59 protein-coding genes and 1 riboswitch (1 of these 60 cut by a window edge) are annotated in these 57,487 nt (G+C 47.1%); of the genes, 49 read left to right on the forward strand and 10 right to left on the reverse strand.

Translation table 11 applies throughout. From position 1 onward, the window contains the following. Window positions 1-181: 181 nt before the first annotated feature. From GKG41_RS14505 to GKG41_RS14585, 17 genes are all read left to right on the forward strand, one after another. Window positions 182-2,488: a cell wall hydrolase gene (locus GKG41_RS14505; protein ID WP_154259825.1), complete on the forward strand. Its 2,307-nt coding sequence runs from the start codon at window positions 182-184 to the stop codon at window positions 2,486-2,488. Between the two features lie 207 nt (window positions 2,489-2,695). After that, complete coding sequence (cbiD, locus tag GKG41_RS14510; RefSeq protein ID WP_154259827.1) at window positions 2,696-3,859, forward strand: cobalt-precorrin-5B (C(1))-methyltransferase CbiD; 1,164 nt, start codon at window positions 2,696-2,698, stop codon at window positions 3,857-3,859. Between the two features lie 17 nt (window positions 3,860-3,876). After that, entirely contained in the window at window positions 3,877-4,557 is a 681-nt protein-coding gene (cobI, locus tag GKG41_RS14515; RefSeq protein WP_154259989.1) for a precorrin-2 C(20)-methyltransferase, read from the forward strand. 18 nt (window positions 4,558-4,575) lie between these two features. Further along, window positions 4,576-5,340 (forward strand): precorrin-4 C(11)-methyltransferase, encoded by a 765-nt coding sequence (cobM, locus tag GKG41_RS14520; protein ID WP_154259829.1) that lies wholly within the window; start codon window positions 4,576-4,578, stop codon window positions 5,338-5,340. A 12-nt stretch (window positions 5,341-5,352) separates the two neighbouring features. After that, window positions 5,353-6,459, forward strand: a complete 1,107-nt coding sequence (locus GKG41_RS14525; protein ID WP_154259831.1) for a cobalt-precorrin 5A hydrolase — start codon at window positions 5,353-5,355, stop codon at window positions 6,457-6,459. Next, window positions 6,452-7,183: a precorrin-3B C(17)-methyltransferase gene (gene cobJ, locus GKG41_RS14530; protein WP_154259833.1), complete on the forward strand. Its 732-nt coding sequence runs from the start codon at window positions 6,452-6,454 to the stop codon at window positions 7,181-7,183. The genes GKG41_RS14525 and cobJ overlap by 8 nt, the downstream gene beginning before the upstream one ends. Beyond that, window positions 7,176-9,170: a precorrin-6A reductase gene (gene cobK, locus GKG41_RS14535; protein WP_154259835.1), complete on the forward strand. Its 1,995-nt coding sequence runs from the start codon at window positions 7,176-7,178 to the stop codon at window positions 9,168-9,170. Before cobJ ends, cobK begins: the two co-directional genes overlap by 8 nt. Further along, window positions 9,167-10,561: a cobyrinate a,c-diamide synthase gene (locus tag GKG41_RS14540; RefSeq protein WP_154259837.1), complete on the forward strand. Its 1,395-nt coding sequence runs from the start codon at window positions 9,167-9,169 to the stop codon at window positions 10,559-10,561. The genes cobK and GKG41_RS14540 overlap by 4 nt, the downstream gene beginning before the upstream one ends. Before the next feature lie 23 nt (window positions 10,562-10,584). Beyond that, a complete protein-coding gene (gene cobT / locus GKG41_RS14545) occupies window positions 10,585-11,634 on the forward strand; it encodes a nicotinate-nucleotide--dimethylbenzimidazole phosphoribosyltransferase (RefSeq protein WP_154259839.1) in 1,050 nt (349 codons plus the stop codon). A gap of 12 nt (window positions 11,635-11,646) precedes the next feature. Further along, a complete protein-coding gene (locus tag GKG41_RS14550; RefSeq protein WP_154259841.1) occupies window positions 11,647-12,165 on the forward strand; it encodes a bifunctional adenosylcobinamide kinase/adenosylcobinamide-phosphate guanylyltransferase in 519 nt (172 codons plus the stop codon). Then, on the forward strand, window positions 12,166-12,942 hold the full coding sequence (locus tag GKG41_RS14555; protein WP_154259843.1) for an adenosylcobinamide-GDP ribazoletransferase: 777 nt from the start codon (window positions 12,166-12,168) through the stop codon (window positions 12,940-12,942). A gap of 16 nt (window positions 12,943-12,958) precedes the next feature. Further along, entirely contained in the window at window positions 12,959-13,345 is a 387-nt protein-coding gene (locus tag GKG41_RS14560) for a bifunctional adenosylcobinamide kinase/adenosylcobinamide-phosphate guanylyltransferase (protein ID WP_154259845.1), read from the forward strand. Beyond that, entirely contained in the window at window positions 13,338-13,937 is a 600-nt protein-coding gene (locus tag GKG41_RS14565; protein WP_154259847.1) for a histidine phosphatase family protein, read from the forward strand. Before GKG41_RS14560 ends, GKG41_RS14565 begins: the two co-directional genes overlap by 8 nt. 23 nt (window positions 13,938-13,960) lie before the next feature. Beyond that, complete coding sequence (cbiB, locus tag GKG41_RS14570; protein ID WP_154259849.1) at window positions 13,961-14,941, forward strand: adenosylcobinamide-phosphate synthase CbiB; 981 nt, start codon at window positions 13,961-13,963, stop codon at window positions 14,939-14,941. 16 nt (window positions 14,942-14,957) lie between these two features. Continuing rightward, window positions 14,958-15,995, forward strand: coding sequence for a threonine-phosphate decarboxylase CobD (gene cobD, locus GKG41_RS14575; RefSeq protein ID WP_154259851.1), 1,038 nt, complete (start codon window positions 14,958-14,960; stop codon window positions 15,993-15,995). A gap of 23 nt (window positions 15,996-16,018) precedes the next feature. Further along, the gene (locus GKG41_RS14580; RefSeq protein ID WP_154259853.1) at window positions 16,019-17,527 is read left to right on the forward strand and encodes a cobyric acid synthase; all 1,509 of its coding nucleotides are present in this window, start codon (window positions 16,019-16,021) and stop codon (window positions 17,525-17,527) included. Window positions 17,528-17,543: 16 nt separating this feature from the next. After that, on the forward strand, window positions 17,544-18,185 hold the full coding sequence (locus tag GKG41_RS14585; RefSeq protein ID WP_154259855.1) for a precorrin-8X methylmutase: 642 nt from the start codon (window positions 17,544-17,546) through the stop codon (window positions 18,183-18,185). A 760-nt stretch (window positions 18,186-18,945) separates the two neighbouring features. Here GKG41_RS14585 and GKG41_RS14590 read toward each other — a convergent pair. Genes GKG41_RS14590 through GKG41_RS14615 form a run of 6 tightly spaced genes read right to left on the reverse strand, consistent with a single transcriptional unit; the run spans window position 18,946 to window position 23,453 of the window. Next, entirely contained in the window at window positions 18,946-19,464 is a 519-nt protein-coding gene (locus tag GKG41_RS14590) for a hypothetical protein (RefSeq protein ID WP_154259858.1), read from the reverse strand. A 17-nt stretch (window positions 19,465-19,481) separates the two neighbouring features. Beyond that, a complete protein-coding gene (locus GKG41_RS14595; protein WP_154259860.1) occupies window positions 19,482-19,883 on the reverse strand; it encodes a DUF4430 domain-containing protein in 402 nt (133 codons plus the stop codon). A 34-nt stretch (window positions 19,884-19,917) separates the two neighbouring features. Beyond that, entirely contained in the window at window positions 19,918-21,588 is a 1,671-nt protein-coding gene (locus GKG41_RS23930; RefSeq protein WP_154259863.1) for a sirohydrochlorin cobaltochelatase, read from the reverse strand. After that, entirely contained in the window at window positions 21,585-22,358 is a 774-nt protein-coding gene (gene cbiQ / locus GKG41_RS14605) for a cobalt ECF transporter T component CbiQ (RefSeq protein ID WP_154259865.1), read from the reverse strand. The genes GKG41_RS23930 and cbiQ overlap by 4 nt, the downstream gene beginning before the upstream one ends. Window positions 22,359-22,384: 26 nt before the next feature. Further along, window positions 22,385-22,702, reverse strand: coding sequence for a cobalt transport protein CbiN (locus GKG41_RS14610; protein ID WP_072853529.1), 318 nt, complete (start codon window positions 22,700-22,702; stop codon window positions 22,385-22,387). Continuing rightward, window positions 22,695-23,453: an energy-coupling factor ABC transporter permease gene (locus GKG41_RS14615; protein WP_072853531.1), complete on the reverse strand. Its 759-nt coding sequence runs from the start codon at window positions 23,451-23,453 to the stop codon at window positions 22,695-22,697. Before GKG41_RS14615 ends, GKG41_RS14610 begins: the two co-directional genes overlap by 8 nt. A gap of 176 nt (window positions 23,454-23,629) precedes the next feature. Then, window positions 23,630-23,811, reverse strand: a riboswitch (cobalamin riboswitch). Window positions 23,812-24,036: 225 nt separating this feature from the next. On the opposite strand from GKG41_RS14615, the gene hemA reads away from it, so the two are divergent. The 15 genes from hemA (at window position 24,037) to GKG41_RS14690 (ending at window position 39,422) form a co-directional block, all read left to right on the forward strand. Beyond that, window positions 24,037-25,266 carry a glutamyl-tRNA reductase gene (hemA, locus tag GKG41_RS14620; RefSeq protein ID WP_154259867.1) on the forward strand — a complete coding sequence of 410 codons (1,230 nt, stop codon included), beginning with the start codon at window positions 24,037-24,039 and terminating at the stop codon, window positions 25,264-25,266. After that, the gene (locus tag GKG41_RS14625) at window positions 25,259-25,735 is read left to right on the forward strand and encodes a bifunctional precorrin-2 dehydrogenase/sirohydrochlorin ferrochelatase (RefSeq protein WP_154259870.1); all 477 of its coding nucleotides are present in this window, start codon (window positions 25,259-25,261) and stop codon (window positions 25,733-25,735) included. Before hemA ends, GKG41_RS14625 begins: the two co-directional genes overlap by 8 nt. Continuing rightward, window positions 25,732-26,628, forward strand: a complete 897-nt coding sequence (gene hemC, locus GKG41_RS14630; protein ID WP_154259873.1) for a hydroxymethylbilane synthase — start codon at window positions 25,732-25,734, stop codon at window positions 26,626-26,628. Before GKG41_RS14625 ends, hemC begins: the two co-directional genes overlap by 4 nt. After that, the gene (gene cobA, locus GKG41_RS14635; RefSeq protein WP_154259875.1) at window positions 26,629-28,143 is read left to right on the forward strand and encodes a uroporphyrinogen-III C-methyltransferase; all 1,515 of its coding nucleotides are present in this window, start codon (window positions 26,629-26,631) and stop codon (window positions 28,141-28,143) included. A gap of 4 nt (window positions 28,144-28,147) precedes the next feature. After that, complete coding sequence (gene hemB, locus GKG41_RS14640) at window positions 28,148-29,131, forward strand: porphobilinogen synthase (RefSeq protein WP_154259877.1); 984 nt, start codon at window positions 28,148-28,150, stop codon at window positions 29,129-29,131. Beyond that, window positions 29,131-30,402: a glutamate-1-semialdehyde 2,1-aminomutase gene (hemL, locus tag GKG41_RS14645; protein ID WP_154259880.1), complete on the forward strand. Its 1,272-nt coding sequence runs from the start codon at window positions 29,131-29,133 to the stop codon at window positions 30,400-30,402. The genes hemB and hemL overlap by 1 nt, the downstream gene beginning before the upstream one ends. A 77-nt stretch (window positions 30,403-30,479) precedes the next feature. Next, complete coding sequence (locus GKG41_RS14650) at window positions 30,480-32,195, forward strand: DNA mismatch repair protein MutS (RefSeq protein ID WP_154259882.1); 1,716 nt, start codon at window positions 30,480-30,482, stop codon at window positions 32,193-32,195. Beyond that, window positions 32,189-32,677 (forward strand): ribonuclease HI, encoded by a 489-nt coding sequence (gene rnhA, locus GKG41_RS14655; protein ID WP_154259885.1) that lies wholly within the window; start codon window positions 32,189-32,191, stop codon window positions 32,675-32,677. Before GKG41_RS14650 ends, rnhA begins: the two co-directional genes overlap by 7 nt. Window positions 32,678-32,763: 86 nt before the next feature. After that, entirely contained in the window at window positions 32,764-35,427 is a 2,664-nt protein-coding gene (alaS, locus tag GKG41_RS14660) for an alanine--tRNA ligase (protein ID WP_154259887.1), read from the forward strand. Between the two features lie 135 nt (window positions 35,428-35,562). Further along, window positions 35,563-35,739: a 30S ribosomal protein S21 gene (gene rpsU / locus GKG41_RS14665; RefSeq protein ID WP_004222305.1), complete on the forward strand. Its 177-nt coding sequence runs from the start codon at window positions 35,563-35,565 to the stop codon at window positions 35,737-35,739. 60 nt (window positions 35,740-35,799) lie between these two features. Next, window positions 35,800-37,335, forward strand: a complete 1,536-nt coding sequence (gene cls, locus GKG41_RS14670) for a cardiolipin synthase (RefSeq protein ID WP_154259890.1) — start codon at window positions 35,800-35,802, stop codon at window positions 37,333-37,335. A gap of 127 nt (window positions 37,336-37,462) precedes the next feature. Continuing rightward, window positions 37,463-38,050 carry a putative ABC transporter permease gene (locus tag GKG41_RS14675; RefSeq protein ID WP_154259892.1) on the forward strand — a complete coding sequence of 196 codons (588 nt, stop codon included), beginning with the start codon at window positions 37,463-37,465 and terminating at the stop codon, window positions 38,048-38,050. A 17-nt stretch (window positions 38,051-38,067) separates the two neighbouring features. After that, window positions 38,068-38,250, forward strand: a complete 183-nt coding sequence (locus GKG41_RS14680; RefSeq protein ID WP_154259895.1) for a DUF6472 family protein — start codon at window positions 38,068-38,070, stop codon at window positions 38,248-38,250. Window positions 38,251-38,847: 597 nt separating this feature from the next. Next, window positions 38,848-39,129: a CD3324 family protein gene (locus GKG41_RS14685; RefSeq protein ID WP_154259898.1), complete on the forward strand. Its 282-nt coding sequence runs from the start codon at window positions 38,848-38,850 to the stop codon at window positions 39,127-39,129. Next, complete coding sequence (locus tag GKG41_RS14690) at window positions 39,126-39,422, forward strand: DUF1062 domain-containing protein (protein WP_154259901.1); 297 nt, start codon at window positions 39,126-39,128, stop codon at window positions 39,420-39,422. The genes GKG41_RS14685 and GKG41_RS14690 overlap by 4 nt, the downstream gene beginning before the upstream one ends. A 36-nt stretch (window positions 39,423-39,458) precedes the next feature. Here the strand turns inward: GKG41_RS14690 and GKG41_RS14695 are convergent, their stop codons facing one another. From GKG41_RS14695 to GKG41_RS14705, 3 genes are all read right to left on the reverse strand, one after another. After that, a complete protein-coding gene (locus GKG41_RS14695; RefSeq protein WP_154259903.1) occupies window positions 39,459-40,127 on the reverse strand; it encodes a hypothetical protein in 669 nt (222 codons plus the stop codon). Further along, window positions 40,124-40,561, reverse strand: a complete 438-nt coding sequence (locus GKG41_RS14700) for a hypothetical protein (RefSeq protein WP_154259906.1) — start codon at window positions 40,559-40,561, stop codon at window positions 40,124-40,126. Before GKG41_RS14700 ends, GKG41_RS14695 begins: the two co-directional genes overlap by 4 nt. Before the next feature lie 66 nt (window positions 40,562-40,627). Next, complete coding sequence (locus GKG41_RS14705; protein WP_154259908.1) at window positions 40,628-41,188, reverse strand: TetR/AcrR family transcriptional regulator; 561 nt, start codon at window positions 41,186-41,188, stop codon at window positions 40,628-40,630. A gap of 206 nt (window positions 41,189-41,394) precedes the next feature. Here GKG41_RS14705 and GKG41_RS14710 point away from each other — a divergent pair, with 206 nt between their 5' ends. From GKG41_RS14710 to GKG41_RS14735, 6 genes are all read left to right on the forward strand, one after another. Further along, entirely contained in the window at window positions 41,395-42,165 is a 771-nt protein-coding gene (locus tag GKG41_RS14710) for an AIM24 family protein (RefSeq protein ID WP_154259910.1), read from the forward strand. Window positions 42,166-42,290: 125 nt separating this feature from the next. Continuing rightward, window positions 42,291-42,968, forward strand: a complete 678-nt coding sequence (locus tag GKG41_RS14715; RefSeq protein ID WP_154259912.1) for a response regulator transcription factor — start codon at window positions 42,291-42,293, stop codon at window positions 42,966-42,968. Between the two features lies 1 nt (window position 42,969). Further along, window positions 42,970-44,541, forward strand: coding sequence for a HAMP domain-containing sensor histidine kinase (locus tag GKG41_RS14720; protein WP_154259914.1), 1,572 nt, complete (start codon window positions 42,970-42,972; stop codon window positions 44,539-44,541). An 87-nt stretch (window positions 44,542-44,628) separates the two neighbouring features. Next, a complete protein-coding gene (locus tag GKG41_RS14725; RefSeq protein ID WP_154259917.1) occupies window positions 44,629-45,528 on the forward strand; it encodes an ABC transporter ATP-binding protein in 900 nt (299 codons plus the stop codon). After that, the gene (locus GKG41_RS14730; RefSeq protein WP_154259919.1) at window positions 45,506-46,276 is read left to right on the forward strand and encodes an ABC transporter permease; all 771 of its coding nucleotides are present in this window, start codon (window positions 45,506-45,508) and stop codon (window positions 46,274-46,276) included. The genes GKG41_RS14725 and GKG41_RS14730 overlap by 23 nt, the downstream gene beginning before the upstream one ends. 154 nt (window positions 46,277-46,430) lie before the next feature. Beyond that, window positions 46,431-46,604 carry a hypothetical protein gene (locus GKG41_RS14735; RefSeq protein WP_154259922.1) on the forward strand — a complete coding sequence of 58 codons (174 nt, stop codon included), beginning with the start codon at window positions 46,431-46,433 and terminating at the stop codon, window positions 46,602-46,604. Between the two features lie 61 nt (window positions 46,605-46,665). On the opposite strand, the gene GKG41_RS14740 is transcribed toward GKG41_RS14735, so the two are convergent. Then, on the reverse strand, window positions 46,666-47,541 hold the full coding sequence (locus GKG41_RS14740; RefSeq protein WP_154259924.1) for a MerR family transcriptional regulator: 876 nt from the start codon (window positions 47,539-47,541) through the stop codon (window positions 46,666-46,668). Window positions 47,542-47,829: 288 nt separating this feature from the next. Here GKG41_RS14740 and GKG41_RS14745 point away from each other — a divergent pair, with 288 nt between their 5' ends. The 11 genes from GKG41_RS14745 to obgE form a co-directional block, all read left to right on the forward strand. Beyond that, on the forward strand, window positions 47,830-49,221 hold the full coding sequence (locus GKG41_RS14745) for an MATE family efflux transporter (protein WP_154259927.1): 1,392 nt from the start codon (window positions 47,830-47,832) through the stop codon (window positions 49,219-49,221). A gap of 301 nt (window positions 49,222-49,522) precedes the next feature. Continuing rightward, entirely contained in the window at window positions 49,523-50,467 is a 945-nt protein-coding gene (locus GKG41_RS14750) for a helix-turn-helix transcriptional regulator (protein ID WP_154259930.1), read from the forward strand. A 382-nt stretch (window positions 50,468-50,849) separates the two neighbouring features. Then, a complete protein-coding gene (locus GKG41_RS14755; protein WP_154259932.1) occupies window positions 50,850-52,709 on the forward strand; it encodes a TIGR03960 family B12-binding radical SAM protein in 1,860 nt (619 codons plus the stop codon). Then, entirely contained in the window at window positions 52,690-53,409 is a 720-nt protein-coding gene (locus GKG41_RS14760) for a TIGR03936 family radical SAM-associated protein (protein WP_319018941.1), read from the forward strand. The genes GKG41_RS14755 and GKG41_RS14760 overlap by 20 nt, the downstream gene beginning before the upstream one ends. Continuing rightward, window positions 53,402-54,592 (forward strand): ribonuclease E/G, encoded by a 1,191-nt coding sequence (locus GKG41_RS14765; RefSeq protein ID WP_243141074.1) that lies wholly within the window; start codon window positions 53,402-53,404, stop codon window positions 54,590-54,592. The genes GKG41_RS14760 and GKG41_RS14765 overlap by 8 nt, the downstream gene beginning before the upstream one ends. 1 nt (window position 54,593) lies before the next feature. Then, entirely contained in the window at window positions 54,594-54,959 is a 366-nt protein-coding gene (locus GKG41_RS14770; protein WP_154259936.1) for a VOC family protein, read from the forward strand. A gap of 11 nt (window positions 54,960-54,970) precedes the next feature. Further along, entirely contained in the window at window positions 54,971-55,921 is a 951-nt protein-coding gene (locus GKG41_RS14775; RefSeq protein ID WP_154259938.1) for a type II CAAX endopeptidase family protein, read from the forward strand. Window positions 55,922-56,080: 159 nt separating this feature from the next. Next, window positions 56,081-56,386: a 50S ribosomal protein L21 gene (rplU, locus tag GKG41_RS14780; protein WP_072853598.1), complete on the forward strand. Its 306-nt coding sequence runs from the start codon at window positions 56,081-56,083 to the stop codon at window positions 56,384-56,386. A gap of 16 nt (window positions 56,387-56,402) precedes the next feature. Next, a complete protein-coding gene (locus GKG41_RS14785) occupies window positions 56,403-56,726 on the forward strand; it encodes a ribosomal-processing cysteine protease Prp (protein WP_154259941.1) in 324 nt (107 codons plus the stop codon). Window positions 56,727-56,730: 4 nt separating this feature from the next. Next, a complete protein-coding gene (gene rpmA / locus GKG41_RS14790; RefSeq protein ID WP_072853602.1) occupies window positions 56,731-57,018 on the forward strand; it encodes a 50S ribosomal protein L27 in 288 nt (95 codons plus the stop codon). A 130-nt stretch (window positions 57,019-57,148) separates the two neighbouring features. Next, a protein-coding gene (gene obgE, locus GKG41_RS14795; protein WP_154259943.1) for a GTPase ObgE crosses the window boundary here: on the forward strand, window positions 57,149-57,487 show its 5' portion. Its footprint extends 954 nt past the window's final position; 339 of the gene's 1,293 nt are visible here — the first part of the coding sequence; the start codon lies at window positions 57,149-57,151; its stop codon lies beyond the right edge, outside the window.

Here is a 57,487-nt window from a genome sequence, read left to right on the forward strand (position 1 = left end):
TCATACTATTATAGGTTCCACAAAAGTGACATTTTCATAAGTGAATCCTAAGGTGACATTATCACAAGTTAACAACAGCCTCCAGTTCCTTCCGATTGACTTTTACCAAATAAAATTATATAATGGATAGGTCTAAGCAGCACGATCGGACAATGTATGACATAAGAAAAAGAGGTACAGCATGAAACGAGACTTGAAAGTACAGGCCTTACTATATCTGCTGACCTTCAGTATGTGCGCACCTGTCACTGCCCGGGGGGAGCAGCTGGAAAAAGGGCAAATTGCGGACATTCTGGAGAACGCAGAACAGGCAGAAGCAGAAAAGAACCCGTCCGGGGAAGAGATTCCTTTGGAAGAAAAGCCTATGGAAGAAGCGCAGAAAGAGACTGCAGACACGCGGGCAGCCAGTGGATGGGTAAGTCAGGAAACTTCCGCACAGGGTACAAAGTGGTGGTACCGGTATCCGGATGGCACATATCCGGCAGACGGACTCTATGAAATCGGAACAAAGACCTATTATTTTGATGCAGACGGCTGGATGAAAACCGGCTGGGTTCTCCTGGAGGACAAGTGGTATTACTTTTTGCCAGACGGAGCGATGGCGGTCAGCCGGTGGGTTGGAAATTATTATCTGCTGGAAGATGGAACCATGGCCGTGAACCAATGGGTTGGAAGCTGGTATGTAGGAGATAACGGGGCCTGGATTCGCGATTACGGTAAGGGAAAGTGGATCCTAAAGGCCGGCAAATGGTGGTTCAGGGAATATGACGGCAGCTATCCCAAATCCGTTTTTAAGGAAATAGACGGAAATATCTATTATTTTGATACAGACGGCTGGATGATGACCGGATGGGTGTACATAGAACAGAAATGGTATTATTTTAATTCCTCAGGTGCCATGCTCACAGGGTGGCAGAAGCTGGGGAATGTATGGTATTACCTGGAACCGGATGGGACCATGGCCACAGGCTGGAAAAAGCTGGGAAGTCAATGGTATTATCTAAACAGCAGCGGTTCCATGGCCACGGGATGGAAAAATCTGGGAAACCGGTGGTATTATTTTCATTCCTCCGGAGTCATGGCTGTCGGCTGGACCCTTGTGGGGAAACAGTGGTTCTATCTGAATGAGGACGGTGTGATGCAGACCGGAAAGCTGGTACAGGGGAACCATACATATATTCTGAGCGGCAGCGGCGCCCTGGTTACCGGGTGGTATCTGGAAAACGGTGCTTGGTACTACTATGACAACAATGGATTTCTGGTCAAAGGCTGGCAGAAGGTGGGGAATACCTGGTACTATCTCAGGGAAGACGGCACCATGGCCACTGACTGGCTGCAGCTTGGGAACACCTGGTATTATCTGGACGGCAGCGGAGCTATGGCGACCGGCTGGACCTATGTACGGGGCAGATGGTACTATATGAACAGCTCCGGGGCCATGGTTACGGGCTGGCAGAAGCTTGGGAACACCTGGTATTATCTAAATTCCAACGGGGCTATGGCGACCGGGTGGAATTATATAGGAAATAAATGGTACTATTTGAACGGAAACGGGGCTATGGCCACCGGCTGGGCTTATGTGCAGGGCAAATGGTACTATATGAACAGCTCCGGGGCCATGGTTACAGGCTGGCAAAAGCTTGGAAAAACCTGGTATTATATGAATGGGAGCGGAGCCATGGTCTCCGGCTGGAATAAGATTGGCGGTCATTGGTATTTCTTTAACGGAAACGGGGCCATGCTTACGGGCTGGCAGAAGATAGGCGGAATCTGGTACTACATGGATGGAAGCGGAGCTATGGCCGCCGGACGGTGGGTAGGCAATTACTATCTGAGGGAAAACGGAGCCATGGCGGTAAACTGTATTCTCACGATTGGAGGGGTCAAATACAGCTTTGACGCTGCCGGAATCGGCAGTAAAGTAGTGGAATCCGGCGGATATATTGAGATTAGAGATTCTAACGGAAAGATTTATAAGGTAGAGGCCAGCTATGCCACAGATCCCCAGGTCTCCGACGAGGATTTCCTCACAGCGATTGCATATGCGGAAGCTGGCGACCAGGGAATCTCCGGAATGTCGGCGGTTGTTATGGTGATTTTAAACCGTATGAACAGCAGTGCTTTTCCTAATGACCTGCGGACGGTTGTCTATCAGAGAAAGCAGTTCGAACCTGCCAGAACAGGGGTTCTTACAAAATATCTGAAGAATCTGAATTCTATTCCTAATCCTTATCTTTCAAATACAAGAACAGCCGTGCGAAACGCAATGTCGACGTACAAGCTGTATAAAGAAGGGAAAGGCAAGCGCCTGATTAACGGGGTAACACTTCCCTCAGGAAAAAAAGAATTTGACTATTTATATTTTATGACCCCAAAGGCATTTGAAAATCTGGGGCTTGATGAGAAAAAATGTGATGTATTGTATTTATCTCCATCTTCAGATAAATACAAAGGGCATATTTTCTTTAACAAATGGGTAGAAAAATAAGAAAACTGAATGCAGGATAGCAGAGGAAGCAGGTGAAAGTCCTGCGCAAGTCCGTTACTGTGAAAGCCAGATACTAGGCTATCCTGACACACAAAAAATGTCTGCGGCAACCGGGCTTTTGTGGGACAGGTAGGAGTTCGTTGCCATTTTGCGGCGGACTCTTTTTTCTTTTCCAGGATGGACCGCTGCGTTCATAAGGAGTTGTGTATGGAACATAAAAATGGTTTGGAAGATTTCTATATCGTGAAGAATAACAAGAAAATGCGGTATGGGTATACGACAGGGTCCTGTGCGGCGGCAGCGGCAAAAGGGGCTGCCAGGATGCTATTGTCCCAGGCTCAGGTGGAGGAAGCAGACCTGATGACGCCCAAGGGGATTCTTCTTCATCTGCTTCTTTTGGAAATCAGCTGGAACAAAGATAAGGCAGAATGCTGCGTACAGAAGTATGCAGGGGACGATCCCGATGCCACAGACGGGATACATATTTATGCAACTGTGGAAAAACGCAGAGAACCCGGGGTTGTCATTGACGGGGGAGTCGGTGTGGGGCGAGTTACCAGGAAAGGGCTGGAACAGCCCGTGGGAGCTGCTGCCATTAACCGGGTGCCCAGGCGTATGATTGCCCGAGAAGTGGAACAGGTGATAGAGGAAGAAGGCTACGAGGGCGGCCTGAAGGTGACGATCTGGACACCGGAAGGAGAGAAGATCGGGAAACGGACGTTTAACCCAAGGCTTGGAATCCAGGGAGGGATCTCCATCTTAGGCACCTCTGGAATTGTGGAACCTATGAGTGAGGCGGCGCTGATTAAAAGTATAGAGATTGAGATGCGTATGCGGGTTGAAAACGGGGGAAGATATCTTCTGGTGACTCCCGGCAATTACGGTGCCGCCTACTTGAAGGAACACATAGAACTGGATTTCTCCCAAAACATAAAGTGCAGCAATTATGTTGGGGAAACCATTGATATGGCTGTTGGCATGGAAGCAAAAGGGATTCTTTTTATTTCTCATATCGGCAAATTTATTAAGGTGGCAGCCGGCATAATGAATACACATTCCCGGTCTGCGGACGGAAGGGCCGAGATTATGGCGGCAAATGCGGTACGGGCGGGCGCTTCCCTTGAGACAGCAAAAGAGCTTTTGCAGACAGGAACTACGGACGAAGCCCTTGAGATTCTGCAGAGGGAGGGCCTTGTGGAGAAGACCATGGAGGAGGTTCTGGAGAGAGTGGAATACTACTTAAATCACAGAGCTTACGGACAGCTGGAGACAGGGGCAATTCTATTTTCTAACGCATACGGGTATCTGGGCAGGACCTCCCGTGTGCCGGATTTGCTGGATAAACTGAGAGAACAACAAAATATTACATAGACAAAGGAGATATTATGATGCAAGGAAAGCTTTATGGAATTGGGGTGGGACCGGGAGACCCGGAGCTTTTGACCTTAAAAGCGCTGCGGCTGGTGAAAGAGTGTGATGTAATAGCAGTACCAGGTACAGCGGCGGAGGAAAGTGTGGCCTACCAGATTGTGAAGGGAGCCTGGCCTGAGATTGCTCAAAAAGAACTGCTTCCCGTACCTATGCCCATGACAAAGGATCCCAGGCAGCTGGAGGAAAATCATGAAAACGGTGCCAGAAGCATTGAATCGATTCTGCAGAAAGGAAAGCAGGTTGCCTTTCTGACCCTGGGAGACCCTACTGTGTATTCCACCTATCTCTATGTGCACAAGAAAATTCAGAGCTGGGGCTATGAAGTAGAGATCGTCAGCGGAATCACCTCCTTTTGCGCCGTTGCTGCCAGAATGAATATGGGGCTGGTGGAAAAGGCAGAACCCCTCCATGTGATACCTGCCTCTTATCAGATTGAAGAGGCACTGAAGCTGCCGGGCACAAAGGTCCTTATGAAGGCCGGGAAAAAGCTGGGAGAGGTCAAAGAACAGCTTCTGTCCATGGGGGCACAGGGAGTGATGATTGAAAACTGCGGGATGGAAAATGAAAAAATATACCATACCATTGAAGAGATTCCTGAGAATGCAGGATATTATTCCCTGACTATTATTAAAGAATAAACACACAAAGGAGAAGATATGATACATTTTGTTGGAGCGGGCTCTGGTGCCCCGGATTTGATTACGGTAAGAGGAAAGAAATATTTAGAGGAAGCAGATGTAATTATCTATGCAGGTTCGCTGGTAAATCCACAGCTGCTGGAGTACGCCAAGGAAGGATGCAGGGTATACAACAGTGCCAGGATGACACTGGAAGAAGTTCTGGATGTGATGCGCAGCGGGGAGAAAGAAGGAAAAACCACTGTGCGCCTCCACACGGGAGATCCCTGTCTCTATGGCGCCATCAGGGAGCAGATGGATGTGCTGGATGAGGAAAACATCGCATATGACTCCTGTCCGGGTGTGAGTTCCTTCTGCGGGGCTGCTTCTGCTCTGAATCTGGAGTATACCCTGCCGGATGTGTCTCAGAGCGTAATCATAACCCGTATGGCGGGAAGGACGCCTGTCCCCCCAAAGGAGAGCATTGAGTCATTTGCTGCCCACCAGGCAACTATGGTAGTATTTCTAAGCACCGGGATGTTAAAAGAACTGAGTGCCCGTCTGATTGAGGGCGGGTATACCGAGGATACGCCTGCGGCTATTGTGTACAAGGCCACCTGGGAAGATGAAAAGGCCTTTGTATGTACTGTGGGGACTCTGGATAAGACAGCAAAAGAAAATCATATAACGAAAACGGCCTTAATGATTATCGGCGATGCGGTAGCCCATAATCACTATGAGCGTTCTAAATTATATGATCCGGGATTCACCACAGAATTCCGTCAGGGTACAGATACCAAATAAGCGGAGGAAAATATGAAGATAGCAGTTATCAGCTTCAGCCGGTCCGGCTATGCTCTGGGAGAAGCTCTCCACGCAGGGCTTATACAGGAGGGGCATGAAGTAACCACCTACACGAAAAGCAAGTATACAAAGATGGTTTTAGATGAATCCCAGCTGGATATTGACGCGAAGACAATACGCAATGTAAAGCAGTTTGCCAAACCAGTGGATGAATCCATCGGTGCATGGACCAGTCTGCGGTTTCAGAATTCTGATGCTCTGATCTTTATCGGGGCCTGCGGGATAGCAGTGAGGGCCATTGCCCCTTATGTAAAGGATAAGAAAAAGGATCCCGCTGTGGTTGTGGTGGACGAACAGGGAAATTATGTCATCTCTCTTCTGTCAGGACATATCGGCGGCGCCAACGCCCTGACTCTGGATGTGAGCAGAATCACAGGCGCAGAACCTGTAATCACGACAGCAACTGATATCAATGAAAAGTTTGCGGTGGATGTATTTGCAAAGAAGAATGGTTTTTATATTTCTGACATGGGGCTGGCCAAGGATGTATCTGCAGCGCTGGTGGCAGGAAAGGAAGTTGGATTTTACAGTGATTTTCCCTGGCTTGGTGAACTGCCGGAAGGCCTTAAGATAGCTCATGAAGATGAGGAGCGGCCCGAGCTTGGGATTGCGATTACCAGCAGTTACCTGGAGCATCCGTTCGTACATACCCTGTACCTGGTTCCCAGGGTCATCACACTGGGAATCGGCTGCAGAAAAGACACTGCAAAAGAGGAGATACAAAATGCAGTGAGAAAGGCCTGTGATGAGCAGCTGATTCCAACAGTTGCCATGGAGCAGGTGGTCAGCATTGACCTGAAAAAAAACGAACCTGGGCTCATAGAGTACTGCAGGGAGAGAAATCTTCCCTTTATCACGTACACAAAAGAGGAATTGGCTCAGGTAGAAGGAAAATTTACAAAATCTGAATTCGTTGAATCCATTACAGGACTGGACAATGTCTGCGAGAGAAGTGCGGTGAAGGGCAGTGAAGACGGAAGACTGATTTTAAGAAAACATGCAGAAAATGGGGTAACGGTTGCGTTAGCCATGAAGAAATGGAGTGTGGAATTTGAATAAATTATATGTAGTTGGCATTGGGCCCGGCGAGTATGAACAGATGACCATAAAGGCAGCCAATGCCCTGAAGGAAAGCGATGTAATCATAGGATATACCGTATATGTGGATCTGGTTAAAGAACATTTTCCCGGAAAAGAGTTTATGACAACACCAATGAAAAAAGAAGTAGACCGCTGTGTGATGGCCTTCGAGGAAGCAAAAAAAGGAAAAACAGTCTCCATGATCTGCAGCGGCGATGCCGGGGTGTACGGTATGTCGGGCCTTATGTATGAAGTGGGAGTCAGCTATCCGGAGGTAGAGCTTTCCGTGATTCCCGGTGTGACGGCAGCCACCGGAGGAGGCGCTGTGCTGGGTGCCCCTCTGATTCACGACTTTTGCCTGATTAGCTTAAGCGATCTCCTTACCCCGTGGGAAAAGATAGAGGGAAGACTGCTGGGAGCTTCCAAAGCTGATTTTGTGATCTGCCTGTACAATCCTTCCAGCAAAAAACGCAGCGATTATCTGGCAAAGGCATGTGACCTTATGATGCAGTATAAATCAGAGGATACCGTGTGCGGCATTGTGGGGAATATCGGAAGAGACGGAGAATCTTTTAAGGTTATGACATTAAAAGAACTGAGGGACACGTCTGTTGATATGTTTACAACGGTTTTCATCGGCAATTCCCAGACAAAAGTGATAAACGGAAAAATGGTAACGCCCAGAGGATACCGGAATGTGTGACGTTCTTATATTTGGTGGGACAACAGAAGGAAGAAAAATCGCAGAATATATCAGCCGCCACCATATCTCGGGGTATGTGTGCGTGGCCACAGAGTATGGTGAGAGTCTTCTGCCTCAAAATGAGTATGTCAGGGTTTCCCATGAGCGTCTGAAGGAAGAGGAGATGTGCGGGCTTATAGAAAAGGAATCTCCCCGAGTCGTGATCGATGCCACGCACCCCTATGCCGCTGAGGTGACCCGCAATATTAAGAGCGCCTGCCATAAGGCTGGGGTGCCCTGCGTCCGCCTGCTCAGAGAGAGTGCTGGAGCAGAAGACGGCACAGCTGTGGAACATGCAGTTTATGTGGATTCCATTGAGGCGGCTGTAACCTATCTGGAGCATACTAAGGGAGGGATCCTGGTCACCACAGGCAGCAAGGAAATCGGTAAATTCACCCGTCTGGCGGATTACAGAGAAAGGGTCTATGCCAGGGTCCTCTCTCTTCCAAAAGTAACTGCGGCTTGTGCAGAGATGGGATTTGAGGGAAAACATCTTATCTGCATGCAGGGACCGTTTTCCAGAGAACTCAATGAAGCAATGATACGGCAGCTGGACTGCAGGTATCTGGTCACCAAAGAATCCGGGAGCACGGGAGGATTTTTAGAAAAGTGCGAGGCGGCAAAAGCATGCGGCTGTGAGCTGGTAATCGTCGGCAGGCCACTGCAGGAAAAGGGTCTGTCCCTTCTGGAGTGCAAAAGATATCTTGCAGGTGAATTCGGTCTGTCAGGAAAGACAGAGGTTGCCCTGGTAGGCATCGGCATGGGGGATGAGAATACCATGACGGTGGGCGGCAGGGAGGCATGCAGGAGGGCAGAGATAATCATAGGAGCCGGGCGCATGGCAAAAGCAGCGGCAAAGCCAGGACAGGACGTTTATTGCGAATACGACGCCAGGAGGATTCGGGAGTATCTGACAGAGCATCCGGAATATGAGCGCGCCGCGGTTGTCCTGTCGGGGGATGTGGGATTCTACAGCGGCTGCAGAAGGCTTCTGGAAGAACTGAAAGAATTCCAGGTATCTCTGTACTGCGGAATCTCCAGTCTGGTATACTTTATGTCCAGAATCCGGAAGCCGTGGGAGGATGTGAAGATTGCAAGCGCCCACGGCAGAGCGTATAACCTCATACAGGGAATCCGAAGCAATCCCCGCTTTTTTGCCATTCTGGGCACCGGAGACGGGGTATCACGCCTGGCTGAAACATTAATGGAATATCATATGGAAGAGGTTACCATCTATCTGGGAGAAATGCTGTCCTATCCGGAGGAAAAGATATTAAAAGGTAAGCCGTCTGATTTTCTGGGATATCAGGGGAATCCGCTGAGCGTAATATACATAGAAAACCCCGAAGCCAATGAGATTACGGTGACACATGGGATCAGGGACGCGGCATTTGTCCGGGGGAAGGTTCCCATGACAAAAGAAGAGGTGCGCAGCATTTCACTGTCCAAGCTGCGGCTGACAAAGGACGCTGTCTGTTATGATGTAGGCGCCGGGACAGGGTCTGTCTCCATAGAAATGGCGCTTATGGCCCGGGAGGGCAGGGTCTATGCCGTGGAGAAGAAGCCGGAGGCGGCAGCGCTTCTGGAAGAGAATAAAAAAGTGTTCGGGGCGGATAATCTGACGGTAATCTCCGGTCTGGCGCCGGAGGCCCTGGAGGAGTTGGAAGCACCTACACATGCATTTATCGGAGGATCTTCCGGCAATATGAAAGTGATTCTGCAGCTCCTTCTGAAAAAGAATCCCGGAATCCGGATGGTAATTAACTGCATCGCTCTGGAAACCGTGGCGGAGGCAGTAGACTGTATGAGGGAGCTGCCGGTGACAGATGTAGATATTGTATCTGTATCCATCAGCAAATCCAAGACTGTGGGACGATATCATATGATGATGGGAGAAAACCCCATTACCATTATCTCCTGTACAGGAAAAGAGGTGGAGGAAGGATGAAAATCCCCAGATTTCTTATAGCAGCAGGAGCAAGCGGCAGCGGGAAAACGCTTCTGACCTGCGGGATTCTGAAGGCATTAAAAAACCGGGGACTGCAGGTGGCATCTTTTAAGTGCGGCCCTGATTATATCGATCCTATGTTTCACAGCAAGGTAATCCGGGCCAAATCCCGGAATCTGGATACGTTTTTTACCCCTCCTGAGATTGTCAGACATCTCCTGGAAATAAACTGTACCGACCAGGATATTGCTGTGATGGAAGGGGTTATGGGGTATTATGATGGAATCGGAGGCACTACATCACAGGCCAGTGCCTATGAACTTGCCGCAGTTACCAAAACCCCCGTAGTGTTTGTTGTAAACTGTAAGGGTATGAGCGTATCCATACTTCCTTATATCCAGGGATTTCTCGGATTTAAAGAGAACAGCGGTATCCGGGGAGTCATTCTCAATCAGATGTCCCCCATGCTGTATCCCAGAGTGAAGGAATTGATTGAGAAGGAGCTTCCGGTGAAGGTGCTGGGCTATGTGCCAAATGTAAAGGAATGTTCCATTGAAAGCCGCCACCTGGGACTGGTTTTGCCGGATGAGGTGGAACAGCTTCAGGAAAAGCTGGGGCAGCTGGCAGATATTCTGGAAAAAACAATTGATCTGGAAGCGCTTCTTGCGCTGGCAGAAACAGCGGAGGATATCTCTGCTTCACGCCCGGAAACCTTCTCCCCGGACTATGGGTTTACGCTGGACAAGTCTGTGAGAATTGGTGTTGCAAGAGATGAGGCCTTTTGCTTCATCTATGAGGATAATCTGCGCCTTTTGAGAAAGATGGGCGCTGAGCTTGTGGAGTTTTCCCCCCTGCAAGACAGCAGTCTCCCGGAGGGGATTCAGGGACTTCTTTTATATGGAGGCTATCCGGAACTCTATGCAGATGCTTTGGAATCCAACAGAGGGATGATAGAGAGCATTCGCCGGGAGTTCCGAAAGGGGCTTCCAGTGATCGCGGAGTGCGGTGGATTTATGTACCTTCATGAAACCATGGAGGATATGGAGGGGAGTGCCCACAGTATGGCGGGCATCATTCCAGGGAAGGCATACCATACGCCGCAATTAAACCGATTTGGGTATATCTACCTATCTTCCGGGGATGGAACAGTATTTGGGGAACCCATGGAGCAAATCCCGGCCCATGAATTTCATTACTTTGATTCCACTGCCTGCGGGGGAGAATTTCTGGCAAGGAAGCCGGTGGGACGCAGGAGCTGGAACTGCATGTATGGCAGAGAACATATGCTGGCAGGCTTTCCGCATCTGTACTATTACGGGAAACCTCAGATTGCAAAGGCTTTTTTGCAGGAGTGCAGCCGCTATGCACCCCAAAGCCAGTCAAACGTCTAAAAAAGGGAAAGAAGGAAAAGAAAATGAATTTAGAGGAAACGCTGAAATGTATCGGTCCTCTCAATGAGGAAGCTATGAAAGTCAGCCGGAAGCGCTGGGACAGTATTGCAAAACCTTTGTACAGCCTGGGTAAGCTGGAATCTCTGCTGGTGCAGATTGCCGGAATTACAGGAAGCCAGGAAATTGATCTTTCAAAGAAAGCCCTTGTGCCAATGTGCGCGGACAATGGGGTTGTGGCAGAGGGGGTTACGCAGACAGGTCAGGAGGTTACTGCCATTGTGGCAGAGAACTTTTTGACCTGTGAAACCTCTGCGGCTATTATGTGCAAGAGTGCCGGGGCCGATATTTTCCCGGTAGACATCGGAGTTGCGGTGGATACCAATATCATAAACAGAAAAATCGCCTATGGGACTAAAAACATGGCTGTGGAGCCGGCTATGACAAGGGAAGAGGCCATACGCGGTCTGGAGATCGGAATCGCAATGGTAAAGGAACTAAAAGACAAAGGCTATACGATCATTGCTACCGGCGAGATGGGAATCGGCAACACCACAACAAGCAGTGCAGTGGCGGCGGTTCTTCTGGGGCAGCCCGCGGAAGCAGTCACAGGCAAAGGAGCCGGCCTTACAAGTGCCGGACTGGAAAAGAAGATTGCAACGATCAAAAAGGCGATTGCACTTCATAAACCAGACAGAGAAGATCCCATTGATGTGCTGGCAAAGGTGGGGGGCTTTGATATTGCCGGAATTGCAGGTATGTTCCTGGGAGGGGCGGCCTATCATATCCCTGTGGTCATTGACGGGTTTATATCGGCGGTAAGCGCCCTCCTGGCCTGTCGGCTGGCTCCCTTGGCAAAAGGCTATATGATCTCCTCTCATGTCTCCAAAGAGCCTGCGGCCCATATGATTCTGGAGGCGCTGGACCAGTCTCCCTGTCTGCACTGTGATATGTGCCTGGGGGAGGGAACCGGGGCGGTAGCTTTATTCCCTGTTTTAGAGATGGCTGCTGCGGTCTATCAGGGGATGAGTACGTTCAGCGACATAGAGATTGAGGAATACAAACCACTGAGCTAAAAGGAGAAGGGTATGATTACATTAATTACCGGTGGAAGCGGGAGCGGGAAATCAGCATACGCAGAAGATACCCTGCTGTCCTTTGGCGAAGGGGAGCGAATCTATATCGCTACGATGTATCCCTTTGATGAAGAAAGCCACAGGCGGATAGAGCGGCACAGAAACATGCGCCGGGAGAAACATTTTACTACCATCGAACGGTATATTAATTTGAAAGAGCTCACCGTGCCGAAGGATTCCTATGTTCTTTTAGAGTGCATGTCGAACCTGGTGGCCAATGAGATGTACCAGGAGGGAGGCGCCGGGAAAGATACGGTGCCCGCTGTCCTGGAAGGTATCTTTGCCCTGGACCGTCAGGCAAAAGAGCTGTGCATTGTGACAAATGAGATCTTTTCCGACGGCATCCCCTATGAGGTTGAGACAGAAAAGTATCAAAAGTACCTGGGAGAGATCAATCAGGCAATTGGAAGAGTCGCCGTAAGGGTAGTGGAAGTGGTATACGGTATCCCTATCGTACTGAAGGAGAATTAAATGAAACAGATTTGGAATAGTTTTAAAATAGCCTTTGCCATGTACTCAAAGATCCCTGTGCCGAACAGTGACTGGACGAAAGAGAACATGAGATATACCATGTGCTTTTTCCCCGCAGTGGGGCTGGTCATTGGAGGACTTACCTGGCTTTGGGGCGTCTGGGGGAGGAACCTGGCGGAAAGCCATACCTTTTATACGGTTATCCTTCTGCTGATCCCCGTGGCAGTGACAGGGGGGATCCATCTGGACGGACTTCTGGATACCTCCGATGCTTTATCCTCCTATCAGGAAAAAGAGAGAAAGCTGGAGATTCTGAAAGACTCCCATGCGGGTGCTTTTGCCATTATTATAGGAATTACATATTTTCTGCTTTACTTCGGTATTTACAGTGAGCTGACCTTAAAGGGGCTTCCTGTTGTATGCCTCAGTTTTGTTCTGTCCAGGTGCTTCAGCGGACTGTCCATTGCGGCATTTCCTATGGCGAAAAACACCGGTCTGGCGGCAACCTTCTCAGACGGCGCTCAGAAACAGACGGTTCGAATCACTACTGTGGCATGTGGACTTCTTACCATCCTCCTTATGTGTCTGTATCAGCCTGTACTGGGTGCCTGTGCAGCTATGGGAGGAATATTGACATTCGGCTTTTACTATCGTATGTCCATGAAGCAGTTTGGGGGAATCACCGGAGATCTGGCGGGCTTTTTCCTTCAGATATGTGAATTGGTGATGGCATTCTGTGTAGTGGCAGGAGAGATTCTGCTGAGAAAAATGGCATAGCAAAGGAGATACAGGTATGATATTAATTATCGGGGGCATGTTCCAGGGAAAAAAAGAGTACGTGCGCAGCAGATTTGGCCTGGAAGTGAAAGACATGGCTGACGGCAGTGTCTGTTCTTACGAAGAATTGTTCCGCTGCCGTGGAATCTTTCATTTTCACGAATGGATTCGGCGGATGCTCCAGGAGAATAGAGATTTAACGAATCTGGCAGGAAGGCTGGAAAAAGAGAACCCTCAGATCCTTATCATTTCTAATGAGCTGGGGTACGGTGTGGTGCCGGTGGACTCTTTTGACAGAGAATACAGGGAGGCCGCAGGGCGGATATGCACCCGGATTGCCCGGTCTGCCGTTTCGGTACACCGGGTAGTCTGCGGCATTGGGACGGTGATCAAAGATGCTTGATTTATTTCTTGTGCGGCACTCCATTACCTATGGGAATACCTTAGGGCGCTATATAGGAAAAAGGACCGATGAACCCCTTACGGAGGACGGCATTGCCCTGGTGAAACACAGATATTATCCCCAGGTACAGGCTGTTTTTACCAGCCCCTTGAAGCGGTGTGTGCAGACCGCGGCACTCTGTTATCCGGGAACCCCTGTTCATACGTTGGAGGAGCTGGCTGAGTGTGATTTCGGAGCGTTTGAAAACAAAAACTACAAAGAGCTCTCGGGAAATGACCAATACCAGGAGTGGATTGACAGCAATGGCACCCTGCCTTTTCCCGGGGGAGAGAGCAGGGAAGCATTCATGGAGCGATGCCAAAAAGGGTTTTGCCGCTGTGTGGAATACTGCCTCAGGGAAGGCCTGCGCTCCGGGGCTTTGGTGGTTCACGGAGGGACTATTATGAGCATTCTGGATGCCTATGCAGTTCCCCATCAGGAGTATTATGACTGGCAGGTGGGAAACGGCGGCGGATACTGGGTGAGGACTTCCGCAGAAGTATGGAATGAAAAAGAACAGGAACTGCATGTGGTAAAAAGACTTGCAGAATAAATACAGGAGAGGACTTTATTAAGATGCTGAAGTGGACAATATTTGCCCTGGTTTTGGGCTTTTTTATAGATTTGATCGTGGGAGACCCTCCGTTTTTATACCATCCGGTCAGAATCATCGGGAATGGAATTGCGCTGACGGAAAAAGGCCTCAGGCGCATATTCCCAAAAACTCCGGGCGGAGAGCGGGCGGGCGGTTTCTTTCTTATCCTGATTATCTGCCTGTTCAGCGCGGGAGTCCCCGGATTGATTCTATGGTTTGCTTACCATTGGCATACCTGGCTGGGAGTATTTTTGGAAACCTTTATGTGTTATCAGCTGCTGGCTACGAAGTCTCTGAAGGAGGAGAGCATGAAGGTATACGAACAGCTGAAGGCCGGAAACCTGGAGGGGGCAAGATATGCCGTTTCTATGATTGTGGGGCGGGATACCAAGAGTCTTGATGAGGAGGGAGTCACAAAGGCAGCTGTTGAGACCATTGCGGAAAACACCTCGGATGGAATCATTGCCCCGCTTTTTTATATGGCTCTTGGGGGCGCTCCCTTGATGTTTCTGTACAAGGCCATTAACACCATGGATTCCATGGTAGGATATAAAAACGATAAATATCTCAATTTCGGACGGCTGCCTGCAAAGTTAGATGATGCTGCTAATTTTGTACCTGCAAGAATATCCGCGTGGCTTATGGTGGCGGCCAGCTTTTTCCTGAAGATGGACAGCAGAAACGCAACACGGATTTACAGAAGAGACAGGCGGAATCACGCAAGTCCCAATTCTGCCCAGACAGAGGCAGTGATGGCCGGAGCGCTTGGGGTGCAGCTGGCCGGAGACGCCTATTATTTCGGGAAGCTTTACCAGAAACCGACAATTGGGGACCGTATCCGTAAGATTCAGTATGAGGATATCCGTTATGCCAACAATCTGCTCTATGCCAGTGCGGGAATTGGCGTACTGTTTTTCGGACTGATTCGGCTGATGCTTCAGATCGCGCTTCAAATCGTATAGAACCGGGAGAATACATATGAAGAAACATATACACGGCGGGGATGTGTACCGTCATCAAAACGTGATTGATTTTTCGGCAAACTGTAATCCACTGGGGACTCCTGCCAGCGTAAAGCGGGCAGTCGCCGAAAGTATGGAGCAGGTGTACCACTATCCTGATGTGAGGTGCCAGAACCTAAGAGACGCATTGTCTGTCTATGAAGGAGTTCCGGCGGACTGGATCATCTGCGGAAATGGGGCTGCGGATCTGATTTTTTCTCTGGTGCTGGCCCTGAAACCTAAGAGGGCGCTGGTGCCGGCCCCTACCTTTGCGGAATATGAGCAGGCCCTGGAAAGTGTGGGATGTCAGGTGCTTCATGCCCCAGGCAGAGAGGAAGACGGATTTGCCGTGGATCAGGCGCTTTTGCAGGCCATAGACGATACCATAGATATTTTATTTCTGTGCAATCCTAATAATCCCACTGGGATTCTCACAGAGCCTGAGAGGCTGGAGCAGGTGATGGATGCCTGCCGCCGCCACGGCGTTTTTCTTGTGCTGGATGAATGTTTTCTGGACTTTGTTTGCAGTCCGGGAAAGTATACCCAAAAGGCTTCCCTGGAAAACCGGAAAGATCTGTTCATCCTGAAAGCATTTACAAAGCGGTATGCAATGGCAGGAATACGCCTGGGCTATGGACTGTGCAGCAGCCAGGACCTGTTGGAGAAGATGAAGGAGGTTACTCAGCCCTGGAATGTTTCCACTCTGGCTCAGGCAGCCGGAATCGCTGCTTTGAAAGAAAAAGAATATGTGGCCAGGGCCACAGAACTGATCCATAGGGAGCGCGGGTTTCTCAAGGAGAAAATGCGTGAGGCAGGGCTTCAGGTATATGATTCCCAGGCCAATTATATCTTTTTCAAGGGACCTGAAAACCTTCAGGAGCTCTGCCTGCAGGAGGGGATATTAATCCGGGACTGCGGCAATTACTATGGACTGGCAAGAGGATATTACAGGATTGCAGTCCGAACCCATGAAGAGAACCTGACCCTTATGAGGGCTTTTGAAAAAGTACTGTAAAACAGAGAAAAGAGGGATATATTATGGCAAAAGCAATTATGATTCAGGGTACTATGTCCAATGCCGGAAAAAGCCTGCTTACAGCGGGGCTCTGCCGTATTTTCACCCAGGACGGATATAAAGTAGCCCCTTTTAAGTCACAGAATATGGCGCTGAATTCCTTTATCACAGAGGAAGGACTGGAGATGGGACGAGCACAGGTGATGCAGGCAGAAGCGGCGGGAATCAAGCCATCTGTTCTGATGAACCCAATACTTCTAAAGCCAACCAATGATGTGGGCTCCCAGGTCATCGTCAATGGGGAGGTTCTCGGCACTATGAGTGCAAGAGACTATTTTGCTTATAAAAAGAAGCTGATACCTGAAGTTATGAAAGCCTACCATGCATTGGCAGAGAAGAATGATATTATTGTCATAGAAGGCGCCGGCAGTCCTGCGGAAATTAATCTGAAGGAAGAAGATATCGTTAATATGGGCATGGCAAAGCAGGCCAAAGCTCCCGTGCTTTTAGTGGGAGACATCGACAGAGGCGGTGTCTTTGCTCAGCTGATAGGAACCATTATGCTTCTGGACGAGGATGAGAGAAAAATAGTAAAAGGCACCATTGTAAACAAATTCAGAGGCGACAAAACCATACTGGATCCTGGGCTGAAGATATTGGAGGAGAAAACAGGCGTTCCGGTGGTAGGTGTAGCTCCCTATCTGAATATTGAGGTAGAAGATGAGGACAGCCTTACGGAGCGGTTTGAAGCGCCCCGGGAAGTCGGTGTCATTGATATTGCGGTAATCCGCCTTCCCAGAATCTCTAACTTTACTGATTTTAACCCTCTGGAGAGTATCCCCGGAGTTTCTCTCAGATATGTGAAGCATCCCCATGAGCTGAAACAGCCGGATATGATTATACTGCCGGGAACCAAGAATACCATGGAAGATCTTCTTTGGATGCGCCAGACAGGCCTGGAGGCACTGATCCTGAAAGAGGCGGCAAAAGGAAAAATTATCTATGGCGTCTGCGGAGGATATCAGATGCTGGGAGAAACCCTTTCCGATCCCCATCACGTAGAAGCAGGGGGAGAGATTAAGGGCATGGGCCTTCTCCCCATGGATACGATTTTTGAACAGGCAAAGACAAGAACCAGGGTGACAGGCACCTTCAGACATATAGGAGGTGCACTAAAGCTTCTGGAAGGAACCGAACTGGAGGGGTATGAGATTCATATGGGAGAAAGCGTCCTGAAGGAGGGTGCGGTATCTATGAATGAAATCACGGATGGGGTCAGCCGTGTGACAAAGCCCGACGGTGCCTGCAAAGACAATGTCTATGGCTCCTATGTGCACGGGATCTTCGACAGGGAAGAAGTGGCCGGAAAAATCATCCGGGCAATCGGAGCCATAAAAGGAATTGATGTAGAGGAAATGACCAGTATTGATTTTCAGGCATTCAAGGAAACCCAGTATGACATTCTTGCGGCAGAGCTGAGGAAACATCTGGATATGAAGAAAATATATGAGATTTTAGAAGCCGGTATATAAAAGGAGAGGAGAACGTATGAAAATAGAACTGGAAAATGTGCTGCCCAAGGAGATAGAAAGCAGAAGCTTTGAGATAATTACAGAGGAACTGGGAGATACGCCTCTGATCCCCGGCACTGAGCTGATTGTAAAGCGGTGTATCCATACAAGTGCAGACTTCGACTATGCCCGGAATCTCTGCTTTTCTGATGGAGCAGTGGAGGCAGCCATAGCGGCTATTAAAGAGGGGGCCAGCATTGTCACAGATACCCAGATGGCAAAAGCCGGTATTAATAAAAAAGTCTTGAATAAATATGGCGGCAAAGTCCATTGCTTCATGTCTGATGAAGACATTGCCGAGATTGCTAAAAAAAGCGGTTCCACCAGGGCAACGGCCAGTATGGATAAAGCCGCGTCTATGGAAGAAGAGTTTATCTTTGCCATCGGAAACGCACCCACTGCGCTGGTAAGGCTTTACGAATTGATGCAGGAGGAAAAAATCCACCCCAAGCTGATTATTGGAGTTCCCGTGGGATTTGTAAATGTGGTGCAGTCAAAAGAACTGATCATGGAGACAGATGTGCCTTACATCGTGGCCAAAGGACGAAAGGGAGGAAGTAATATTGCTGCCTGCATCTGCAATGCATTGCTGTATATGATCGATAATTCCAGGGAGTAGATATGGGAAGGGGACGGTGAGGGAGAGTCCGTGCGGGAGGATGGTTCTTGGGAGTAGGACGCCTGTGTTCCGGGGACACCTCCGTCGCGAGGAGAGTCTAAGCCAAAACCGGAATCCCCTCCGGAGCACCGTTCGCATACGCAGAGAATGCTTTCGATGCATTCTCTGCGCGGGCTCACTTTTTTTCGGCCCGGACTGCCGAAAAAATCTCCTGCGGGAATCCCGGTTTTGCCTAAGACTCTCTGCTCACTCCTGCGGAATCGTCCGCAGAACACAGGCGTCCTACTCCCAAGAACCATCCTCCCGCACGGACTCTCCCTCACCTGTATATTGGAAAGTTCCAGGTAGCTACTATATAGGAAAAGAAATTATAGGTATAAAAAAAGTGTAGATGTCAGAGTTCATTACTCTCAAACAACTACACTTTTATTATGTGAAATAAACTGCTAATTGAACTAAAACCCTACAACTTACGACCATTACCCCATTCCAAATAAATGTAAAATGAGCCGATACCAGAATATAGAAGGGAGGCGCGGGGAGACTGGGGCATGGGCAGGTCAGGGAGGTTAAGCGGAGTGAGCCGAAGATCCAGTCCACCAGCTGTTTAGCGAGGAAGGCTCTCCTGACGAGCTTAGCAGCTGGTAGGGCTTAGCTGAGGGGAGCGGAGCCTCGAGCTGAACCTGCCCATGCCCCAGTCTCCCCGCGCCTCCCTTCTATATTCGTCCGTCTTATTCTCATTTTGCCCCCGAACTTTCCATTAAGAATGCGTAACCGCCCTCTGATAATACCTGGACGTCAACTTGGACAAAATTCCATACACCGGCTTAAACAGCACCAGGGTAATGACTACATTTCCCACACAGTGGAGAATATCTGAAGGGATTCCGCTGATCCAGTATGCGATTCCGCCTCCGACGCCTGAGATGATGAAGTAGGGGAACGAGCAGAGGAATCCGAAGCCCAGGCCGAAGGCCCCTGAGATGATGGACCACATGACCGGGGAGTCGTTTTTGGAGCAGAGCATGGTGATCACTGCCAGGATGGTCCAGACGTAGAGGTACATGAACCACCAGATTCCAAAGCCGTATATCATACCTTCTAAAAATGCAAAGATGTAGATAATATAAAATACCTTTTTCCTGAAGAGAAGGGTATAGATGATGATAAGGAGAGAAACCACTTCTATATTATGAAGAAAGGCCATTCCCACCTGACCCACCAGAAGTATGGCTGTGAGGAAGGCCAGGATTACCATATCTTTTACTTTAGTATTCATAAAATATCATCTCCTGTCTAGCCGGCAGTATAGGTAAGTTCGTAGTGCTCTCCGTCTTCTATAGGAGTCTGGTCAGCGGAAGTGTTCAGCATTTCCCCGTCCTTGGTGATACACCACCAGTCTGTGCCCTCTACTGACTCCCCGTCAGCTGCGGTAATGAAGAGACCATATTGACCCTCCTCCCCTTCCACAAGCTTTTCTTCTGTGATCACTTCACCCAGATATTCTTTATCTGTGTGGTAGACAAACTCTTTGGAGGTTCCGTCCTTATGGACAACCTCAACGGTAACTTCTTTACTTCCCTGGGAGGTCTTAGGCTTCATAGAACTGCTCAGCAAAAACAGTGCGCCTATAAGTACCAGCAGGGTGATGGCGGCTGTCAGTATCTGCGCTTTATTCGGCTTCTTTTTTTCAGTCATAAACATACCTTCCTTCCTATCCTTTATATTTGTTCTATATTGTCTGCAAAGCCATGGCATCTTTCACATGACGGATGAAGAGCTGGCGGATCCCGGGGTATTCCCCAAGGCCTTTCAGGACAGAGGAGACTGTAAAGCCAGCCTTTTCAAACTGACAGCGCCAGGATTCAGGATCGTCGCTTGCCATATCATTTCTGGCATGGTCCCCTGCCACAATCATAAACGGAGCCAGTACTACCTTTTGGGGCTGGTATTCTTTCACCATTCGAAGAAGGCTTTCCATGGACGGGTAAGCCTCTACGGTGCCTAAAAAGAAGTTTTTGTATCCGTGGTCTTTAAACTGATAGTCCAGGGCCGCATAGATTGCGTTGGAATAATGAGTGGTCCCGTGCCCCATCAGTACCAGCACCTCATCTTCCGGAAGCGCAGAGAATTCGTCCACAATGGACTGAATTACTGCAAGGTTATCTTCCTCTGCGGTCAGGAGTGGTGTACCGAAAGTGATAGTGTGGAAGTCTTCCTGATAGGAGAGTGCATCCTCCTTCATCAGGTCATTTTCAATTCCATTGATTACGTGGGTGGGCTGGACAATGACATCCGTAATCCCGTCTTTTCTCATAAGCTCCATGGCTTCCTTTACATTTGGAATTATGAGGTTGTCCCGTTTGGCCAGCTTTGCAAGTATCATTTTACTGGTCCATGCCCGGTAAATTTTATGGTCCGGGAAGGCTTGGGCGATGTCGGCTTCAATGGCATCAATGGTTACTTTTCTTGTCTCTTCATAGCTGGTGCCGAAGCTGACGACTAAAATTGCTTTGTTGGTTTCGCGGTTCATAAGGCGGCTTCCTCCGTAAAATGTTTTTTCATTTATATTTTCTATGTAGCCTTCCAGTGTTTTCAGATCTCTGGGAAGGGGAAGAGAGGGTTTTAAGATTCCTTTCTTACATAGACTCTCAAACAGCTGCAGTACAGCCGGCTGTTCCAGGTTAGTCATGGCCAGTGCAGTGTGGTTGGTAAAGACCTCCAGAGGCGAACCATGTATCAGGACTTTACCCTCGTGAAACAGGGCGATTTCATCGGCCCATTCCAGGGCATAATTTACATCGTGGGTGGCCATTAAGACGGTGATTCCATTTTCCGTCAGCTGATTTACAATCTTATTTACCATGGTGGTATGCCTGGGATCCAAAGCGGCTGCCGGCTCATCTAAAATAATGACTTCCGGGTGCATCACAAGAATATCGGCGATAGAGACCTGTTTTTTCTGGCCGCCGCTCAGCGCATGGGTTGGTTTGTGCCGGAAGGGAGTAATCTCCAGGTAGTCAATCACATTCTCTACTTCTTTTTTGGCTTCCTCCTCTGAAACTCCAAGGTTCAGGATCCCAAAAGAGATTTCCTGGTAGACACTGGCGGAAAAAAGCTGATTGTCCGGGTCCTGAAAGATAATTCCCACCTTGCTCCGGAGCTTTAAAAGCCCCTCACGTGAGTAATCAAAAGGTTCTCCGTTCAGGTACAATTTACCCTTCGCAGGGCGGTTAATCCCATTGCAGCAGAGAAAGAAGGTGGACTTTCCGGAGCCGTTGGCACCCATAAATGCCACTTTCTTTCCCCGCCGGATCTCAAGGGAGAGACCGTTTAAAGAGTGGGTATTTTCATCATCATAAGAAAAGTACAGGTCTTCTGCTTTCAGAATAATATCATTCATATATGTAATCTCCATATCGTAACGCCGAGCAGGAAGCATTCAAACAATACAATATATATTATTTCGTTGGCTTTCGGCGGATAATTTTCGTTCAGAACTCTGAGTTTGCCGTCATAGCATCTGGATTCCATGGCATCGTACAGGGCATTGGATTTTTTCATGGCCCGGATAAGAAGAACGGAAGCCAATGCCCCGAAGGATTTCAGCGACGTTTTAAAGTCTTTATTACCCAGGCGGGAATCCTGAGCGGTGGAGATAGCAGAGGATATCTCCATTAAAACAAAGATAAAGCGGTAGATCAGCATCATCAGCTCAATCACCAGCTCCGGACAGTGTATTTTTCGCAGTACGAGAAGAATGTCTGTCATAGGAGTGTTCAAGGAGAGAAAGTACAGGCAGGAGACACTGGCGAGAGCTGTTGCTATGAGCTGCACGGCAAATGCCAGAGATGCCCGGCTGCCTGTTATATAATAGCTTCCTACGGAAAGAGCGAACGCGTCCAGGGGAGTCCTGGATATATTTACAATAATGGCAAGTGTACTTAAGAATAAAAATGCCAGAGGAATCATGAGAAGTTTCCGATAACGAGAAAGTGGGATCCCCCCTTTCTTAACAGTGAGAATCCCATTTGCCAATAATACCAGAAGTGCCACAGCAATCGAACGGCTGACAACGCAGAAAAGCAGCGTGATAATAGAATATATGAATTTTTCGCTTGCATTTACGTACCGTAATTTCGAATAATAGCAAAGCTTATCTATGACAATCATGATAAAATTCCTTTCTCGTCAGTGGGTTATTGTCTGCCCAATTCCTTCTGCAGCTTTTTCCTCTCTACAAACCGTCCCATAAAGAAAGACAGGATGCCCACGCCGATTCCGGTCTGAAGGCAGAAGATAAGACTCTCTACTTCACCGGGGAGCTCGCCTCCCAGCATACTCTCCAGCACAGGTGTAAACCAAGGTTCGTATTCTCCGTGAATCTCTTCAATCATCTGACTTCCCGCATCGTCGGAACCTCCAAACTCAGCACCCTTTAATGCAAATAAAGGTACAATGGCGATGAGTGCCGCCACAATCAGCAGGATGACAACGGTTTTTGTGTTTTTACTCATGAGCTTTTCCCTCCTTGATAAATCCGATAGACTTCAGCTCCGGCAGTGCAAATGATTCCAGACCAATCATAATGATTACGGTCAGAATTCCCTCGATCACTGCGAGAGGCATTTGGGTTGGTGCGAAGATACCCAGGAACTTTACTGCAGAGGCAGCGATACCGCCCTGTTCAGAGGGATATGCCACAGCCAGCTGTATGCTGGTAACGCAATATGTAAACAAATCACCCAGGCAGGCAGCCAGGAAAATAGATACTTTCCGGTTTACATTTAACTTCTGGCAGAGCTTGTAGATGCCGTAAGATACAAAAGGTCCGGCGATTGCCATGGAGAATGTATTGGCTCCCAGGGTCGTGAGTCCTCCGTGTGCCAGCAGAATTGCCTGGAAGAGCAGTACAATGATCCCCAGAATGCTGACTGCGGACGGGCCGAACAGGATAGCGCCCAGGCCGGTGCCTGTCATATGGGAACAGCTCCCGGTAACAGACGGAATCTTCAAGGAAGAGATAACAAACACAAAAGCGCCGGACATAGCCAGAATCGTCAGAGCCCTTCTGTTTTCCCTCAAAGTCTTTCGAATGGAAAAGAATCCCGCAATTACAAAGGGAACGCAGATCACTCCCCATGCGATACAGAATGTTGCCGGAAGATAGCCTTCCATAATGTGCATAGCACTTACCACCGGTGTGATACCAAAGCAGAGGGCAAATGCGGCAGCCAGTGTTACAACTTTTTTTTGCTTACTTGTCATTTTTCTTTCTCCTTTTCTCAAGTTGTTGTGACATTACTGTAACGTGGTTCAAGAGTAAAAGAAAAGCCCAGTAGCATATACTACTGAGCGTCTGAGAACAGATTCCGGTCTTGATAGGGGCTGGCCCCTGACGGATAAGAACCGTTCTTACACTCAGCCATCGTTCGTAACTAAAGTGCAAATCGCTTGTGACAGGCAGGTCTTCTGACTTAGGGGGTCTTCATTGAATTTCGCCTTCCCAGTTATCCCAGTGACATAAATGAAATTCAACTCGTCCCATACAGCGGCGTGACCGTGTGAGCTTTTACTCACTTTCCTATTAACCCGATTGCTCAGGACCATATCACACTCAATTTTAGCGGAATACTCCGCATACCGAAGATCTGAATCTGGCATTGTCAGATCTGCGGACCTATTGTCATTCTATACTTTCGATAGTAATTTGTCAATAACTATGACCCATTCTTTTCCACCCCAGTACCCTCATTGGCTGGCCTTTACAAATTTCTATTTGATTTTTCTCACTCATATGCTATTATGAAAAAAGATTGACACAATAAGAGAATCAGGAGAAGGATATACTATGGGAATATGTATGCTGGGTATTGACCACAACCGAGCCTTACTGGATGTGCGTGCCCTTTTTTCATTTACCAAAAAGAATACTGCTGAGGCGCTGGAAGTACTCAGGGAAAAAGAAGGAATCCTGGGCTGCATTATTTTATCTACCTGCAACCGCATGGAGATTTGGGCCAGCACCGTGGAGGACTGGGACGGTTCCCTGTACGACTGCCTCTTGGAGTTAAAGGGAGCAGAGTCTGGTAAGTACAGAGAGTATTTTGTGGAGCGTAAGGAGAAAGAAGCGGTAGAACATCTCTTTTACCTGACCTGCGGTCTGAAATCACAGATTTTGGGAGAAGATCAGATTCTGACTCAGGTAAAGGACGCGCTGGCTCTGGCCAGAGAGAACTTCACTACAGACAGTGTGCTGGAGGTGCTCTTCCGGATGGCTGTAACGGCGGGAAAAAAGGTGAAGACAGATGTAACATTCTCCAGAGGGAATTCCTCTGTGATTCATCAGGCCATTACCATGCTGGAGGATGAGGGATTCCGCCTTCAGGACAAAACTTGTATGGTAATCGGCAACGGAGAGATGGGGAAAGTTGCGGCTCAGGCGCTTCGGGAAGCAGGTGCATACGTGACGGTAACGGTCCGTCAGTACCGCAGCGGTATTGTAAGTATTCCCCAGGGCTGTGCCCGGATTAACTATGGAGAGAGAATGGACTATCTTCCCCAGTGTGATCTGGTGGTCAGCGCTACGGCAAGCCCTAATTATACGTTAAAAAAAGAATTGTTTCAGGAGGCAGTGCTGCCCGCAGATCTGCGGATTATTGATCTGGCGGTGCCGAGGGATGTGGAGCCGTCGGTAGGGGAACTCCCTGAGATTACACTATATGATATGGACAGCTTCCGTATGGAGGGAACGCCGGAGGAGCTTTCCCAGAGTCTGGAACAGGCGGGAGAGATTCTGAACACACAGATGGAGGAATTTTATTCCTGGCTGGAAGGTCGGGATCTGATTCCGAGGATTCAGGAGATTAAGGCAGATGCGGTGCAGGATCTGAATCTCCGTATTCTGAAGATTCTGAATAAAACTCCTATGGAGGAAAAAGACAGGGAAAAGCTTTTGCATACTATTGATACGGCGGCGGGCAAAGTGGTGAACAAAATGATATTCGGACTGCGGGACACGCTTGAAAAGGAAGCCTTTTTGGAGTGTGTGGCAGGATTGGAGAAGGTGTACGATGATTAATCAGGAAAAACCATATTTCCCCATGTTTGTAGATCTGTCGGAAAAGAAAATCCTTGTGGTCGGAGCAGGAAAAATAGCGGCTCGAAGGATTCAAACCCTGCTCCCTTTTGCCGGGGAGATACAGGTGATTGCCCCCAGGGCGGAGGCAGCAGTGGCAGAAATGGCAGAAAAAGGGATGATCCAGTATGAGGCCAGAGAGTACGAAAGAGAGGATTTATATGATGCCTGTATTGTCATAGCAGCCACAGACCGGGAACAGGTAAATAATGAGATTTACAGTGTCTGCAAATGTATGGGCATTCCGGTCAATGTAATCAGTGATAAACAGAAATGTGATTTTTATTTTCCGGGAATCGTCCAGAGGGATGAGATTGTGATAGGCGTCAGCGCCAGCGGAAAGGATCATAAAAAGGCGAGAAAAATGCGGGAGGATATCGCCGCATTTTTACGGGAAGAGGAGAAGGTATGAGTAAAAAAAGGATCGTTGTGGGCAGCAGAGAGAGCAAGCTTGCTGTCATTCAGAGCGAAATGGTAATAGAGTATGTGAAGGAAGCGTACCCCCAGGCTGAGGTGAGTCTTCTCACCATGAAAACTACAGGAGATATTATTCTGGACCGCACACTGGACAAAATCGGCGGTAAAGGTTTATTTGTAAAAGAACTGGACAAAGCCTTGATGGAGGGACGAAGCGACCTGTCTGTGCACAGTCTGAAGGATATGCCTATGGAGATTCCGGAGGAACTGCCTATTGTGGCGTTTTCCAAAAGGGAAGATCCCAGGGATGTCCTGATTCTTCCGGTGGGAGAGACAGAGATTCCGGAGGGGAAGCCCATCGGGTGCTCCAGCCAGAGAAGAACCCTTCAGCTGAAGGAATTATTCCCGGATATTCCCTGCAAAAGTATCCGGGGAAATGTTATTACCAGGCTTTCCAAACTAGACTCGGGGGAATACGGGGCACTGGTTCTGGCGGCAGCAGGGGTAAAGAGACTGGGGCTTGAGGACAGAATCAGCCGGTATTTTGAACCTGAGGAGATGATCCCTGCGGCCGGCCAGGGGATTCTTGCAGTCCAGGGCCGTGCGGAGGAGGATTATTCCTATCTGGACGGGTACCGGGATTCGGAAGCCACCTGCGCGGCGCTTGCGGAACGGGCATTTGTGCGGTATCTGGACGGCGGGTGCTCTTCCCCGATTGCAGCACATGGGGTGGTAAAAGAAGGGAGAATAACGCTCACAGGTCTGTATTACTGTGAAGAGACAAATACATACAGAAAAGGCAGAATGGAGGATTCGGCCGAACACGCGGAAGAACTGGGAATTGCACTGGCAAGAACCCTGAAGGAACAGACAGGAGGTACACAGTAAATGACAGCAGGCAAAGTATGGTTAGTTGGAGCAGGACCGGGAGACATCGGGCTCTTTACGGTAAAAGGGATGGAAACCTTAAAAAACGCTGAGGTAGTGGTCTATGACAGCCTGGTGGGCCAGGGAGTTCTTTCCATGATTCCGGATACCGCCAGATGTATTAATGTGGGAAAACGGGCGGGGCACCACACCATGCCTCAGTGGCAGATTAATCAGGTGCTTCTGGATGAGGCTAAAAAAGGATACCGGGTGGTGCGTCTGAAGGGCGGGGATCCCTTCCTCTTCGGGCGCGGAGGAGAAGAACTGGAACTTTTAAGGGAACATGGAATCCCCTACGAAGTGGTTCCCGGAGTCACCTCCCCCCTATCGGTTCCGGCCTATAATGGAATACCTGTCACCCACAGGGACTACTGCTCTTCCCTGCATATTATCACAGGCCACAAAAAAGCGGGAGAAAGCTATGACATTGATTTTGAGGCATTGGTGCGCACCGGAGGAACTCTGGTATTTCTTATGGGGGTTACAGCCCTGGCAGATATCTGCAGCAGTCTTCTCGGCGCAGGGATAGACCCTCAGATGCCGGCGGCAATTCTTCAAAAGGGTACCACCGCAGGGCAAAAACGGATTGTTGCCACGGTATCTACCCTGAAGCAGGAGGTAGACAGGCAGGGAATAGAGACACCGGCAATTATTGTAGTGGGCCGGGTGTGCGAGTTGGCAGAAAAGTTTGCCTGGTATGAGGAACTCCCGCTTTTTGGATTCAAGGTCCTGGTAACCAGGCCCAGAGATCTTATCTCTTCCATGGCTGCCAGACTCCGCAGAAAAGGCGCGGAGGTGCTAGAACTTCCCGCCATACGGACAGAAGCGCTGGAGAATCAGGAACTTCTCATCCGTGCATTTGCGCGCATGGACACTTACGACTGGATTGCTTTTACCAGCCCCACCGGCGTAAAGGTTTTCTTTCAGGAGATGAAAAAGGCCAGGATGGATATCCGCGCTCTCAGCAGAGTAAAGATTGCCGCCATCGGGACAGGAACAAAGAGAGAGCTGGAGGAACGGGGACTGTTTGTGGATCTAATGCCGGAGGTATACGACGGGGCTTCTCTTGGGGCTGCCCTGGCAGAGGCCTGCCGGGGAGGGGAGCATATCCTGATTCCCAGGGCTAAAATTGGAAATCATGAGATCCTGGAGGAACTGGAGAAAAAACAGAACCTGGTCATCGATGATATTCCAACGTATGATACCCTGTATGAAACCTCCGAGATTATTGATGAGAAGAAAGAATTTGAGATGGGTTCCATTGACTGTGCTGTGTTTACCAGCGCCTCCACGGTAAAAGGATTCGCGGAGGCAACGCCGGGTCTGGACTACAGCCGGGTTACGGCTGCCTGCATCGGAAAGCAGACAAAAGCAGCAGCGGACCGCTACGGAATGCAGACCTATATGGCAGAGAAGGCCACCATTGACAGTGTAATTGATTTGGTTATAAACTTAAAGATGAAAAAGGGGTGCTGAAAACATGGAGATGATTAAACGACCAAGAAGATTAAGAGGAAATGAGGCAATCCGAAAAATGGTCAGGGAGACCAGAATGGATAAAAGCTCTCTGATCTATCCGCTGTTCGTAATAGACGGGGAAAACATTGAGGAAGAAATCCCATCGATGCCGGGACAGTATCGATTCAGCGTGGACCGGCTGCCCTATGAGCTGGAGCGTCTCACCAAAGCCGGGGTGGAAAACCTGATGTTATTTGGAATTCCCGCCCATAAGGATGAGATGGGAAGTCAGGCATATGCAGAGGATGGAATTGTTCAGCGCGCACTCAGGGAAGGGAAAAAACAGTTCCCCGGTCTCTATTATATTACGGATGTATGTATGTGTGAGTACACGTCCCACGGCCACTGCGGTGTGCTCTGCGGTCAGGATGTTGAAAACGATGCCACACTTGAACTTCTGGCAAAAACTGCGCTGTCCCATGTGCAGGCCGGAGCTGATATGGTTGCGCCTTCTGATATGATGGACGGCCGTATCCTTGCGCTCAGGAGATGTCTGGACGGCAATGGCTTCAAGGAGACCCCTATCATGTCCTATGCAGTGAAATATGCCTCTGCCTTCTACGGACCATTCAGAGACGCCGCGGGTTCAGCGCCGTCTTTCGGGGACAGGAAAAGCTATCAGATGGATTTCCATAACAGAAAAGAGGGAATGAAAGAAGCGCTTATGGACGTGGATGAGGGCGCTGATATTATTATGGTAAAACCGGCGCTTTCTTATCTGGATGTTATCTCAGAGGTATCTAAGGAAATCAATCTTCCCATCGCTGCCTACAGTGTGAGCGGGGAATATGCTATGGTAAAGGCTGCGGCTAAGATGGGATATATAGATGAGGCTAAGATTATCTGTGAGATGGCGGTCAGCACTTACCGGGCTGGGGCGGATATCTATCTTACGTATTTTGCAAAAGAACTGGCCGGATATATGGCCGAAGGGAGAATTGGATAATGACAAGATCACAGGAATTATTTCAGAGAGCGGTTAACTATATTCCCGGAGGAGTGAACAGCCCTGTGCGCGCCTACGGGGCCATCGGAGAGACCCCGCGCTTTATACAGGGAGCGGTGGGAAGCCGTATATTTGACGCGGACGGCAATTCTTATATTGATTTCATCGACTCCTGGGGGCCTATGATTTTAGGGCACAACAATGAGGCGGTCAAAGAGAGTGTGATCAAGGCTTGTGAAAACGGCTTAAGCTTTGGATGTGCCACAGAAGTAGAAGTGGATATGGCGGAATTTATCTGTGAGCATATCCCCACCATTGATATGATCCGAATGGTAAACTCCGGTACAGAAGCGGTGATGAGCGCAATTCGCACTGCCAGAGGATATACCGGAAAGAATAAAATCATTAAATTCGCAGGCTGTTATCACGGCCACAGCGATGCGATGCTGGTGAGCGCAGGCTCAGGGGTTATGGCCAGCGGCGTTCCAGACAGTGCCGGTGTGCCGAAAGGATGTACAGAGGATACCATGCTTGCCATCTACAACGATCTGTCCAGTGTGGAGGCACTGATGAATGAATGCCGGGATCAGGTAGCCGCAGTAATTGTGGAACCGGTGGGCGCCAATATGGGAGTGGTGCCTCCCGCAGAGGGATTTCTCCAGGGACTTCGCAGGCTTTGCGATGAGCACAAAGCGCTGCTGATTTTTGATGAGGTAATCACAGGATTCCGTCTGGCCTTTGAAGGGGCTGCAGGATATTTTCATGTGACACCGGATCTGACCACATACGGCAAAATCATAGGTGCAGGCATGCCTGTGGGAGCCTACGGGGGAAGAAGAGAAATCATGGAGATGGTATCCCCTGTTGGTCCGGTATACCAGGCAGGTACGCTGAGCGGCAATCCTGTGGCCATGGCAGCAGGGCTGACACAACTGAAAATTTTGTATGAACATCCGGAAATCTATACAAACTTAAGAGATAAGGGAGAAAAACTGTACGGCGGCATCCGTGAGATTCTGAAAGAAAAGGGGGCTCCCTGTGTCATGAACTATATTGGTTCCCTGGGATGTGTATTCTTTACAAGAGAGCCTGTCACAGACTATGCATCTGCAAAGACTGCAGATACAAAGGCGTATGCAGAGTATTTCAAACATATGCTGCGTTCGGGCATTCATCTGGCGCCGGCTCAGTTCGAAGCCATGTTCCTGTCAGATGCCCACACAGAGGAAGATATACAAGCAACATTAGAGGCAGTCAGAAGGTTTTTCTGACAGATTCCCTTTAGGGGACGGGAGGAATGGTATTCTCCCGTCCCCAAGTGATTTTACCGGCAGAGAGGAGGCAGAAAATGGAAGAACAATTTGTATTTGCGGGACTGATTCTCTGTCTGTTCATCACTGTGATTACTGTGATGGCCAGAGAGAACAAAAGGCAGAGAGGGCAAGTCAGAGATAAAATAAAAGAAATGTGGGGGAATATACCAAAAAAAGAGTATTCCAGGGATCTACTGGACTCCATATCCCATTATTTCATGCGCCGGGAAAGCAGGGAAAGCGGCTTTTTTCTGGATGATATTACCTGGAACGATCTGGATCTGGACAGAATCTTTATGCTAATAAACCAGACCATGTCATCTCTGGGGGAAGATTATCTTTACTATATGCTGAGAAAACCGGAATTTGCGCCGGAGAACTTACAGGAACGGCAGCGCCTGGCAGATTATTTCAGGGGACATCAGGAAGAGAGAGTGCGCCTGCAGCTTCTTCTGGGAAATCTCAAGCGTCTTCCCACGGTCTCGCTGTCAGATTCCCTGTATGTACTCACAGATGCCAAAGAACATAAAAGAAGAAAGCACATCGCCTGTGCGCTTTTGATGATCCTTAGTATTCTGGTTATGATTGTCATCCCAAAATATGGAGTCTTTCTCATGCTGGGCATGATGGTTTTTAATGTGATTCAGTATCTTTTCAGCAAACAGGAGATCGAGACCTATCTGTCCTGCATCCGGAGCATTATGAGACTCCTGGAAGCGGCAAAAGAAACCTCTAAGCTTCCTATGCCGGAGCTGTCGGAGTATCTGGAGCGGATAAAAAGGGCCAGAAATGAACTTGGGCAGTTCAGCAGAGGCGCGGGGCTTGTAATGAACAGAAGTGACGCGGGCGGCGGTCTGGAAACGATTATTCTGGACTATATCCGCATGATCTTTCATGTAGACATGATAAAGTTTAACAGTATGCTCAAAGAACTTCAGAAACACTTTGGAGCGGTGGAAACACTGATGGAGACGTTTGGGTTTCTGGACAGCTGCATCGCCTTGGCCTCTTTCCGGGAGGCTATGCCCTATACCTGTATCCCCCAGTTTGAAGAGCCGGGGAAGCGTGCCGCCATGGAGGTGACAAATCTGTATCATCCTCTCATCAAAGAACCGGTTGCCAACAGTATTTCCGTAGCAGGAGGAACCCTGGTTACCGGCTCCAATGCCTCCGGGAAATCAACGTTTTTGAAGAACGTTGCCGTGAATGCCATCCTGGCACAGACGATTGGACTGTGTGTAGCCACAGAATACAAAAGCTGCTATCTGCGGGTAATGACTTCTATGGCACTCAGGGATGACCTGCAGAGCGGTGAGAGCTATTATATTGTGGAAATCAAGTCCCTGAACCGGATTTTAGAAGCCACCCGGGAGACTACACCGCTGCTCTGTGTGATTGACGAGGTGCTGAGGGGAACGAATACCATTGAGAGAATCGCTGCATCCTCCAATATTCTGGCAGCTCTGTGCCGGGATCACGTCCTTTCCTTCGCGGCAACTCATGACATTGAGCTGTCCTATATGCTAAAATCGCTGTACACAAATTATCATTTTGAAGAAGAGGTCAAGGAGCACGATGTAGTCTTCAACTATCTGCTGAAAAAGGGCCGGGCCACCACCAGAAATGCCATCCGGCTTCTTGAGATGATAGGCTATGACCAAAAGATAATAGAGAACGCCAAACGGGCGGCTGAAATTTTTGAGAAAAAGGGAGCCTGGGCTCCTGTGAAAAAAGAGGAGGGGCAATGTTAGTAAAAATATATACAGACGGATCCGCCAGAGGAAACCCTGACGGGCCGGGAGGATACGGGACAGTCCTTCACTATACAGACAGTAAGGGACAGCTTCACAAGCGGGAATACTCCCAGGGATATAAGCGAACCACCAATAACCGGATGGAGCTGATGGCTGCCATTGCAGGCCTGGAGGCGCTGAACCGTCCCTGCCGGGTGGAACTGTATTCAGATTCCAAATACCTGGTGGATGCCTTCAATCAGCACTGGGTTGACAGCTGGCTGAAAAAGGGCTGGAAACGGGGAAAGAATGAACCCGTAAAAAATGTGGACCTTTGGAAACGGCTGTTAAAAGCAAAGGAGCCTCACCAGGTAACATTCATCTGGGTCAAAGGCCACAACGGCCATGAGGAGAATGAGAGATGTGACTTTTTGGCCACCCAGGCCGCTGATTCCGGGGATCTCATCGAAGACACGGTGCAAGAATTTGGCTTGAAATAGGCGTTATCCTATGATATGATTAACGACAGAAAATATTGCGTCCGACAGGATATGATTCATATAGAACTCCGAAAAAAGGACCAAGGATGAAAACAGGAGGTAATAACAACGTGCAGAAATATGGAGTAAATGAACTTCGTAAAATGTTTTTAGAATTTTTTGAGAGCAAAGGACATTTGGCAATGAAGAGTTTTTCTCTGGTGCCTCACAATGACAAGAGTCTGCTTTTGATCAATTCTGGTATGGCTCCCTTAAAGCCGTACTTTACAGGAGCTGAGGTTCCGCCGAGAAAAAGAGTGACAACCTGCCAGAAGTGTATCCGCACTGGAGATATTGAGATAGTAGGAAAGACAGCCCGCCACGGTACATTCTTTGAAATGCTGGGCAATTTTTCCTTTGGAGATTATTTTAAAAAAGAGTCCATCGCGTGGACTTGGGAATTTCTTACGGAAGTGATCGGCCTGGAACCGGATCGCCTCTATCCCTCTATCTACCTGGATGATGAAGAAGCCTTTGAGATCTGGAATAAAGATATCGGAATCGCACCCGAGCGCATCTTCCGCTTTGGAAAGGAAGATAATTTCTGGGAGCATGGGGCAGGTCCCTGCGGTCCCTGTTCCGAAGTTTATTACGATCGCGGGGAGAAGTTCGGCTGCGGAAAACCAGACTGTACCGTAGGCTGCGACTGCGATCGGTATATGGAAGTGTGGAATAACGTATTTACCCAGTTTGACAATGACGGAAACGGAAATTATACAGAGCTGGATTATAAGAATATTGACACCGGTATGGGGCTGGAGCGTCTTGCAGTGGTGGTGCAGGAGGTGGATTCTATCTTCGATATAGATACCATAGAAGCCCTGCGGAACAAGGTCTGTGAGATTGCCAAGGTGACCTATAAGGAGAATGAAGAGCAGGATGTCTCTATTCGTCTGATTACTGACCATATCCGTTCCACGACTTTTATGATCTCTGACGGAATTATGCCTACAAACGAGGGACGAGGCTACGTCCTGCGCCGTCTGATCCGCCGGGCGGCCCGCCATGGCCGTCTCCTTGGAATCGAAGGCCGTTTCCTTGCAAAATTAAGCGCCACCGTCATCGAAGAATCCAAGGACGGATATCCGGAGCTGGAGGAAAAAAGAGATTTTATCTTTAAAGTCCTGAACCAGGAAGAAGAGCAGTTTAATAAAACCATTGATCAGGGGCTTCGTATTCTTGGAGAATTAGTAGATAAGATGCAGGCAGAAGGAACCAGGGAACTGTCCGGGGAAGATGCATTCAAATTATACGATACCTATGGATTCCCCATTGATTTGACAAAGGAAATCCTGGAGGAAAAGAATTATACCATAGACGAAGAAGGATTCCGGGAAGCAATGGAAGAACAGCGTCAGAAGGCCAGAAACGCCAGGGAAGTAACCAACTATATGGGGGCTGACGCGACCGTATATGACAGCATTGATCCTACCGTCACCACCGTATTTGTGGGATATGATAAATTAGAATACGAATCAGAGGTAACTGTTCTCACCACAGAGGCGGAGCTTACAGATGCCCTGACAGACGGCCAGAAGGGGACAATCTTTGTAAAAGAAACTCCTTTCTATGCAACCATGGGCGGCCAGGAAGGTGATACCGGTACCATTACAGTTGGAGATACCATCTTCCAGGTAGAGGATACCATCAAACTGCTTGGAGACAAAGTGGGCCATGTGGGTCATATCGTCAAAGGGATGATTAAGACAGGAGATAAAGTAACCCTCAGAGTATCTCCCAAGGGGAGAGCCAATACTTGTAAGAATCACAGCGCCACCCATCTACTTCAGAAAGCGCTGAAAACTGTGCTGGGAGCTCACGTAGAGCAGAAAGGTTCTCTGGTAACCCCCGACAGACTCCGTTTCGATTTTGCTCACTTCCAGGCTATGACCCAGGAAGAACTGGATAAAGCAGAAGCAATCGTAAATGAAGAGATCCAGAAGGCACTTCCGGTGGAAACACAGATTATGAGCCTGGAAGACGCGAAAAAAACAGGGGCTGTGGCTCTGTTCGGAGAAAAATACGGCGATGACGTCAGAGTGGTATCCATGGGGGACTATTCCAGGGAGCTCTGCGGCGGAACCCACGTGCCAAATACAAGCGCCATTACTACGTTCAAAATCATTTCAGAGGCTGGTATTGCCGCAGGTGTGCGCCGAATCGAGGCACTGACCGGCGACAGTGTTTTTGCGTATTATAAAAAAATTGAAGAAAAGCTGAAAGATGCCGCGGCTATGCTCCGGACAACTCCGGGTGAGGTTTCAGAAAAAATTGGCCACCTGCAGGCTGAGATAAAGACTCTTCACAGTGAGAATGAGTCTCTGAAGAGCAGGCTGGCACAGGACGCCGTAGGCGATGTTATGAGCCAGGTGCAGGACATTAATGGCGTAAAGCTTCTGGCTGTGGCAGTGGAAGATGTAGATATGAACGGCCTGCGGGACCTGGGCGATCAGTTAAAAGAGAAGCTGGGAGAAGGCGTCGTAATTTTGGCGTCCACTATGGGCGGCAAGGTAAGCCTCTTAGCTATGGCAACCCAGGGAGCTATGGACAAAGGGGCTCATGCGGGCAACCTGATTAAGGGAACTGCAGCCGTTGTCGGCGGAGGCGGCGGAGGCCGTCCAAATATGGCACAGGCCGGGGGCAAAAACCCTGAAAAAGTGCCGGAAGCGCTTGAGACAGCAGCAAATCTGCTGAGAGAGCAGCTAAATTAAAGAAAAAATAAAAAAAAACTTCGAAACAGGTTGACGAATGGGAAAAATCTGCTATAATATTTTTGTGCAGTAAAAAATACCCAGACAGTTGTATTATGCACAATCTACAACTGGAGGGAGGTTAGGTGTGAGACTATGTCAAATGTTATCGTAAAAGAGAACGAGACTTTGGATAGCGCTTTACGCAGATTTAAGCGTAGTTGTGCCAAAGCCGGCATTCAGCAGGAGATTCGTAAGAGAGAACATTACGAAAAACCAAGCGTTCGCCGTAAGAAAAAATCTGAAGCCGCTAGAAAACGTAAATATAATTAATGTGCAGTAAAAGTCCTTGGCTTGTTGCCAGGGACTTTTTTACAGAGGAACGGTGCGGGTATGAAGAAATTAATCAAACTAGTTTTTAGCCGGATATTCGTAGTAGCTCTGGCCATTCTGCTGGAATTGGCGTGGATTGCCGCTCTGGTCTGGGGGATCAGTGCAATCTCTACCCATGTGGCAAGAATTATTTCAATTTTAAGTCTGTTTTTGGTATTGTGGATTGTAAACAAAAAAATCAATCCTTCTTATAAATTAGCCTGGACGATACTGATTCTGACCATCCCCTTTTTCGGGGTAACCATCTATTTTCTGTTTGGTAAGTCCAGAATTGCAAAAAAAATGTCCAGGGAATTTCAGTATGTTTTAAACCGCATATCCGATCTGATTCAGGAGGATCCTGAGGTCCGCGCCGAACTGGAGGAAGAGGACAAAGGCATCTCCAACCAGTCTCAGTATATCAGAGATCATGCGGGCTTTCCCGTTTATAAAAATACAATTACTGAATACTATTCCGTGGGAGACGATATGTTCCCAGCGATGATCGAGGAATTAGAGAAGGCGCAGCACTTTATTTTCCTGGAGTATTTTATTATAAATGACGGCCGTATGTGGCAGACGGTTCTTGAGATCCTGGAGAGAAAAGCGAAAGAGGGAGTGGATGTCAGATTGATATACGATGACATGGGCTGTGCAACCACACTTCCCTATCACTTTTATAAACAGCTTCAGTCAAAGGGTATCAAGTGCGCTTCCTTTAACCCTTTGCGGCCCATTCTGAATATCATACTGAATAACAGGGACCACAGAAAAATATTGGTAATAGATGGGCATACGGGCTTTACAGGGGGTATTAACCTGGCCGACGAGTATATCAATGAAAAGGACAGATTCGGCCACTGGAAAGACACAGGAATTATGCTGAAGGGCGAGGCGGTATGGAACTTCACGGTTATGTTTCTGCAGATGTGGTGTGTGATTACGAAAATGAAGTGTGACTTTAAGGAGTATGAGCCTCACGTGTATCATCCGGGCCCCTTTGCCAGCGACGGGTTTGTCCAGCCCTACAGTGACACACCTCTGGACGAAGAGATTGTGGGGGAGAATGTCTATCTGAATATTATCAACCGGGCGAAAAAATATATTTATATCTGTACCCCGTATCTGATTATAGACAATGAAATGATGACAGCTCTGTGTCTGGCATCGAAGAGCGGTGTAGAGGTGACGATTCTGACTCCTGGTATTCCAGATAAAAAAATGGTATTTCTGCTGACCCAGTCCTACTATGAACAGCTGCTGGAAGCAGGGGTAAAAATTTACGAATATACCCCCGGATTTCTTCACGCAAAATCATTTGTGTGTGACGACGAGGTAGGCGCAGTGGGAACCGTAAATATGGATTACAGAAGTCTTTATCTCCACTTTGAATGCGGTACCTGGATGTATAAGAGCAATGCCATTATGCAGATTAAGATGGATATGCTCGGTATGCTGCCAAAGTGTAAAGAGATCACACTGGAATTCTGCAGGAACAGAAATATTGTTGTTCGGGGAATGCAGAGTATACTGCGGCTGTTTGCGCCGATGCTGTGATGATCTTAACGAAATTTTAACATTTCTTTAATTTGCAGATGGATTGCTGGTATTTTACGGAGGTCTATGATAAAATGACCAGGTAAACTAACACCGTCTGCATTTTTAGATAGAAGGGAGTAGTTTTATGTGGACAAGAACTTTATTTAATACGGACTTATATCATATCGTTCACTGGTTCCTGATTTATAGTATACTTGGTTGGATTGTAGAATCTATCTACATGTCTGTATGCAATAAAAAACTGACTAACAGGGGGTTTGTGAAAGGTCCTATCTGCCCTATCTACGGCGTGGGGGCATTAACCGTCTATTTTCTGCTGAGACCTTTCTCAGGTGATTATTTTCTCCTCTACGTCCTTGGATGCGCCATACCTACAGCGCTGGAATATCTGACCGCCCAGCTGATGCTCTCCGTTTTCGGAGAAGTCTGGTGGGATTACTCGGAAAAGCCTTACAACTACAAAGGTATCCTCTGCCTGGAGAGCAGCATTGTTTGGGGCTTTTATACGGTATTGCTATTCGTTTTTCTGCAGCGGGGCGTGGAAGCAATCGTAAACAGCTATCCCTTTTCCGTGGGAAGAGTGGTAGGCTCCATCGTACTGGCAGGTTTTATTATTGATTTTATACATAGCCTGTACAATGCAAAGAGAGATGTACTCCCGGGAAGTTTCGGAGAATTAAAAGACTCTATAAGGGAATTCTGCCAGAGGTAAGAGAGGGACTGCCGATTATGACAAAGAAGGCAAACTGCGAATGCTGCGGGAATTATGTATATGACGAAGAATATGGATATTATGTTTGGGAGATGGATTTAGATGAGGATGAAATGCTCCGGTTTTTAAAAGGGACGTTTGGGAACTGTCCTTATTTTCAGTATCAGGATGAATACCGGATTGTTCGGAGACAGATGTAGGATAGGAGAAGGACTGCTTTGAGTGGCGGTCCTTTTTTAGTTGTGAGGGGACGGTGATAGGATGCTCTTGGCGGTGGGCTGGCTGGTTCGGACGGGAGGGAGGCTTAAGTCCCGCGGACACCTCCGTCGCGAAGAGAGTCTAAGACAAAACCGGAATTCCCGCCGGAGCACCGTTCGTATGGTCAAAGAATGCTTTATGTGCATTCTCTGCCCATGCTCACTTTTTTTCGGCCCTGACTGCCGAAAAAATCTCCTGCGGGAATCCCGGCTTTGTCTAAGACTCTCTAGTCACTCCTGCGGAATCGTCCGCGGAACTTAAGCCTCCCTCCCGTCCGAACCAGCCAGCCCACCGCCAAGAGCATCCTATCACCTGAGTATGGGAAAGCTCAGGGGGAGGTTTTTGTAGAACGAGGAACGAGTTTGTTTATAAGTGAGAATGAGGTTGTAATACTTTGCCGGAGAATATACAATAAATGTGAAAATACTGAAAGGAGCAGGTATATGAGAAATAGATATGTTATGGCTCAGTAGTCTGAGTTTAAAATAAATACGAATCGTTAAGCTCAGATGAATCCCCATAGTAACAGGAGGATTACAATGAGCTATGTTAGAGCAGAGGATATTCTGCCCAAAGAATTAATAGAATCTATTCAGCAATATGTAAGCGGAGAAAGTATATACATCCCATGTAAAGAGAAAAAGATCTGGGGAAGCCAGACCAAGACAAAGCAGTATTATGAAATACGAAATCATGAAATATGCAAAAAGCATAGCATAGGGTTTTCCATAAAAAAACTTGCCAATGAATATTCCTTATCAGAAAAAAGCATCCAAAGAATCATACGAACTACTATCTTTACGGATGAGGCTGCCCCATGAAAGTGTCTTCTCTAAAGGTGTATCATCACTGTGGGGGATGCAAAAAAACGCAGGAGTTCATTAATTCAGGGAAATTCAGAGTAAATGCAAACGGTAATAAAGTAGATGTATGGCTTATATACAGATGTAAAAAATGCAAACATACCTGGAATTTAACAATTTACGAAAGGATAAAAGCCTCAAAAATAACGCCCGCAGAGTATACATTATTTATGGAAAATGATTTTAGTCTTGCTGCCAGATATGGAAAGGATATAAATTTTTTGACGAGGAATAAAGCTGAATTCAGGTAGGATGGTAAGCCGGATAGTGTGCTATCCGGCTTTGTGCTACTTTGAAGTGGAACTGTTTTTCAATGCCGAATACCCCATCCAGACCATCCAGACATACGCACAAGTTTTTGGGATCATCAGTGCGCCGATGGGCGGTATCTTGCCGGCTAAAAGTACCACCGGCAGGTAGCAGGCAAAGCTGATGGCAATGGCAAGCCACATAAAACGGAATGCCTGATCATGAGTTTCCTTTGCCTTTTTGTAGAACAGAACTAAAACAATCACTCCAAGTATTGAGAATGGAATGTTTCGGTAGATGCCCCAGCTCAGTGGCGCGTCGGGACTCATCCAACGGTTTTGAGGGAAGAGACACAGCAGGATTCTCAGGAAGGCCAGTACGTAGACTGTAATGCGCAGAGAGGATACGGGAGTCTGCCGGTAACGTATCTCCCAGATATGATAGAGGAGTACGTAAAATATGGTCATTGTAATGGAGGTTACTGCCTGCCCAAACCCCAGAGGGGCGAAAGCTGCGTCCAGCCCTACGGTATGCATTGCCCAGACTCTGGGAACCAGATGAAAAGCATCCCCGCATCCTAATATAACGGCCATCAATCCAAAGAGCCAGTATTGGCTTTTCCGGGGCGATGACTGCATCATCTTTCCCCCAATTGTGATTACTGTAATCAAATAAACAATGTCAAATATAGTTTCCCCTAATATCATTGTGAAATCTCTCCTTTCGTTAATGCCGGGTGCGGATATCTTGCAAACTGAAAAATAAAGCTGACTCCCGCAAGCAGCAGGGAAGTCCCCAGTCCGGTATAAAATACGGCAATAAATGTATCAGATACGATGCCTGAAACGCGAAGACCGATGCCAAACGTCATCATGAAAGCCATAATACCATAAGACTGCTTGTTGAAAAAACGGTAGAAGGGCTGCCGGGATTCCAGATAGCCATGGATTCTCCGGGTATGCTTTTTAACCATTCTTCGAAATACAAGAAAGTGGAACAGCAAAAGTATTGTAAAGCTTGTGACAATCATCCACAGATTCCAGACAGGAACTCTGGCTGTCACGCCGATTCGGAAGATATTAATTCCTGCTCCAAGCCAGACTAAGCCGGCAATTAAAAGTAAAAATTTTTTGTGTATCATACACTGCCTCCTTTTGATGAACAATGTTCATATTGACGATTATAACAGCGGATCCTTATGAGAGTATCAGTACAGGATCCGCTGCAGGGTTTTTACAAAAAAGGTACAGTCCTTTTGACCTGTCCTCAGCATCTGGACCATATGCCAAAATACAAAATCTATAAATTCATCCTTCGGATATTCCTCTGACCAGACTGTTGCAGGGATTGACGGATCTGAAGAGAGTACCTGCAACAGCAGAGACTTCAGATGTCTGAAACATTGAAGTTCCAGTTCTTTTCCCCGTTCCTTGTCTTCTGGTGCCATGGTCTCCATCTGTGTCAGCCATTCCCTCTGAAAATTAGACAGACTGACATTCATCTGATAGTAAAACTGTTCCACATACTTTGTAAAACAGCAGTCTTTTACATGAATATCCTGTAACATGGAACTGCTCATTTCCCAAAAATGGGACACGACCGCAAAAATCAAATCAGCTTTGGTGGGAAAATAATTGTACAGTACTCCCACAGAAATAGAACACTTATGTGCTATATTTCGGATGCTGACTTTATGAACTCCCTCTTCCCGGGCGATTTCCAAAGCGGCAGCAACAAGCTCTTCTTTGGAAGTAACGTTTTTATTCAAGTCTTCACCTCCATATGAACAGTGTTCATTATATGCCTTTCTCTCTTGTTTGTCAAGACGCTTTTTCTTATTCTCTGTCTTACTGCATACCTTGCCAATCCGTCAGGTTTCCTGTATACTTAATTTGACTGTTACTATAAGTTAGAATTCAGCCGTTCTCTGTGAAATTACCGAGCATGGAAGAAACGACCGGGAGGTAGAAGATTATGTTTCATATTTCCAATTTTACTGACAATGATGACATTAAGACACTGGCGTCTCTTGGACCCTTTACAGTAATTGAATATGAGCGGGATCTAAGCGTTATGCCCAGTGACGCGCAGACTGCTTATTTCTGCAATGCAATGAATGTACGTAAACGACAGGTGGTCTGCGATCTCAGCAGAGCAAATATTACTCTGCAGGCGGGTGCTATGCAGTGGATGGTGGGAAATGTCAATGCTACCACAGGCATCAAAGGCGTAGGTGACCTGTTCGGTAAGGCGGTGCGGGGCAAGGTGACCGGAGAATCCGCCATCAAGCCAGAGTATACAGGAGATGGTATTCTAGTTCTGGAGCCTACATACCGGCATATACTCTTGTTGGATCTTCAGGACTGGAATGGCTCCGTGGTTCTGGATGACGGGCTCTTTCTGGCCTGTGACGCCAAACTGAAGCATAAAGCAGTGATGCGCTCTAATGTATCCTCTGCAGTTGCCGGGGGTGAGGGATTGTTTAACCTGGGAATCAGCGGGAGCGGAGTACTTTGCCTGGAATCGTCCTGTCCCAGGGAGGAGCTGGTTGAGATTGCATTGGAAAATGATGTCTTAAAGGTGGACGGTAATATGGCCATTGCCTGGAGCGGCAGCCTGGACTTTACCGTAGAGCGTTCCGGAAAAACACTGGTTGGATCGGCAGCATCCGGGGAAGGACTGGTGAATGTATACCGGGGTACCGGAAAAGTCCTGCTTGCGCCGGTAGAAAAGGGAATTGCCTAATGAATAAGTGAAGAAGGCCCTGCACGTCTGGTGGATTTACGGACGTACAGGGCTTTTGAGATCTTCATCAGAAATTCATACGCATCTGTTACAATAAGGAGCAGGAAAAGGAAAGGTGTGAGCATATGAAAAAAATACTGTTCATGGAAGATGAACCTACAATCCGCGAGGTCTTAGCGGAATATATGAAAATGCAGGACTATGAGGTTACAGAAGTGCAGGACGGCGAGGAAGCTGTAAAGGCTTTAGAGGAATGCCTCTATGATATGGCTGTGCTGGATATCATGGTACCGAAAAAAAACGGTCTGGAGGTACTTTGCCATATTAGGAAGCAGTTTCCGGATATGGCGGTCATTATGCTTACAGCCCTGGGGGATGAACAGACACAGGTTAAGGCATTTAATGCCTATGCAGATGATTATGTAATCAAACCAGTGTCCCCGATTATACTTCTGAAGCGCATGGAGACCATACTGAGGCGTTCCGCCAGAACCACAGTCCAGGCAGAACGCGGGCTGGTAATCCAAAAGGAAGCGTACCAGGCCTTTTATAACGGGAAGACACTGGAACTGACGCTGAGTGAGTTTTTGCTGCTGCAGACCCTGTATGAAAGACCAACCCAAGTATTTACCAGAGAACAGCTGATTCTCAGAATATTTAACGAGGATTACATCGGGAATGACAGAATTATTGATGCTCACATAAAAAATCTCAGAAAAAAATTGCCCCAAAACTGTATTCGTACCGTGATTGGTGTGGGATACCAGTTTGATGCTTCTCAGGAAACATACGGAGGAAAATAAAATGCGCCTGTCTAAAAAAACGTTCTTGTACAGTATTATGATCTCTTTGGTTTTAGTACTTTTTGTGCTCCTTTATTTCATATTCATGCTTCCATCCCTCTATGTAGAATATACAGGGCAGGAATATCTGGAATCTGTTATCCGGGTCCAGGAGGGATACAGTAAAAACAGGAGTTATCAGGGCCTGGAGGTAAGAAATCCCACGGGTTCCGCCTCTTTAGAGATTCCTCTTGAGGGAGACAGCATCTATCTGGCGGGAAAGGCGTTCCGGCTGACTATAAATATTAAAGATCCCAAACTTTTAAAAGCAGTTGAACAGTTGAGAGATTCTGTAAAGAATACGGAAAGCTTTGCCGATTTTGAGATGCCGGATATTGATTTTGAGGAATTAAAGAAGAGTATGCAAATGGAGGACGGAGGGCCGCTTTCAGATATACTATCCTTTCAGATGGATACAGATGAAGAGTTACAGGACGTTAAGACAAGGAAAGGCAAAGTTCATATCATTACTGATTCGATGGTAGTTTTTGAAGGAGGAATGAATGACAAAGACAATGATTATACCACATATATCGCAGCGGGGAAGACAAAGGATGCACTCATTTTTTCCTTTCTGCCTGTTATGACGCCTCAGATGAATGAGATACAGCCCATCGTTTTGGGGAGTCTCCCAATGATTGCGGCTGTGGTATTTCTGCTGGTACTCATTGCCTCCCAGATTTTTTCAAAGAAGATTGTCAATCCCATCATACGGCTGGCAGGTTATGCGGAGGATGTGAAAGAAGCAGGATACAGGGAGATGACTCCGCTAGAAATCCATGAAAAAGATGAGATTGGAGAGCTGGGAACCATATTAAATGAGCTGTATGATAAGCTGCGTCTGCAGTACCAGGAGCTTGAGGCAAAGAACCGGTCACTGGCCAGGGAGAACAAACGCCAGGAAGTCTTTCTTCGGGCGACCTCCCATCAGCTGAAGACACCTATCACAGCAGCGCTTTTGCTGACAGATGGCATGATCTCCGAAATAGGAAAATATAAAGATACTGGGAAATACCTTCCGGAGGTGAAAAAGCAGCTGCTCTCAATGAGAAAGATGGTGGAGGACATTTTGTATCTGAATCATTCGGCATATAACATTCAGAGAGAATCCGTGGATATGAATCTTCTGCTGAAAGAAGTGCTGGAAAGCTACCGGATACCGGCAGGAGAAAAGAAGCTGATCTTCCACTGTGAAGAGCAGCCCGTACTGGTAGAGTCAGACAGAGAAATTATGCGGAAGATTCTGGATAACCTCATCTCCAATGCAGTATCCTACACTCCGCCAAAAGGAGAGATCGCCATACACCTGTCTGAGGATTCTTTTGAAATTTTCAATACAGGAGCCCATATTGAGGAGGAGCTGCTTCCCCATATCTATGAACCCTTTGTGAGCAGCGATACCAGCCGGAAAGGCAGGGGACTTGGACTGTATGTGATCTCCTACTATATGGAGCTTCTCGGTTTTCAGATAGAAATTTCCAATGAGGAGAATGGGGTACTGGCCCGCATGTATCTAAACAGAAAGGAACATTAAAATTCCTAGGGACCTCCACGAAATCTTCATACGGACTTCATACGGTTCTGCTATGATAAGAGCAGAAAAAGAAAGGGGAGAAGATATATGCTGTTAACCATTCACAATCTTCAGGTACGCTACGGCAGCCAGCTGGCACTTCAGATAGACTGTCCCATCTCTATCCATGAGGGGGAGAGGATCGGTATCATTGGCTCCAACGGTGCAGGAAAGACAACGCTGGTAAAATCCATTTTGGGACTCACCAGCTACAAAGGAAGCATCCGCACAACTCTGAAACCAGAGCAGATTGCAGCACATATGCAGTCCAATCATTATGCGGCAACCATGCCGGTAAAAACTATTATGGAGACAATACTGGACACAAGTATCCGAAAAAACAGAGAGCTGCAGGAGCTGATATCCTATTTTGAATTTGAAAAATGCCTGCACAAGCGATATTCCCATCTGTCCGGGGGACAGAAGCAGAGATTTACCATCATTATGGTTATGCTCCAGAATGCCCCCCTCACCTTTTATGATGAGGTGACATCCGGACTGGATTTTGAAACCAGGCAAAAACTGATGGAGAAGCTGGTAAATTGGTACCAGGATAAGTCCAATACCCTGTGCATTGTTTCCCACTATTACGAGGAACTGGAAATGCTTGCAGAAAAGATTCTTATCTTAGACCAGGGGAAAGTGATTGATTTTGGAGAAAAAAGAGAATTATTCCGGAAGTACTGCGGGAGATCGGTTTTTATTACAGATAGCACAAAGCGCAACCAGGAGCTCCTAAGGGAGTATAAGAAGCTTATGTCCCCGGATCATCTTTTGGCTATCGCCTGTCCTGATATAGAGATTGAGCACAAAATCTCTGAGCGCCTGCTTCAGGAAAATGTAAACTTTAAGAGAAGTGATAATGACATTGAGATTATGTCCACCAATGCAAAGGCGGCATACTATGAGAGGGAGGGGAGATCCTATGAAGACCAAATCATGCAATAAGAAGCTTATTATCTACGAGATACGCAATGCAATTGGAAATCCTTTCATTGCATTTTTCGGAATTGTCTTTCCGGTAATGATGCTGATGATTATTACATTCTCCCTGAGAAAACAGGTGCCGTCCTCTATGATACGGGAGACAAACACAGGGGTTTTCATTACTATGAGCCTGATTATTCCCATGGCGGTAATCCTCCTGGGGCATTCCGCCAATTATTCCCAGGAACTTGAGAAGGAGATTCCGGTACGGATGCAGCTGTTTGGCTTTTCCCAGAACAGTATTATGCTGGCCAAGATCATTGCGCAGACCATAACTCTGACGGCAGGATTGATATTTTACTCTGTATTCTCCTATATTTTGGTAGATCTGCAGAGTCCTAAGTTCTCCTCCGCCCTCTGCCTCATAGGCTGTCTGTATCTTTTAGGAATCTTTTTCTTTCTCTTTGCCCATGGCCTCTCTAATATTTTTAAAAAGTTCGGCCCTACGTATACGATAAGTATGTTTGTCTACTTTGGGAGCATGATTCTCTGCGGTATGATGGGCATACAGACCGAACAGCTTCCCAAAGCGCTGAGGCGTGTGGCATCTTTCCTTCCAATGAGCTACATCAGCAGTGATTTCATTGAATTCTGGCAGGGAGGCAGCTATAATTTCGGACCTATGATTCAGGCATTCCTTTTCTTTGGCGCACTCTGCGGATTGCTGGTAATATACTCTAATTATAAAAACAGGAGAGTGATTAAATAATAAAACCGGCCGGTAAGAGCTTATCATAGCTTCTTATAAAAGACCAGATTAAGGTTACATTTCATAATTCACCATTACGAAAATGTAAGGTATAATTCTTCTTTCCTATGCTATAATCTAATCAACAGAAGCTGAACGAAAGGGGATGGCAGGGATGAGAGTATATAAAAACTATAACAAAAATGTATTTCTCAGAAAGGGGATGGAATACCTTTGTACAGGAATTATGACAGTTCTGTGCATCCTTTGGGGAGTAATCCTTACAGCGCTTTATCTTCTCATCCTGTTTGCCGTTACCTGTGTCCGGATATTTGAGCCGGATGACTAGGGAAATGCCCGTTCTCCGGGCACTTCCCGGTATATTCACAGTGACGAAGGAAATGTTTAGACTATTCCAATGATGAGTTATGACGGATCCAGTATTGAAAAGCCCTGACAATATAGTCCGATGCGCCTGGGCCATATTTTGTATCAGTGACAGCTTTTATATAGTCATTGGAATAGACATCCACAATCATCTCCCAATAGTTTCGCCCGAGAAAATCTGCGGTTGTGTTTTCCTGGGTTTGTTTTACAAGTTCTTGTACAATCGACTGTATATCTTCCGCTGAGACATCTTTTTGCGTATCAGAAGTCAGACTTTTATATAGGTCAGTGATTTGCTGGGTGCGCTTTTTTGTTTCCTCAGATACCTGTTCTTCCATGAGTTCAGAGAAATGATCAAGATTATATTTCATAGCCTCCGTATAGTTCTCCACGCTGCCATACTCTTGTATTGCACGCTTGGCAATCTCAGCCTCCCTGTCTCTGGCTCTCTGGATAAATAAATCAAAATTCTCAAGACTTCCCCAATTTTTTATGATATCTTTCGTATTGGTGGTTTTAAATTGTTCCAATGCTTGGATATATTCTGTCAGGTCAAATTCTTTAAACTCCATACAATGTTCCCCTTTCTCCAGGCGGGTAAGGAGCTGTATGAGTCTGTCTATACGATTCCGTTTTAGCAGGAACAATTCTTTCTGTTTCCTAAAAGCGGCTATCCTGTCAAAATCAGGTTTTTGGATTATGATACGTATTTCTTTTAATGAAAACCCCAGTTCTTTAAAAAACAGTATCTGCTGAAGCTTCTGCATAGCATCCTCGTCGTACAGACGATATCCGGACTGTGTTAACTTACTTGGCTTTAGCAGTCCGATTTCATCGTAGTATTGCAGGGTGCGCTTGCTTATTCCTGTGAATGCAGCAACTTGGCTTGTGGTTCGCATATCCTATCAGCTCCTTCAGTTTCCTTAGTAATTGAGTATGAGGCAGAGTGCCGGCAAACATATATTCTGCCTCTATAAATCTAGAATATAGTATCACGTTACGTGTAAGTCAATACATTTTGCAACAATTGAAGAAAAATCATGAAGGGGGGAAGAGGATAGCGGTAAATATCATCCGTGCTCACTTGACAAGTACTATAAATTATAGTACCATAAGCAGTGTTGCATATAGTATAATATATAGTAGTATATATTATAGTTTGTATAAAGTGAAAGGAGACTCTAATTATGAATCAACCAAACAAAAAAATGGCACTGCTGGGAAGTGTGCCAATACCGAAGGCACTGCTGGCATTGGGGCTTCCCACCATGATTGGTATGCTGATTAACGCACTGTATAACCTGGTGGATACCTATTTTGTGGGTGGTTTGGGAACGGATCAGATGGGTGCGGTCACAGTGGCCTTTCCTCTGGGACAAATGATAGTAGGTCTGGGGCTGCTATTTGGAAATGGTGCTGCCGCCTATCTTTCAAGGCTGCTTGGGCGGGGGGATAAGGAAACGGCGGACAAAGTTGCCAGCACCGCCTTGTACAGCAGTATTTTGGTGGGAGCAATACTCATTCTTTGCTCTGTCATTTTTCTGAGACCGATCTTAAAACAGCTCGGAGCAATCGAGAGTGTTATGCCTTATGCAATCTCTTACGCCAGTATCTATATCACATTTTCGATTTTTAACGTATTTAATGTCACAATGAATAATATCGTGGCAAGTGAAGGAGCGTCTAAAACAGCCATGTGTGCACTGATGGCAGGTGCCCTGTTAAATGCGGTATTAGACCCGATCTGCATTTATGCGCTTCAACTGGGAGTGGCAGGTGCAGCCATTGCCACGGCTGTTTCACAGATGGTTTCCACAGCAGTCTACTTGTGCTATATCTTTCGAAAAAAGAGTGTATTCAGTTTTCGTATCAGGGAATGCAACTATTCCAGAGAAATTATGTCCGAGATTTTGAAAATAGGGATTCCCACACTGCTATTTCAGGTATTGACCAGTCTTTCTATCAGTATGATGAATCATGCGGCGAAAGAGTATGGGGGATCTGCGCTGGCAGCGATGGGACCGTTTACTAAAATTATGTCCATGGGAAGCCTGATCGTATTTGGATTTCTGAAAGGCTTTCAGCCAATCGCCGGGTTTAGTTATGGAGCAAAAAGGTTTGACCGCCTGTATGAAGCAATCAAAACCGCTATCCTCTGGTCTACCTTATTTTGTGTGGTGTTCGGCCTGACTGCAGCAATCTTTCCTGCGCAAATCATGAGCTTGTTTACAAAAGGAGACAGGGAGATGGTCCGTGTGGGGGCAGCCGCTTTGAGAGCAAATGGTCTTTCCTTTATCTTCTTTGGCTTTTACACTGTGTACTCATTCCTCTTCCTGGTAATGGGAAAGGCGAAAGAGGGGTGTATCCTTGGTGCCTGCCGGCAGGGTATTTGTTTTGTGCCCGTTATTTTACTTCTTCCAATGGCTTGCGGCTTGCAGGGAGTACTGTATGCTCAGCCCATTGCTGATATACTGTCGGCTGCCGTCTCCGTATATATGGCCGTGCATCTTCATAAGGAACTGAGCGCAGCAAAAGTACGGGGAAAAGAAGCTTATCCGGGAGCGGGCGGCTTTGCGTAATTCCGGTTGCTGCTAGAAGCTATAAAATTTGCATACGCAGAGTGATAGTGCTATAATACTTATGGAGCAATGGGGCGGGTCCTGTTGCTCTTTTTGCACAATGCGGCTTTTGTGCAGGAAGAGTGCTGAACTAAGTTTTACATTTTTGTTATAGCTGCCGCCAGCGTTTTTTGAGAAATTCGCTCCAAGAGTTTATCCCCAGACACCTGTGTCTAGGGATAAAAAACGGTATTTCTCGCTTTGTGTCGTGTTTTTTTATTCGAAAAGATGGTACTATGCAAATAGAAAGGAAGAATTGGCAATGGATGCAAAGAAAATCGGCAGATTTCTAAAGGAGCTCCGGAAGGAAAAAGGGTTAACACAAGAACAGCTTGCAGAAATGCTCTTTGTACCTGGCAGGAGTGTATCCCGCTGGGAGACGGGTACGAATATGCCGGATTTAAGCATTATGATTCAAATAGCAGATTTCTACGAGGTAGAAATCAATGACATCTTAGAAGGAGAAAGGAGAAGCGAGAGTATGGATCAAGAGGGAAAAGAGACATTATCTAAGGTCGCAGAGTACAGTAAATCGGAAAAAGATAAGGCGGTAAGAGCAGGAAATACGGCATTTGGCCTGATGTTTGCGCTATCTGCAGTCCTGATTATTGTGCAGTTAATTGTCACAAAGGAACTGTGGACCGTTGCCGGGGAAACGATTACCTTACTTGTCGGAGGCATAGCATATATAGGAATTATGCTGTATAATGGCATATGGGAAAACGGTTCGGGAATTCAAAGTACTCCGGCAAAGGATGCTTTGACGAGCGTCGTGTGCTCGGGCATATTTTCTTCCGCATATGTGTTTTATATCATCCGAATAGGCGGTACGGCATCCCAGGCTGTGCGCGCCGCAGTCATATTTTTTACAGGAATTGCTATATTGAGTTTTGGGGTCCTGAGAATTTTAGCCTTTTTTAACAGCAGACGAATAAGAAAAGGAGAGTTAACCGACCCGCCAAAGGGAGTTAAGGAAGTAGTGCCGGTTAACGTTTTCACAGCAGACGGAACCATGCAGGCAGATATGATAATAGAAGCGTTGAAAAATAATGGCATTGCTGCCTATAAGCAGGACATGGGAGACGCCGGGTTGGCCTCAGTGCGTTATGGTATGGGGCGGGGAATCAATGACAGCGTTGCTATTTTCGTTGCAGATGCGGAAGCTGACAACGCTGTGGAAGTAATAAACGGCATGGGACTGCTTTAGCGGAAAATATTTTTCCTCATTCCTCAGCAATCCAGTCCGGATGTCGTTTTTCCCTATGATTTCAAATTGTCCGAATCGCTGTTCCTTTGTGATTAAATACTTAAACGGCAAAGCTTCCTCCAGCATATTATCCTCCACAGAGGCAGGGCCAGAAAATTGAGATGGACGATAAATATCTACTTGAAGTTCTCACAGAAACTTCGTATAATTGAAAAAGTATGCATAGTTATACAGATTGAATCGGCACTGTAAATATTTGAGACAGGAAACGGAATTTACTAAGAGCGAAAGCAGATATAAGATATGCTGCTGAAACAGAGATAAACAGTATAAAGAACATAAACAGCTGCTGGAGATTCATCAACAAAAATAAGGAGATACAATGAGAAAACTAGCTTTAAGTGATGAAATATTACTAAAAATCGAGAAACCAGCCCGCTATATCGGCAATGAGGTCAACTCGGTGATGAAAGAAAAGGATCAGGTGGATATCCGTTTCGCCATGTGCTTTCCGGACGTGTACGAGATTGGTATGTCTCATTTGGGTATCCAGATCCTTTATGATATGTTTAACCAGAGAGAGGATACCTGGTGTGAGCGCGTCTATTCTCCCTGGCCGGATCTGGATCGGATCCTGCGGGAGAAGAAGATCCCTCTTTTTGCCCTGGAATCCCAGGATGCTGTGAAAGACTTTGACTTCCTGGGTCTGACACTGCAGTATGAAATGTGCTACACCAACGTTCTCCAGATCCTGGATCTAAGCCAGATTCCCCTGCTGGCGAAAGAGAGAACGGAGGATATGCCCATTGTCATAGGGGGAGGCCCCTGTGCCTATAATCCGGAGCCCCTGGCGGACTTTTTTGATTTGTTTTATATCGGTGAGGGAGAAACCGTATACTATCAGCTGCTTGATGTCTATAAAGAAAACAAACACTCCGGGGGCGGCAGAAAGGAATTTTTAGAAAAAGCGGCAGGGATTCCGGGAATCTATGTACCTGGTTTTTACAGTGTGGAATACCACGAAGACGGAACCATTGCATCCTTTTCTCCCACCTGTGAATGCGCGCCTCAGAAGGTAGAAAAACAGGTGGTTATGGATGTGACGGATACGTATTATCCCAAAGCCCCCGTGGTACCTTTTATTAAAGCTACACAGGACAGGGTGACTCTGGAGATCCAGAGAGGCTGTATCCGGGGATGTCGTTTCTGCCAGGCCGGAATGCTGTACCGTCCAACAAGAGAGAGAAAGCTGGAGTATCTGAAACAGGCGGCAAAGGATATGCTGGTAAATACCGGACACGAGGAGATTTCCCTGAGTTCCCTAAGCTCCAGTGATTATTCTCAGCTGCCGGAACTGCTTCAGTTTTTAATTGAAGAATTTGACAAGAAAGGCGTCAACATCTCGCTGCCGTCCCTGCGCATAGATGCTTTTTCCCTGGATGTTATGAGTAAAGTCCAGGATATCAGAAAGAGCAGCCTCACGTTTGCACCGGAGGCAGGTACGCAGAGGCTTAGAGATGTGATTAACAAAGGCCTCACCGAGGAGGATATCCTGGAAGGAGCAGGCAGTGCCTTTGAAGGAGGTTGGACCAGAGTAAAGCTATATTTCATGCTGGGATTGCCCACGGAAACAGAAGAGGATATGAGAGGAATTGCCGAACTGGCAGAAAAAATAGCCCGGAGATATTACGAGATTCCAAAGGAGCAGCGCCATGGTAAGTGTCAGATTGTAGTAAGCACTTCCTTTTTTGTGCCAAAGCCCTTTACCCCCTTCCAGTGGGCACCTATGTTTACCAAGGAACAGTTTCTTGATAAAGCCAGGTTTGTAAAAGAAGCCATCCGGGCCCAGCTGAACCAAAAGAGCATTAAGTATAACTGGCATGAGGCAGATGTTACGGTACTGGAAGGCATTCTTGCCCGGGGGGATCGGAGGATTGGACCTGTGATCCAAAAGGCCTATGAGAACGGAAGCCTTTTTGACTCCTGGTCAGAGTACTTCAGACCCCAGGCCTGGCAGCAGGCTTTTGAAGAGCTGGGGGTAGATCCGGATTTTTATACCATGAGGGAGCGGGCTGTTACAGAGATTCTGCCCTGGGATTTTATAGATGTCGGTGTGACCAAAAAGTTTTTAATTCGGGAATGGAACCGGGCAAAAGAGGAAGAGATAACGCCTAACTGCAGACAGCAGTGTTCCGGCTGCGGTGCGGGAAGATACAAAGGAGGTGTCTGTCTTGAAGGTTAGAGTAAAATTTGCAAAAGAGGGTCCTATGAAGTTTATCGGACATCTGGATATCATGAGGTATTTTCAGAAGGCTATCCGCAGAGCAGGGATTGACATTGCTTTTTCAGAGGGCTTCAGTCCCCATATGATTATGTCCTTTGCCGCACCTTTGGGGGTTGGCATCACAAGCACAGGAGAGTACTTCGATATGGAAGTAAATACTGCAACAAACTCAGAGGACATGAAAAAACGCCTGAACGCCGCTATGGTGGAAGGAATGAGGATTTTAAGTATAAAAAAGGTAGATGACGGTAAGGCCAGCAAAGCCATGTCCCTGGTGGCCGCAGCAGATTATCTGGTAACCTTCCGGCCCGGTCAGGAATCGCTGAGGGATATATTTTTGGAGCATTTGGCTGACTTTTGCGGCCGGGAGCAGCTTCTCATCTGGAAAAAAACCAAGAAAAGTGAAAAGGAAATTGATATCCGGCCTTTTATCTATGAGATGCGAAGAGAAGGGGAAAGTATCTTTTTGAAACTGGCAGCAGGAAGTGCTAATAATACAAAACCCGAACTGGTTATGGAAGCTTTTGCCGGCTATTTGTCAATTTCTGTCCCGGCGTATGCCTTTGAAGTCCATCGAATGGAAACCTACGGGGAGATTCAGGCAGAGGGCAGACCGGTATTCGTATCGCTGGAAGGACTGGGAGAAGAAATTGAGTAAGCTAATTATTACAAAGATGCAGATACATTCCCAAGAAAGGACGGTAACCGCACTTGTGGAGGAGGGAAAGGTGCTGGAACTGCGGCTCTCTTCTTTGGAACAGGAAGCGCTGCTTGGCAGCATTTATATTGGAAAGGTAAAGAATGTATCTCCCAATCTTGACGCGGCTTTTGTGGAGCTTTCCCCGGGTGTGACAGGTTATCTGCCCCTGTCAAAAGAACTTCCTTACTTTACAAATCCGAAAAAAGACAATATAGTAAAAGCGGGTGATGAAGTTCTGGTGCAGGTAAACCGGGAGCCCTTAAAATCCAAGGCTTATAACCTGACATCCAATCTTAGCTTTACCGGCAAATATCTGGTACTCACCAGCCAGCGGTGCCAGCTCAGTCTCTCCTCTAAGCTGAATGGGGAAGACCGGGAGCGCCTGAGGAAGTGGCTGGTGCCTTGTATGGAGACGGAATTCGGTCTGATTGTCCGCACAAACAGCAAAGAGGCGGAAAAACAGGAGATACTGGCAGAACTGGAATACCTGAAAAAGCGTTGGAGGCGGGTAATTGACATCTGTAAAGGCAGGACCTGCTACAGCCTGCTGGAAAAAGCCAGCCCCTTTTATATTCAGGCTGTGCGGGATGTCTACGGAGGTACCCTGGAGGAGATTGTCACAGATATTCCGTCTATATTTACGGAACTCCGGGAGTATCTGGCGGAGTATCAGAAGGAAGACACAGAAAAGCTCAGGCTCTATGAAGACAGGCTGCTATCTCTTCACAAGCTTTATTCTCTGGAGCGCGCATTGGATCACGCGGCGAAAGAAAAAGTATGGCTTCCAAGCGGAGGTTTTTTAATGATCCAGCAGACAGAAGCTTTTGTGGCAGTGGATGTAAATACCGGAAAATATACAGGTAAGAAAAAGCAGCAGGAAACTTACCGTAAAATCAATCTTGAAGCGGCCCGTGAGATTGCGGCACAGCTGCGGCTGAGGAATCTCTCAGGAATTATTCTGATTGATTTTATTAATCTGGAGCGAAAGGAACACCAGGAAGAGCTGCTGAATGTTTTCAAAAAATATCTCCGCAGAGATCCGGTTCACACGGTACTTGTGGATATGACCAAGCTTAACATCGTTGAAGTAACCAGAAAGAAAGTAAGAAAATCACTGGCGGAAGAAATAGGAGGGAAATAATATGCTGAAATTTGCACATTTTAATTTTAATGTACTGCACCTGGAAAAGAGCCTTTCCTTTTATAAGGAAGCTCTGGGGCTTACGCCTGTCAGAACAAAAGAGGCGGAGGATGGTTCCTTTACTCTGGTTTATCTGGGAGATCAGACCACTGATTTTACGCTGGAGCTTACCTGGCTGAAGGATCGGACAGAGGCGTACAATCTGGGAGAATGTGAATTCCATCTTGCCTTTGAGACAGACGATTATGAAGGCTTCCATAAGAGACACAAAGAGATGGGATGCATTGTGTTTGAAAATGAGGCTATGGGAATCTACTTTATCACAGATCCGGACGGCTACTGGATCGAGATCGTACCGTCAAAATAGGAAAATTGTGTATGAATAAAAGAAAATTAAAACCGTATCACGGTCTGTTGTTTTTTGCAGTGGTGATGTTCTCCTTTTACTTTATTATGGCTCCCCTGCAGATGCGCTTTGGTATGTACGGGCTTGCAATGACTGAACTGCTCCTTCTGGTAATGGCCATTGCCTGCGCAAAATTGTGCCGGGCTGATCTTAAAGAAATATTTCCTGTAGGCAGAGTCAGGCTTTCCAAGACGGCGGGAACCATACTTCTCTGGCTGGCTTCTTTTCTCACAGTTATGGTGCTCACATTAATCATTACATGGTTTTTCCCCGATGAGATGCTGGGGGTAAGCGAAGGGCTGAGCTCCGTGATCAGCTCCGTACCGTTTGCTGTTGGATTTCTGTTTACGGTAGTGATGCCTGCCGTGTGCGAAGAGGCAGTGCACCGGGGAGTCATTCTCCACAGTATGCTTCCGCTGAAGAAGAAGTGGCTCATTGTACTAATTATGGGAATTCTGTTCGGCATCTTTCATACGAGTATATGGAGATTCGTCCCAACTGCACTTCTGGGAGCCGCCTTGTCCTACGTCATGCTGGAGACGGAAAATATGGTATATCCCGCCATCTTTCACGGGGTAAATAACTACGTACCACTGGCCATATCCTCCTATTCTGCCAAAATACTGGAACGAGCGGGGAGTGACCTGTCTCAGACCAGTCTGGATGCTGTTCCGGTGGCAAGCATCGGCATCTATCTGCTCATGGCCTGCTGTGTGCCTTTTGCTGCTTACGGGGGAAATTATCTGCTCCACTATGGGGAGGAAGGATACAGGAGCACCTTTTTCCCTAAAAAAAGACAGGGATTGATTATTACTGTGCTGATTATAACAACCGTTCTGATTTTGGCGGCAGGATTTGCACTTTTACTCTACGGAATTTTATTTGATTCTCAGTTTCATGATCTGCTAAGGCAGAATATGTAAACTGCTGGAAATTTGCAGGAAAAAACAGTTGACGGACACAATATCTTGTGCTATTATAATACGGATGCCGCACAAAGAGGTCAGAAGTGTTGCTTTCTGAGTGATTCAGCAGGAAGGCAGCCACCATATTTGGCGAGTAATGATAATAGGAGGTGCCATATGTACGCAATTATTGCAACAGGTGGTAAACAGTACAAAGTAGCCGAAGGCGATATCATTAGAGTAGAAAAGCTTGGTGTAGAAGCTGGAGAGACTGTTACATTTGATGATGTACTTGCAGTAAACAACGACGGGTTAAAGGTTGGCGCAGATGTTGCTGATGCCAGTGTTACCGCATCTGTAGTTGAGAACGGTAAAGCGAAAAAAGTTATCGTTTACAAGTATAAGAGAAAATCTGGTTATCACAAAAAGAACGGTCACAGACAGCAGTTCACAAAAGTGAAAATCGAAAAAATTAATGCTTAATTCCTGACAGGCGATTATGATTACGGTTATTGTATATCAAAGGTCAGACGGTGAGTATATAGGATTTGAAACCAGTGGACATGCAGATTACGCCGATGAGGGATATGATATTATCTGTGCGGCAGTTTCAGCCCTTACTGTGAACGCTGTGAATTCTGTCGAAACCTTTACGGAGGATGAATTCGGGGGAGAGCAGAGGGATGGGTACTTAAAATGTATGATTACTGGTCCTGTCAGTACTACAACAGCATTACTATTAAAATCAATGGTTCTTGGATTAGAGATGATTCAGGAAAACTACGGCAAAGAATACATTCATTTGATATTCAAGGAGGTGTAAGGACATGTTAAAGATGAACCTTCAAATTTTCGCTCATAAAAAAGGAGTTGGTTCTACCAAGAACGGCAGAGATTCCGAATCTAAGCGTTTAGGTGCGAAAAGAGCTGACGGCCAATTCGTTAAAGCTGGCAATATTCTTTACAGACAGCGCGGAACTAAGATTCACCCAGGTGTGAATGTGGGACGCGGAGGAGACGATACATTATTTGCATTAGTGGATGGTGTTGTTCGTTTTGAAAGAAAAGGAAGAGATAAGAAACAAGTTTCTATCGTTCCTGTATCAGCAGAATAATAAGTCACGTATAACATGGAACCATGCAATCATCTAATGTGTTGCATGGTTTTTATGTTATTGATCATACTTATAATATGCAGTACTAAGATTATGCTTGAAATAGAAGAAAGAAAAAAACAGGTGAATTATGTTTGCAGACAGAGCTAAAATATATATCAGGTCCGGAAAAGGCGGGGACGGCCATGTAAGCTTTCGAAGAGAGCTTTATGTACCCAACGGAGGGCCGGACGGAGGAGACGGAGGAAAGGGCGGAGATGTTATCTTTGAAGTTGACGAAGGCCTGAATACCTTAGGAGACTACCGTCACAAAAGGAAATATGCTGCCCAGGACGGCGAGCAGGGAGGCAAGAGAAGGTGCCACGGAGGCAACGGACAGGATATTGTGCTGAAGGTTCCGGAAGGTACAGTAATAAAGGAAGCACAGAGCGGAAAAGTAATTGCGGACATGTCAGGGGATAACTGCCGG

The organism is Lactonifactor sp. BIOML-A5, assembly GCF_009677585.1.
Taxonomy (GTDB): Bacteria; Bacillota; Clostridia; order Lachnospirales; family Lachnospiraceae; genus Lactonifactor.

Excerpts from the sequence above, each read along its gene's own strand:
- rpsU (WP_004222305.1), top strand. The coding sequence starts at position 35,563 with ATGTCAAATGTTATCGTAAAAGAGAACGAGACTTTGGATAGCGCTTTA.
- cbiD (WP_154259827.1), top strand. The coding sequence starts at position 2,696 with ATGGAACATAAAAATGGTTTGGAAGATTTCTATATCGTGAAGAATAAC.
- cobA (WP_154259875.1), top strand. The coding sequence starts at position 26,629 with ATGACAGCAGGCAAAGTATGGTTAGTTGGAGCAGGACCGGGAGACATC.
- cls (WP_154259890.1), top strand. The coding sequence starts at position 35,800 with ATGAAGAAATTAATCAAACTAGTTTTTAGCCGGATATTCGTAGTAGCT.
- GKG41_RS14525 (WP_154259831.1), top strand. The coding sequence starts at position 5,353 with ATGAAGATAGCAGTTATCAGCTTCAGCCGGTCCGGCTATGCTCTGGGA.
- GKG41_RS14745 (WP_154259927.1), top strand. The coding sequence starts at position 47,830 with ATGAATCAACCAAACAAAAAAATGGCACTGCTGGGAAGTGTGCCAATA.
- cbiQ (WP_154259865.1), bottom strand. The coding sequence starts at position 22,358 with ATGATTGTCATAGATAAGCTTTGCTATTATTCGAAATTACGGTACGTA.
- GKG41_RS14565 (WP_154259847.1), top strand. The coding sequence starts at position 13,338 with ATGCTTGATTTATTTCTTGTGCGGCACTCCATTACCTATGGGAATACC.
- rplU (WP_072853598.1), top strand. The coding sequence starts at position 56,081 with ATGTACGCAATTATTGCAACAGGTGGTAAACAGTACAAAGTAGCCGAA.
- GKG41_RS14750 (WP_154259930.1), top strand. The coding sequence starts at position 49,523 with ATGGATGCAAAGAAAATCGGCAGATTTCTAAAGGAGCTCCGGAAGGAA.
- cobD (WP_154259851.1), top strand. The coding sequence starts at position 14,958 with ATGAAGAAACATATACACGGCGGGGATGTGTACCGTCATCAAAACGTG.
- hemC (WP_154259873.1), top strand. The coding sequence starts at position 25,732 with ATGAGTAAAAAAAGGATCGTTGTGGGCAGCAGAGAGAGCAAGCTTGCT.
- GKG41_RS14580 (WP_154259853.1), top strand. The coding sequence starts at position 16,019 with ATGGCAAAAGCAATTATGATTCAGGGTACTATGTCCAATGCCGGAAAA.
- alaS (WP_154259887.1), top strand. The coding sequence starts at position 32,764 with ATGAAAACAGGAGGTAATAACAACGTGCAGAAATATGGAGTAAATGAA.
- hemA (WP_154259867.1), top strand. The coding sequence starts at position 24,037 with ATGGGAATATGTATGCTGGGTATTGACCACAACCGAGCCTTACTGGAT.
- GKG41_RS14785 (WP_154259941.1), top strand. The coding sequence starts at position 56,403 with ATGATTACGGTTATTGTATATCAAAGGTCAGACGGTGAGTATATAGGA.
- GKG41_RS14555 (WP_154259843.1), top strand. The coding sequence starts at position 12,166 with ATGAAACAGATTTGGAATAGTTTTAAAATAGCCTTTGCCATGTACTCA.
- GKG41_RS14700 (WP_154259906.1), bottom strand. The coding sequence starts at position 40,561 with ATGATACACAAAAAATTTTTACTTTTAATTGCCGGCTTAGTCTGGCTT.
- GKG41_RS14740 (WP_154259924.1), bottom strand. The coding sequence starts at position 47,541 with ATGCGAACCACAAGCCAAGTTGCTGCATTCACAGGAATAAGCAAGCGC.
- rnhA (WP_154259885.1), top strand. The coding sequence starts at position 32,189 with ATGTTAGTAAAAATATATACAGACGGATCCGCCAGAGGAAACCCTGAC.
- GKG41_RS14695 (WP_154259903.1), bottom strand. The coding sequence starts at position 40,127 with ATGATATTAGGGGAAACTATATTTGACATTGTTTATTTGATTACAGTA.
- GKG41_RS14550 (WP_154259841.1), top strand. The coding sequence starts at position 11,647 with ATGATTACATTAATTACCGGTGGAAGCGGGAGCGGGAAATCAGCATAC.
- GKG41_RS23930 (WP_154259863.1), bottom strand. The coding sequence starts at position 21,588 with ATGAATGATATTATTCTGAAAGCAGAAGACCTGTACTTTTCTTATGAT.
- GKG41_RS14755 (WP_154259932.1), top strand. The coding sequence starts at position 50,850 with ATGAGAAAACTAGCTTTAAGTGATGAAATATTACTAAAAATCGAGAAA.
- cobM (WP_154259829.1), top strand. The coding sequence starts at position 4,576 with ATGATACATTTTGTTGGAGCGGGCTCTGGTGCCCCGGATTTGATTACG.
- cobI (WP_154259989.1), top strand. The coding sequence starts at position 3,877 with ATGCAAGGAAAGCTTTATGGAATTGGGGTGGGACCGGGAGACCCGGAG.
- GKG41_RS14625 (WP_154259870.1), top strand. The coding sequence starts at position 25,259 with ATGATTAATCAGGAAAAACCATATTTCCCCATGTTTGTAGATCTGTCG.
- GKG41_RS14615 (WP_072853531.1), bottom strand. The coding sequence starts at position 23,453 with ATGACAAGTAAGCAAAAAAAAGTTGTAACACTGGCTGCCGCATTTGCC.
- GKG41_RS14675 (WP_154259892.1), top strand. The coding sequence starts at position 37,463 with ATGTGGACAAGAACTTTATTTAATACGGACTTATATCATATCGTTCAC.
- GKG41_RS14715 (WP_154259912.1), top strand. The coding sequence starts at position 42,291 with ATGAAAAAAATACTGTTCATGGAAGATGAACCTACAATCCGCGAGGTC.
- GKG41_RS14710 (WP_154259910.1), top strand. The coding sequence starts at position 41,395 with ATGTTTCATATTTCCAATTTTACTGACAATGATGACATTAAGACACTG.
- GKG41_RS14585 (WP_154259855.1), top strand. The coding sequence starts at position 17,544 with ATGAAAATAGAACTGGAAAATGTGCTGCCCAAGGAGATAGAAAGCAGA.
- GKG41_RS14610 (WP_072853529.1), bottom strand. The coding sequence starts at position 22,702 with ATGAGTAAAAACACAAAAACCGTTGTCATCCTGCTGATTGTGGCGGCA.
- GKG41_RS14770 (WP_154259936.1), top strand. The coding sequence starts at position 54,594 with ATGCTGAAATTTGCACATTTTAATTTTAATGTACTGCACCTGGAAAAG.
- GKG41_RS14685 (WP_154259898.1), top strand. The coding sequence starts at position 38,848 with ATGAGCTATGTTAGAGCAGAGGATATTCTGCCCAAAGAATTAATAGAA.
- hemL (WP_154259880.1), top strand. The coding sequence starts at position 29,131 with ATGACAAGATCACAGGAATTATTTCAGAGAGCGGTTAACTATATTCCC.
- GKG41_RS14595 (WP_154259860.1), bottom strand. The coding sequence starts at position 19,883 with ATGACTGAAAAAAAGAAGCCGAATAAAGCGCAGATACTGACAGCCGCC.
- GKG41_RS14775 (WP_154259938.1), top strand. The coding sequence starts at position 54,971 with ATGAATAAAAGAAAATTAAAACCGTATCACGGTCTGTTGTTTTTTGCA.
- GKG41_RS14720 (WP_154259914.1), top strand. The coding sequence starts at position 42,970 with ATGCGCCTGTCTAAAAAAACGTTCTTGTACAGTATTATGATCTCTTTG.
- GKG41_RS14725 (WP_154259917.1), top strand. The coding sequence starts at position 44,629 with ATGCTGTTAACCATTCACAATCTTCAGGTACGCTACGGCAGCCAGCTG.
- GKG41_RS14650 (WP_154259882.1), top strand. The coding sequence starts at position 30,480 with ATGGAAGAACAATTTGTATTTGCGGGACTGATTCTCTGTCTGTTCATC.
- GKG41_RS14560 (WP_154259845.1), top strand. The coding sequence starts at position 12,959 with ATGATATTAATTATCGGGGGCATGTTCCAGGGAAAAAAAGAGTACGTG.
- GKG41_RS14680 (WP_154259895.1), top strand. The coding sequence starts at position 38,068 with ATGACAAAGAAGGCAAACTGCGAATGCTGCGGGAATTATGTATATGAC.
- GKG41_RS14735 (WP_154259922.1), top strand. The coding sequence starts at position 46,431 with ATGAGAGTATATAAAAACTATAACAAAAATGTATTTCTCAGAAAGGGG.
- cobK (WP_154259835.1), top strand. The coding sequence starts at position 7,176 with ATGTGTGACGTTCTTATATTTGGTGGGACAACAGAAGGAAGAAAAATC.
- GKG41_RS14505 (WP_154259825.1), top strand. The coding sequence starts at position 182 with ATGAAACGAGACTTGAAAGTACAGGCCTTACTATATCTGCTGACCTTC.
- GKG41_RS14590 (WP_154259858.1), bottom strand. The coding sequence starts at position 19,464 with ATGAATACTAAAGTAAAAGATATGGTAATCCTGGCCTTCCTCACAGCC.
- cobT (WP_154259839.1), top strand. The coding sequence starts at position 10,585 with ATGAATTTAGAGGAAACGCTGAAATGTATCGGTCCTCTCAATGAGGAA.
- GKG41_RS14730 (WP_154259919.1), top strand. The coding sequence starts at position 45,506 with ATGAAGACCAAATCATGCAATAAGAAGCTTATTATCTACGAGATACGC.
- GKG41_RS14690 (WP_154259901.1), top strand. The coding sequence starts at position 39,126 with ATGAAAGTGTCTTCTCTAAAGGTGTATCATCACTGTGGGGGATGCAAA.
- rpmA (WP_072853602.1), top strand. The coding sequence starts at position 56,731 with ATGTTAAAGATGAACCTTCAAATTTTCGCTCATAAAAAAGGAGTTGGT.
- GKG41_RS14540 (WP_154259837.1), top strand. The coding sequence starts at position 9,167 with ATGAAAATCCCCAGATTTCTTATAGCAGCAGGAGCAAGCGGCAGCGGG.
- hemB (WP_154259877.1), top strand. The coding sequence starts at position 28,148 with ATGGAGATGATTAAACGACCAAGAAGATTAAGAGGAAATGAGGCAATC.
- cbiB (WP_154259849.1), top strand. The coding sequence starts at position 13,961 with ATGCTGAAGTGGACAATATTTGCCCTGGTTTTGGGCTTTTTTATAGAT.